At 64.2% G+C, this 56184-nt stretch carries 54 protein-coding genes, 1 tRNA gene and 2 pseudogenes (2 of these 57 cut by a window edge); 38 read left to right on the forward strand and 19 right to left on the reverse strand.

Features of this window, described 5'->3' with window-relative positions:
• Positions 1-766, reverse strand: partial view of a hypothetical protein gene (locus ACFQU1_RS20470; protein WP_378136117.1) — the 5' portion only. Its footprint begins 194 nt before the window's first position; 766 of the gene's 960 nt are visible here — the first part of the coding sequence; its start codon is at positions 764-766; its stop codon lies beyond the left edge, outside the window.
• Between the two features lie 424 nt (positions 767-1190).
• On the opposite strand from ACFQU1_RS20470, the gene ACFQU1_RS20475 reads away from it, so the two are divergent.
• The 22 genes from ACFQU1_RS20475 to ACFQU1_RS20580 all read left to right on the forward strand — a co-directional run bounded on the left by ACFQU1_RS20475 (position 1191) and on the right by ACFQU1_RS20580 (position 19421).
• Positions 1191-1643 carry a phage tail tube protein gene (locus tag ACFQU1_RS20475; protein ID WP_378136119.1) on the forward strand — a complete coding sequence of 151 codons (453 nt, stop codon included), beginning with the start codon at positions 1191-1193 and terminating at the stop codon, positions 1641-1643.
• On the forward strand, positions 1640-2041 hold the full coding sequence (locus ACFQU1_RS20480) for a gene transfer agent family protein (protein WP_378136121.1): 402 nt from the start codon (positions 1640-1642) through the stop codon (positions 2039-2041). Before ACFQU1_RS20475 ends, ACFQU1_RS20480 begins: the two co-directional genes overlap by 4 nt.
• 26 nt (positions 2042-2067) lie before the next feature.
• A complete protein-coding gene (locus tag ACFQU1_RS20485) occupies positions 2068-2202 on the forward strand; it encodes a hypothetical protein (RefSeq protein WP_378136123.1) in 135 nt (44 codons plus the stop codon).
• Between the two features lie 204 nt (positions 2203-2406).
• Positions 2407-4308: a tape measure protein gene (locus tag ACFQU1_RS20490; protein ID WP_378136125.1), complete on the forward strand. Its 1902-nt coding sequence runs from the start codon at positions 2407-2409 to the stop codon at positions 4306-4308.
• A complete protein-coding gene (locus tag ACFQU1_RS20495) occupies positions 4308-4682 on the forward strand; it encodes a hypothetical protein (protein WP_378136127.1) in 375 nt (124 codons plus the stop codon). Before ACFQU1_RS20490 ends, ACFQU1_RS20495 begins: the two co-directional genes overlap by 1 nt.
• Complete coding sequence (locus ACFQU1_RS20500) at positions 4682-5221, forward strand: DUF1833 family protein (protein ID WP_378136129.1); 540 nt, start codon at positions 4682-4684, stop codon at positions 5219-5221. The genes ACFQU1_RS20495 and ACFQU1_RS20500 overlap by 1 nt, the downstream gene beginning before the upstream one ends.
• Positions 5221-5661, forward strand: coding sequence for an NlpC/P60 family protein (locus ACFQU1_RS20505; RefSeq protein WP_378136131.1), 441 nt, complete (start codon positions 5221-5223; stop codon positions 5659-5661). Before ACFQU1_RS20500 ends, ACFQU1_RS20505 begins: the two co-directional genes overlap by 1 nt.
• Before the next feature lie 561 nt (positions 5662-6222).
• Entirely contained in the window at positions 6223-9546 is a 3324-nt protein-coding gene (locus ACFQU1_RS20510) for a host specificity factor TipJ family phage tail protein (RefSeq protein WP_378136133.1), read from the forward strand.
• Complete coding sequence (locus ACFQU1_RS20515; RefSeq protein WP_378136135.1) at positions 9539-9979, forward strand: hypothetical protein; 441 nt, start codon at positions 9539-9541, stop codon at positions 9977-9979. Before ACFQU1_RS20510 ends, ACFQU1_RS20515 begins: the two co-directional genes overlap by 8 nt.
• A 4-nt stretch (positions 9980-9983) precedes the next feature.
• Complete coding sequence (locus ACFQU1_RS20520; RefSeq protein WP_378136137.1) at positions 9984-10391, forward strand: hypothetical protein; 408 nt, start codon at positions 9984-9986, stop codon at positions 10389-10391.
• Positions 10391-10780: a hypothetical protein gene (locus ACFQU1_RS20525; RefSeq protein ID WP_378136139.1), complete on the forward strand. Its 390-nt coding sequence runs from the start codon at positions 10391-10393 to the stop codon at positions 10778-10780. The genes ACFQU1_RS20520 and ACFQU1_RS20525 overlap by 1 nt, the downstream gene beginning before the upstream one ends.
• Entirely contained in the window at positions 10781-11179 is a 399-nt protein-coding gene (locus ACFQU1_RS20530) for a hypothetical protein (RefSeq protein ID WP_378136141.1), read from the forward strand.
• A complete protein-coding gene (locus tag ACFQU1_RS20535; RefSeq protein ID WP_378136143.1) occupies positions 11176-11532 on the forward strand; it encodes a hypothetical protein in 357 nt (118 codons plus the stop codon). The genes ACFQU1_RS20530 and ACFQU1_RS20535 overlap by 4 nt, the downstream gene beginning before the upstream one ends.
• Complete coding sequence (locus ACFQU1_RS20540) at positions 11522-13225, forward strand: hypothetical protein (RefSeq protein WP_378136145.1); 1704 nt, start codon at positions 11522-11524, stop codon at positions 13223-13225. Before ACFQU1_RS20535 ends, ACFQU1_RS20540 begins: the two co-directional genes overlap by 11 nt.
• Positions 13222-13674, forward strand: coding sequence for a hypothetical protein (locus tag ACFQU1_RS20545; protein ID WP_378136147.1), 453 nt, complete (start codon positions 13222-13224; stop codon positions 13672-13674). The genes ACFQU1_RS20540 and ACFQU1_RS20545 overlap by 4 nt, the downstream gene beginning before the upstream one ends.
• 639 nt (positions 13675-14313) lie before the next feature.
• Positions 14314-15126, forward strand: coding sequence for a glycoside hydrolase family 108 protein (locus ACFQU1_RS20550; protein WP_378136149.1), 813 nt, complete (start codon positions 14314-14316; stop codon positions 15124-15126).
• Positions 15123-15395, forward strand: coding sequence for a hypothetical protein (locus tag ACFQU1_RS20555; protein ID WP_378136151.1), 273 nt, complete (start codon positions 15123-15125; stop codon positions 15393-15395). Before ACFQU1_RS20550 ends, ACFQU1_RS20555 begins: the two co-directional genes overlap by 4 nt.
• A 123-nt stretch (positions 15396-15518) precedes the next feature.
• On the forward strand, positions 15519-15863 hold the full coding sequence (locus tag ACFQU1_RS20560) for a hypothetical protein (RefSeq protein ID WP_378136153.1): 345 nt from the start codon (positions 15519-15521) through the stop codon (positions 15861-15863).
• A gap of 12 nt (positions 15864-15875) precedes the next feature.
• The gene (locus ACFQU1_RS20565) at positions 15876-17111 is read left to right on the forward strand and encodes a hypothetical protein (protein WP_378136155.1); all 1236 of its coding nucleotides are present in this window, start codon (positions 15876-15878) and stop codon (positions 17109-17111) included.
• Positions 17108-17659: a deoxynucleotide monophosphate kinase gene (locus ACFQU1_RS20570; RefSeq protein WP_378136157.1), complete on the forward strand. Its 552-nt coding sequence runs from the start codon at positions 17108-17110 to the stop codon at positions 17657-17659. Before ACFQU1_RS20565 ends, ACFQU1_RS20570 begins: the two co-directional genes overlap by 4 nt.
• 248 nt (positions 17660-17907) lie before the next feature.
• Positions 17908-18960 (forward strand): sensor histidine kinase, encoded by a 1053-nt coding sequence (locus tag ACFQU1_RS20575; protein WP_378136801.1) that lies wholly within the window; start codon positions 17908-17910, stop codon positions 18958-18960.
• Positions 18961-19031: 71 nt separating this feature from the next.
• The gene (locus ACFQU1_RS20580; protein ID WP_378136159.1) at positions 19032-19421 is read left to right on the forward strand and encodes a response regulator; all 390 of its coding nucleotides are present in this window, start codon (positions 19032-19034) and stop codon (positions 19419-19421) included.
• Here the strand turns inward: ACFQU1_RS20580 and ACFQU1_RS20585 are convergent.
• Both ACFQU1_RS20585 and ACFQU1_RS20590 read right to left on the reverse strand, forming a co-directional pair.
• Positions 19392-19826 (reverse strand): annotated as a pseudogene (locus tag ACFQU1_RS20585) (transporter substrate-binding domain-containing protein); the annotation flags it as partial. The gene ACFQU1_RS20580 and the pseudogene ACFQU1_RS20585 sit on opposite strands and share 30 nt — an antisense overlap.
• A gap of 190 nt (positions 19827-20016) precedes the next feature.
• Positions 20017-20775, reverse strand: a complete 759-nt coding sequence (locus ACFQU1_RS20590; protein ID WP_378136161.1) for an SDR family oxidoreductase — start codon at positions 20773-20775, stop codon at positions 20017-20019.
• Between the two features lie 362 nt (positions 20776-21137).
• On the opposite strand from ACFQU1_RS20590, the pseudogene ACFQU1_RS20595 reads away from it, so the two are divergent.
• The 5 genes and pseudogenes from ACFQU1_RS20595 to ACFQU1_RS20615 form a co-directional block, all read left to right on the forward strand.
• Positions 21138-21320 (forward strand): annotated as a pseudogene (locus tag ACFQU1_RS20595) (hypothetical protein); the annotation flags it as partial.
• A gap of 28 nt (positions 21321-21348) precedes the next feature.
• A complete protein-coding gene (locus tag ACFQU1_RS20600) occupies positions 21349-21654 on the forward strand; it encodes a hypothetical protein (RefSeq protein WP_378136163.1) in 306 nt (101 codons plus the stop codon).
• A 262-nt stretch (positions 21655-21916) separates the two neighbouring features.
• The gene (locus ACFQU1_RS20605; protein WP_378136165.1) at positions 21917-22975 is read left to right on the forward strand and encodes a helix-turn-helix domain-containing protein; all 1059 of its coding nucleotides are present in this window, start codon (positions 21917-21919) and stop codon (positions 22973-22975) included.
• A gap of 293 nt (positions 22976-23268) precedes the next feature.
• Positions 23269-26661, forward strand: a complete 3393-nt coding sequence (locus ACFQU1_RS20610) for an autotransporter outer membrane beta-barrel domain-containing protein (protein ID WP_378136167.1) — start codon at positions 23269-23271, stop codon at positions 26659-26661.
• Positions 26662-26861: 200 nt separating this feature from the next.
• Positions 26862-27287 (forward strand): L,D-transpeptidase, encoded by a 426-nt coding sequence (locus tag ACFQU1_RS20615; protein ID WP_378136169.1) that lies wholly within the window; start codon positions 26862-26864, stop codon positions 27285-27287.
• Between the two features lie 47 nt (positions 27288-27334).
• On the opposite strand, the gene ACFQU1_RS20620 is transcribed toward ACFQU1_RS20615, so the two are convergent.
• Both ACFQU1_RS20620 and ACFQU1_RS20625 read right to left on the reverse strand, forming a co-directional pair.
• Positions 27335-28081, reverse strand: coding sequence for an SOS response-associated peptidase (locus ACFQU1_RS20620; RefSeq protein ID WP_378136171.1), 747 nt, complete (start codon positions 28079-28081; stop codon positions 27335-27337).
• 3 nt (positions 28082-28084) lie between these two features.
• On the reverse strand, positions 28085-28399 hold the full coding sequence (locus ACFQU1_RS20625) for a hypothetical protein (protein WP_378136173.1): 315 nt from the start codon (positions 28397-28399) through the stop codon (positions 28085-28087).
• 70 nt (positions 28400-28469) lie between these two features.
• Here ACFQU1_RS20625 and ACFQU1_RS20630 point away from each other — a divergent pair, with 70 nt between their 5' ends.
• Entirely contained in the window at positions 28470-28673 is a 204-nt protein-coding gene (locus ACFQU1_RS20630; RefSeq protein ID WP_378136175.1) for a hypothetical protein, read from the forward strand.
• Positions 28666-28983 (forward strand): hypothetical protein, encoded by a 318-nt coding sequence (locus ACFQU1_RS20635; protein WP_378136177.1) that lies wholly within the window; start codon positions 28666-28668, stop codon positions 28981-28983. The genes ACFQU1_RS20630 and ACFQU1_RS20635 overlap by 8 nt, the downstream gene beginning before the upstream one ends.
• 10 nt (positions 28984-28993) lie before the next feature.
• Here the strand turns inward: ACFQU1_RS20635 and ACFQU1_RS20640 are convergent, their stop codons facing one another.
• The 3 genes from ACFQU1_RS20640 to ACFQU1_RS20650 form a co-directional block, all read right to left on the reverse strand.
• Positions 28994-29221 (reverse strand): hypothetical protein, encoded by a 228-nt coding sequence (locus ACFQU1_RS20640; RefSeq protein ID WP_378136179.1) that lies wholly within the window; start codon positions 29219-29221, stop codon positions 28994-28996.
• Between the two features lie 66 nt (positions 29222-29287).
• Positions 29288-29782 carry a thermonuclease family protein gene (locus ACFQU1_RS20645; RefSeq protein ID WP_378136181.1) on the reverse strand — a complete coding sequence of 165 codons (495 nt, stop codon included), beginning with the start codon at positions 29780-29782 and terminating at the stop codon, positions 29288-29290.
• A 243-nt stretch (positions 29783-30025) separates the two neighbouring features.
• Positions 30026-30928: a ParB N-terminal domain-containing protein gene (locus ACFQU1_RS20650; RefSeq protein WP_378136183.1), complete on the reverse strand. Its 903-nt coding sequence runs from the start codon at positions 30926-30928 to the stop codon at positions 30026-30028.
• Between the two features lie 198 nt (positions 30929-31126).
• On the opposite strand from ACFQU1_RS20650, the gene ACFQU1_RS20655 reads away from it, so the two are divergent.
• On the forward strand, positions 31127-31486 hold the full coding sequence (locus ACFQU1_RS20655; protein WP_378136185.1) for a DUF6378 domain-containing protein: 360 nt from the start codon (positions 31127-31129) through the stop codon (positions 31484-31486).
• Here the strand turns inward: ACFQU1_RS20655 and ACFQU1_RS20660 are convergent.
• Positions 31463-31945: a hypothetical protein gene (locus ACFQU1_RS20660; protein WP_378136188.1), complete on the reverse strand. Its 483-nt coding sequence runs from the start codon at positions 31943-31945 to the stop codon at positions 31463-31465. The genes ACFQU1_RS20655 and ACFQU1_RS20660 overlap by 24 nt on opposite strands.
• A gap of 118 nt (positions 31946-32063) precedes the next feature.
• Here ACFQU1_RS20660 and ACFQU1_RS20665 point away from each other — a divergent pair, with 118 nt between their 5' ends.
• The 3 genes from ACFQU1_RS20665 to ACFQU1_RS20675 are packed head-to-tail and all read left to right on the forward strand — an operon-like array spanning position 32064 to position 33443.
• Complete coding sequence (locus ACFQU1_RS20665; RefSeq protein ID WP_378136190.1) at positions 32064-32309, forward strand: hypothetical protein; 246 nt, start codon at positions 32064-32066, stop codon at positions 32307-32309.
• A gap of 13 nt (positions 32310-32322) precedes the next feature.
• A complete protein-coding gene (locus ACFQU1_RS20670) occupies positions 32323-33087 on the forward strand; it encodes a phage antirepressor KilAC domain-containing protein (RefSeq protein WP_378136192.1) in 765 nt (254 codons plus the stop codon).
• Positions 33084-33443 carry a hypothetical protein gene (locus ACFQU1_RS20675; protein ID WP_378136194.1) on the forward strand — a complete coding sequence of 120 codons (360 nt, stop codon included), beginning with the start codon at positions 33084-33086 and terminating at the stop codon, positions 33441-33443. The genes ACFQU1_RS20670 and ACFQU1_RS20675 overlap by 4 nt, the downstream gene beginning before the upstream one ends.
• 123 nt (positions 33444-33566) lie before the next feature.
• Here the strand turns inward: ACFQU1_RS20675 and ACFQU1_RS20680 are convergent.
• The 3 genes from ACFQU1_RS20680 to ACFQU1_RS20690 form a co-directional block, all read right to left on the reverse strand.
• Positions 33567-33643 (reverse strand) — tRNA-Pro (locus tag ACFQU1_RS20680).
• Between the two features lie 181 nt (positions 33644-33824).
• Complete coding sequence (locus ACFQU1_RS20685; protein ID WP_378136196.1) at positions 33825-35288, reverse strand: mannose-1-phosphate guanylyltransferase/mannose-6-phosphate isomerase; 1464 nt, start codon at positions 35286-35288, stop codon at positions 33825-33827.
• A gap of 29 nt (positions 35289-35317) precedes the next feature.
• The gene (locus ACFQU1_RS20690; RefSeq protein WP_378136198.1) at positions 35318-36193 is read right to left on the reverse strand and encodes a hypothetical protein; all 876 of its coding nucleotides are present in this window, start codon (positions 36191-36193) and stop codon (positions 35318-35320) included.
• Positions 36194-36438: 245 nt separating this feature from the next.
• On the opposite strand from ACFQU1_RS20690, the gene ACFQU1_RS20695 reads away from it, so the two are divergent.
• The 3 genes from ACFQU1_RS20695 to pbpC all read left to right on the forward strand — a co-directional run bounded on the left by ACFQU1_RS20695 (position 36439) and on the right by pbpC (position 45307).
• Positions 36439-37602, forward strand: a complete 1164-nt coding sequence (locus ACFQU1_RS20695) for an alpha-D-ribose 1-methylphosphonate 5-triphosphate diphosphatase (protein ID WP_378136200.1) — start codon at positions 36439-36441, stop codon at positions 37600-37602.
• Between the two features lie 191 nt (positions 37603-37793).
• Positions 37794-43079 carry an MG2 domain-containing protein gene (locus ACFQU1_RS20700; RefSeq protein ID WP_378136202.1) on the forward strand — a complete coding sequence of 1762 codons (5286 nt, stop codon included), beginning with the start codon at positions 37794-37796 and terminating at the stop codon, positions 43077-43079.
• Positions 43080-43210: 131 nt separating this feature from the next.
• Positions 43211-45307: a penicillin-binding protein 1C gene (gene pbpC, locus ACFQU1_RS20705; protein ID WP_378136204.1), complete on the forward strand. Its 2097-nt coding sequence runs from the start codon at positions 43211-43213 to the stop codon at positions 45305-45307.
• Positions 45308-45400: 93 nt separating this feature from the next.
• On the opposite strand, the gene ACFQU1_RS20710 is transcribed toward pbpC, so the two are convergent.
• Both ACFQU1_RS20710 and ACFQU1_RS20715 read right to left on the reverse strand, forming a co-directional pair.
• The gene (locus tag ACFQU1_RS20710) at positions 45401-46780 is read right to left on the reverse strand and encodes a DEAD/DEAH box helicase (RefSeq protein ID WP_378136206.1); all 1380 of its coding nucleotides are present in this window, start codon (positions 46778-46780) and stop codon (positions 45401-45403) included.
• Positions 46781-47009: 229 nt separating this feature from the next.
• On the reverse strand, positions 47010-48074 hold the full coding sequence (locus tag ACFQU1_RS20715; protein WP_378136208.1) for an FUSC family protein: 1065 nt from the start codon (positions 48072-48074) through the stop codon (positions 47010-47012).
• Between the two features lie 268 nt (positions 48075-48342).
• On the opposite strand from ACFQU1_RS20715, the gene ACFQU1_RS20720 reads away from it, so the two are divergent.
• Positions 48343-48924, forward strand: a complete 582-nt coding sequence (locus tag ACFQU1_RS20720; RefSeq protein WP_378136210.1) for an HdeD family acid-resistance protein — start codon at positions 48343-48345, stop codon at positions 48922-48924.
• 277 nt (positions 48925-49201) lie between these two features.
• A complete protein-coding gene (locus ACFQU1_RS20725; RefSeq protein WP_378136212.1) occupies positions 49202-49810 on the forward strand; it encodes a PRC-barrel domain-containing protein in 609 nt (202 codons plus the stop codon).
• Between the two features lie 95 nt (positions 49811-49905).
• Here ACFQU1_RS20725 and ACFQU1_RS20730 read toward each other — a convergent pair whose 3' ends face one another.
• The 5 genes from ACFQU1_RS20730 to ACFQU1_RS20750 form a co-directional block, all read right to left on the reverse strand.
• Positions 49906-51075 (reverse strand): ABC transporter permease, encoded by a 1170-nt coding sequence (locus tag ACFQU1_RS20730; protein WP_378136803.1) that lies wholly within the window; start codon positions 51073-51075, stop codon positions 49906-49908.
• Positions 51076-51084: 9 nt separating this feature from the next.
• Positions 51085-52101, reverse strand: coding sequence for an ABC transporter permease (locus tag ACFQU1_RS20735; RefSeq protein ID WP_378136214.1), 1017 nt, complete (start codon positions 52099-52101; stop codon positions 51085-51087).
• The gene (locus ACFQU1_RS20740; protein ID WP_378136217.1) at positions 52098-54062 is read right to left on the reverse strand and encodes an ABC transporter substrate-binding protein; all 1965 of its coding nucleotides are present in this window, start codon (positions 54060-54062) and stop codon (positions 52098-52100) included. The genes ACFQU1_RS20735 and ACFQU1_RS20740 overlap by 4 nt, the downstream gene beginning before the upstream one ends.
• Positions 54062-55972, reverse strand: coding sequence for a dipeptide ABC transporter ATP-binding protein (locus ACFQU1_RS20745; protein WP_378136219.1), 1911 nt, complete (start codon positions 55970-55972; stop codon positions 54062-54064). The genes ACFQU1_RS20740 and ACFQU1_RS20745 overlap by 1 nt, the downstream gene beginning before the upstream one ends.
• Positions 55973-56079: 107 nt before the next feature.
• A protein-coding gene (locus ACFQU1_RS20750; protein WP_378136221.1) for a glycosyltransferase crosses the window boundary here: on the reverse strand, positions 56080-56184 show its 3' portion. It continues 1812 nt past the right edge of the window; 105 of the gene's 1917 nt are visible here — the last part of the coding sequence; its start codon lies off the right edge, out of view; it ends in the stop codon at positions 56080-56082.

Consider the following 56184-nt stretch of genomic DNA (forward strand, 5'->3'; position numbering starts at 1 on the left):
CCATCACCAGGATCTGTCCGATCCCCTGCAGGGCCATCACTGCGCCGCCATACAGCGGGCTTTCCGAGGCGGCGGCATAGGCGAGAAAATCCCTGAACACGGGAAATGGCCGCCCAATGGCGAACAGCCCGACCAGGATTCCCATGAAGCAGGCCTTGGCCAGCGGCGAGGCGGCGAAGCGCAGCACCTTGGGCGGCAGGCGGCGGAGCATGCCGTCGAGGAATCCAAACGAAATCACACCCCAGAGGAGCAGAACGACGCCGAGCAGGGTGAATGTCACCTGTGCCTGAAGCAGGCGGTTTCCTCGGGCGTTGAAGGCGTCCACGCGCTCCGGTCCGAGCGAGCCGACATACATTCCGTAAACGAAGCAAACCAGAAGGACGAAAAGCGAGAAGATGCCGATCGCCTTAATGGCGAGTCGCCGAGGTGATCCGGCTTTCTCCGTCGCGCAGGCAAGGCCCGGAAGCATGGCGAAGACGACGCAATTGCACGCCGTGAAGGTCGCGGCTAAGCCAGCAATAATCGCAAAGACAAAGCCGAAACCCGCTCCACGTTCACTATAGGAACCGGACAGGTGTTCCGTGTCTCCGATCGTTTGGCCCGCGACTATCTCCCGGCCGAAGCCGTCTGCCCAATGAAAATTCCAGAAACCGGCGATCAGAACGCCGGCGGCGAGTGCGCAGAGCGCCAGGACCAGACGATTGCGATATGGCGAAAGCAGCCTGGTACGCCCGTCTTGTTCAACGGCTGGGTTGTATGACGACATTTATGATTTCCTCTTCCGTCTTCATTCCGAAGTCAGCTCAAGACATGCCGTTCTGTTGCTTGCTCATGAAAACGGGACCTACTTTTGCCGTGGTCCGGTCCTTGGCCCCGCTATCACCGGTCCGCCAAAATGGTCACCCTTGTTATCATGGGCCGCTCTGTCTGTCACTGGTACCGTGGTAATGCAATTGACCCACACACTGAGCGCCCCGACCGGTTTCCGCACCGACCGGCGGCCGCGCTCGCTTTTTGCTTCCAGCAAAAAGATGCGATCGGCTCCTCTGTAACGGCACGAATGTCGTCAATTTCAGACTGAGATGGCGCAGGTTGTTGCGGCCGGGCAGGGAAGTAATTCGATAACCTAGCCTAGACACCACTCACACCGTCACGGCCGCCATGAGCGGCCTTTTCTTTTGGAGGCCATCTTGGCAAAACCGACCACCCTTAGCGCCGCTAAGCTGCTCGTCATGCTCGGCGATGGTGCTACGCCCACCGAGGCTTTTACCGCTCCCTGCGGTCTGACGACGAAGGGCATCAGTCTCTCCGCCGCGTCGAACGACATCACAGTTCCGGATTGCGATGATCCCGACGCCGCGTCCTGGTCCGAGCGTGTGATCAGCGCCCTGTCCGGCACAGTATCCGGCTCGGGCGTTCTGGCCATGGAGTCGTTCGAGACCTGGCGCGACTACTTCTTCAGCGGCGCCAGCAAGAACGCTCGCGTGAAGATCGACACCACGCTTGCGAACAACGGCGGGTATTTCGAGGGAAAGTTTATCCTCACCACGTTCAACGTGACGGGCGAGCTCGGCAACAAGATCCAGGTCGAGATCGAGCTCCAGAACGATGGCGAGATCGTCTGGGTGGACGCCAGCGCATGAGCTCGGACGGGTCGATTACCTTTCCTTGGGCCGACGGCGAGTATCGGTTTCGTCTGGCGATCGGTCAGTTGAGGGAGTTGCAGGACAAGTGCAGCGCCGGGCCAGCCGAGATCGTCCAGCGATTGAGCATCGGCTCGTGGCGCGTTGACGACGTCCGCGAGACCTTGCGACTTGGCCTCATCGGCGGCGGTCTAAAGCCCGGCGACGCACTGATCCTGATCAAGCGCTATGTCGACGAGCGGCCCTGGCTTGAGAACATCACGCCGGCGCACGTCGTCCTGATGGCGGCGCTCGTCGGCGACCCTGATGAACCGGTGGGAAAAGACGAGGCGGCAGCGACCGAACCGGAGACGGACGGCTCCCCGTTGCCGCCCTCTATGGATCAGGAGCCGTCCTAGGCTGGACGCCGCGGCAGGTCGACGACATGTCGCTCTGGGAATTCGCCGCGGCCGTTGATGGCTGGAACGCGGCGAATGTTGGCGAAACCACCGTCGAGCCGATGAGCGCCGAAGAATTCGACGATCTTGTCGAGAAATACGCTTGGGTGGGAACGGCATAGGTCGATTCCCGCCCAATACCTTTTGTTATTTGGGGCACATTCATGGCCACTGACCTTGAGCGCCTTGTCGTCTCGCTAGAGGCCAATGCGAAGAAGTTCGAGAATGAACTGAACCGCTCGCGCGTGGTGGCGAACAAGGCGCTCGGTGACATCGAGCGGCGGGCCGCAGCGTCGCAGAAGCGCGTCAACGCCTCTCTGGGCGGCATGGGCGGGCTCAGGGCCGGGATAGGCAAGATCGGCAGCAGCTTAGCGGGCGGGCTCACGGCTGGCGTTAGCGGCCCGCTCGCAGCCGCTCTGGCGGCGGCCTTCGGCGCTGTGAAGGTGGTGGAAGCCGCCAACGACTATCAGAAGCTCCAGAACCAGCTGAAGGTCACCGGGCTTGAGGGCGAGCACCTCACGAGCGTCTTTGAATCGCTCGCCCAGATCGCTCTGAAGAACGGATCCCCGATCGAGAGCCTCGTGCAGCTCTATAGCCGCATGTCGCTGTCGGCCAAGGATCTCGGAGCGTCGCAATCGGACATGCTGTCCTTGACCGGCAGTGTCGCGCTGGCGCTGCGAGTCCAGGGCACGACGGCGCAGGAGGCATCAGGGGCGCTGCTTCAGTTGGCGCAGGCGCTTGGCGGAGGCACGGTCCAGGCCGAAGAGTATAATTCGCTCTTGGACGGGATGCCGGCTCTGCTCCGAGCCACTGCGGCTGGCCTGACCGAAGCGGGCGGCAGCGTCTCGAAACTGACGCAGCTCGTGAAGTCTGGCCAGGTCAGTTCGGAGGCGTTTTTCCGCGCTACGCTCGCCGGGACGCAAACGCTCGCTGATCAGGCAGCGAAAACGACCGGCACAATCGGCCAGGCTTGGCAAAATGTCGAGACGGCGCTGACCCAGATAGTGGGCCAGTTCAATGATACCGCCGACGTTACGGGCCGCGTTGCGGGATCGATGAATCAGCTCGCGGCTGCGATTGCCGCCATCCCGAGCGTCATAGCCGATGCCTCGGCCTCTGTTGCCGATCTTGAAAAGCACCTCACGGACCTCGCATCCCGGCTCCCGGTGCTCTCCGACATTCGCCGGATAGCGCAGGAGAACAGTGCACTCGGCGCCGCCGGCGCGCAGTTCGGCAGCATGATCAATGGCACCAGCACCCGAAAGCTCGCGCCCGGCGAAGTGTATGGGCCGGTTCAGCAGGTCCCTGCACCACCGCCCGTCAAACCGGTTTCGCTTAAAGACTTCTCTGTCTCGCCGAAGACCAAGTCAGGTTCCGGCGCGGGATCATCGCGCAAGTCTCCCGACGATCGCTTCGATCGCTCACTCGACACCACCCGCGAGCAGATCGCGCAGCTCGAGGCGGAACGCGCCGGCCTGACGCAGACGACCGCGGCGCGTGAGAAGGCGGCCGAGACGGTCAAGCTCTACGCCGACGCCAAGCGCGCCGGGTTGGCCGTCGATAAGGAAGGCATCCCGGTCGATGCGACCGTGCGGCAGCGTGTGGATGAGCTCTCGTCCGCATACGGCCGCGCCGCGCAGGCCCTGGACGACGCCCGCGAGAAACAACAGCAGTTCGGTGAACTCCAGCAGTTCATCGGCGACAACCTATCGTCGTTCTTCTCGGACATCGTAACCGGCTCGGCCACGGTTGAGGACTCGCTCAAGCGCATCGTGTCGGCGCTTGGTGACGCGGCACTACAGGCCGCTCTGCTGGGCCAGGGGCCGCTTGCCGGTCTGTTCGGCACTGCGGGCGCTGGTGGCAAGACGGGCGGGCTTATCGGTTCGCTCTCAGGGCTGTTCGGCGCGCGTGCATCGGGTGGTCCCGTCCAGGGCGGCAAGACCTACCTCGTTGGCGAGAACGGGCCGGAGATGGTCCGCTTCGGCAGCAATGGGACGGTTGTCCCGAATGCGGCGCTGCGTAGCGGTGGCGGGGGTGGAGGCATCGAGGTGAACGTCATCAACCAGAATGGCAGTGACGTGCAAACACAGACTACACAGACGCCGAGCGGCACGCGGCTGGACGTGATGGTGAAGGGCGTTATCGCGAGGGACTTCTCGAGCAACGGCCCGCTCGCCCAGCAATTCCAGAAAAGGTACGGGGTGAGCAGGATGGGAGGGCGCCGCTGATGGCTCTCCCATCCTGGCCGGCTAGCGTACCGAGCAAGCCGCAACTGTCGTCGTGGTCGATCGACCAGCTCGCTCGGCCGTTGCTCGAGACGGATATGGACGGCGGCAATGTGCGGGCGCGACGCAAGTTCGTCGATGTCATCGCGCAGATGCCCTATGCGATCGTCATGAGCGCCACGCAATACGCGGCGTTCAAGGCATTCCTCCTGACGGACCTCGGCCAGGGCGCTGCCGAGTTCACGATGCCTGTCTACACAGGCACGGGCTGCGAGTCGAAGACGGTGCGCATCATTGGCGGCGCGAATGCCGTCAAGGTGCAGCCGGTCGGACCAATGCGCCTCGTGTCCTTCAGTCTCGATGTGCGGGATATCTGATGGTCGATTTCTGGACCCCTGAATTCGCGATCAACATGGCGTCGGATGACAAGACCGATGTCGCCATGGAGACGCTGGAGCTGCACCATCCGGCCTTTATCGAGATCGGGGTGCTGATTGCCATCCGCGCCGTCAACCAGCTGAAGGACAAGGTTCTGACGCTCGACCTCGGCGCGCCGCTCCAGCCGGGGCAGGCCGTCACCTTCAACGCCATTCCTTTCATGTTCGACTTTCCGAGCTTTGAAGAGGGCAGGGCGCCTGAAGCGACGGTGACCGTCGACAATATCGGTCGGGAGGTCGACCAATATCTTGATGTGGCTGAGACGATGTATACCGACCTGGTCTGCATCTATCGGGTCTACATGTCGTCCGACCCGACGACGGTTGCTTACGGGCCGTTCCGCTTCGTCATGCGTGAGGTGGCGACGACCGGAGCCAGCGTCTCCGGCAGCGTGACGGTGGCGACAGCGCAAAACCTTAAGTACTTGCGCAAGCTCTACACCTCGAACGAATACCCGTCGCTTCTGGCGGCGTCGTGATGACCGACCGTCTTCCGCGCCTCGCGGCGCTGATCGGCCGCCCCTATGTCGTGGGGGCGGACGGTCCAGATAGCTTCGATTGCTACGGCCTCGCGCGCCATGTGCTGCGCGATGTCTATGGCGGGGATCTGCCGGAGATCGCGCGGCAGACGGCCGAGCCCCGCGCGGTCGCCCGCGCTATCCTCGGCCATCCCGAGCGGGCGCGCTGGGAACGGGTGCCGCGGCCCTTCGACGGCGCGCTCGTGCTGATGGGCAATGTCGATGGCCGCGATTTCCACCTCGGCGTCGTTGTGCAGGACGGGCGGCAGATGCTCGTGCTTCACACTGACGAGGGGCCGGGCGTGATGGCCGACGATCTGATGACGCTGCCCGCGCGCGGCTTCCACAACATCACCTTTTTCCGACGGAGACGAGACTATGTACTCCCTATTGTTCCATGATCAGAAGGCGTTTGGGGTCCGTCTTCGCGAGTTCCTGGCCAAGCTCAGGCGCTCTGCCAATGTCGGTGAGGTGAAGCGCCCAAGGCTGACTCGAAAACAGCGGATGGATCTCGCGTCAGTTCCGCCGGCCACGTTGATAAATTTGGGCAGTGTTACCGCGGGTGTTCTGGGTCGAGCCGATGGTCGTCAGGATGGCGAATAGACGCTACAATCTTCGATACGTAAGCGGCTGCGGCCTCTTTGATGAAGGTGGCCGAGTACTCGTCTGCGCCAGGAAACAGATCGTCTTGTCCAAGCCGGTCTATAATCGTGCTTTCAAGCGACGCTACTCGGCGCCGGAACTCATCTCGATCAGGCGAGAAGCAAATCTCGCCTAAGCAGAATCGGACCAGTTCGCTTAGAGCGATTTGTGCTGCGATGTCGTGGGCCCGCTGCTCTTGCGGGCTAAGCGTTCGTCTCTCTTCTGACATTGTTTCCCCCATCGGTTGAGTCGCGCCCCGATGGTGGACGGGCCGGGTGATTGCCGCAAGCTCACCCGGTCCGCTTCCTTCAGGATCCCTGATGCCTCTTGTTCGCCATCAACTCGCCGATCCGGCGGGAACGCCCCTGCTCGTCATCGCCGAAGCCGAGCGCCGGCACCGCGAGACCATCGCGCGTTTCGTGCGCCGCCAGAAGTGGCATTTCCTCGCCCTGCCGACGGTCTGCCTCGTCAATGGCGCGCCGATTCCGATCAGGGAATGGGGGCACCGCAAGCTGAGGAAGCGTGACGAAGTCGTGTTTCTGTCGCGGCCGGGGGGCGGCGCCCTCGGCGGCGGTAGCGGCGGCTCGACCACAAAGTCGATCATCGCCGTTGTCGGGCTGATCGCGCTCACCGCCATCGCGCCCTGGGCTGCCGGCGCCGTCTTCGGAGCGGGTAGCATTGCCGCGAATATCGGCGCGGCACTGCTCGTCGCCGGTGGCTCCATGCTGCTCGCGCGGTTCATGACGCCGAAGGCCGGCGGGCAGTCGGACAAGAAGGACGACCTCTATTCGATCTCGGCGGGCAGCAATCAGGCGCGGCCTCTGCAGCCCATCCCGGTCGGCTATGGCCGGCGGCTCGCCACGCCGGATCTCGCCGCGCCGCCCTACAGCGAATATCAGGGCGACGACCAATATCTCTACCAGCTCTTCGCGCTGGGCTGCGGCAAATACGATCTGGAAGAGATCCGCATCGACGACACGCCGCTGTGGACCAAGACGGGCGGCCTCAATCCGTCCTTCCCGAATGTGCAGCTGCAATACTGCAATCCCGGCGAGCAGGTGACGCTCTTCCCGGTGAACGTCGTCACGGCGTCGGAGGTGTCTGGCCAGGAAGTGAAGCCGCAGGATGCTTGGATCGGCGGCTTCGTCGCCAATGCGGCGGGGACGTTGGCGCGCGAAATCATCATCGATCTCGTCTGGCCGGGCGGCAACTACGACACCTATCAGAACAGGCTCTATCCCGTGCCGACGCAGGTCGAGGCACAAGCCGCCCCCGTCGACGATGCCGGCGTGCAGATCGGCGATTGGTTCGGCATCCTCAACAAGACCTATAACCTCGCGAAGTCCAGCCAGATCCGCGTGACCGAGCGCGTCGGCGTGCCGCCCGGCCGCTACATGGTCCGGCTGCGCACCACGACCCCCGTATTCCAGGGCGATCCGAATCCCTATAACGGCGGCAAGTCCACCGTCACCAATGCCTTCAACTGGTCGGCCCTGCGCGCCACCATCGACGGGCCGCAGAGCTTTCCTGGCGTCACGACGCTGGCCATCAAGATGAAGGCCGATGCCGTTCTCTCCGGCCTCTCCAGCCGCAAGATCGGCACGGTGGCGACGCGCATCCTGCCGGTCTGGACGGGCACGGCTTGGGCCGAACAGGCGACCCGCAATCCCGTCTGGGCGGCGCTCGATATCTGGTCGAACAGCGACTATTCGGCCGGGCTTAATCTTGCCAATGTCGATCTGCAGACTTTCACCACCTATGCGAGCTTCTACGACGCGGCCGGGCACACCTTCGACCACGTCTTCACGGATCCGGTGTCGGTCTATGAGGCGATCGAGACGACGCTAAAGCCGGGCCGGGCGAATCCGTCCTTCATCGGTGACCGCATGACCATGGTGCGCGACGAGCCGCGCAGCCTGCCGCGCATGCTCTTCACCGACCGCGAGATCGTGCGCGGTTCGCTCACCATCAACCGCCGGCTGCTCGATGAGGAATTCGCCGACGGCGTCGTGGTGCAATATCTCGACGAGCGCATCTGGCGCCTCGCCGATGCCCCATCGTCGCCCGGCCTGATCAAGCCGGCCTCGGTGCAGATCGACGGCATCACCAAGCGCGAGCAGGCGATCACCATTGCCCGCTATCTCGCGGCCGTGAACAACTACCGCCGGCGCACGGTGACCTTTCAGGTGGAGCTCGAGGGCCGCATGCTGAAGCGCGGCGACCTCATCGCCGTGCAGAGCGAGCTGCCGCAGACCTGGGGCCAGAGCGGCCGGGTGACCGCCTATAACCCGACCACCAAGACACTGACGCTCGACCCGGCCCCGCAATGGGGCGCCAGCGGCAACCACTATGTCGAGATCCGCCGGGCTGACGCCGTTCCCTTCGGGCCGGTGCGCGTGACGCGCGGCGTCGACGACGGCCATGCCGCCTTCGTCGGCGCCGATCTCGCGGCCGTGGAAGGTGCGCAGGGCATCACGATCGCCGATGTCCTCGCCCGCACACCGACCATGGAACTGCCGTCCTTCGTCTTCTCGGTCGGGCAGCCGCAAGGCTTTCGCGGGCTCGTCAGCAAGGGCACGCCCAACGGCGACCTCATGGAGATCGAGGCCGTCATCGACGACCCGCGCGTCTATGACATCGACGAGGGCGACGTGCCGCCTTTGCCGAGCGTCCCGACCTTCCTCAATCCCGGCTTGCCCGTCGTCACCACGCTGTCGGCGCAGATGCGGCAGGAGGGCACAAACTGCATGCTTGATGTCGGCTGGGAGCCGCCGGCCGGCGCCGCCACCTATGCCGCACAGATCTCCTATGACGCGGGCCAGACGTGGCAGGCCGTGTTCCAGGGCAGCGAGACCTTTTTCAAGGTGCTGGTCAGCCCGACGAATCTGCAGGTGCGGGTGCAGCCGCGCACCGTCAACGGCCTGCCGGGGCCGTGGAGCGTGGTCGACGTGCTCGCGCCGGAAATCGAGATCAGCAACAGCTTCGTGCGGCTGAAGATCGACGAGAACGACCTTCGGTCCGATGTGCTGGATTTCATGCAGTACAACCCGCTGATTCAGGAGGTGGCGGATCTCACCGGCGAGGCGCATGTCATCGCCGATGCGGCCGAGGGCAAGGCGCGGGCGGCGATCACACAGATTGCCGAAGTGAAGGTGACCTCCGATAAGGCCATCGCCATCTTCGGCACGGATGTGGTCGCGGAATACGACAATCAGGGGGTGACGGTCAGTGAGCGGCTCACGGCCGCGGCAGACGCCTATGGCAATCTCGTCGGGTCCTGGAAAGTCTCGATCACCTCGGCCGGCTATATCTCCGGCTTCGAACTGATCACCGCGACGGGCGCGCCGGGGCAGGTGGTCAACGAGGTGCGGGTCTCGACCGACAAGTTCCTCGTCGGGCCGCCTGCGGCCGTCGGCACGCAGCCGGAATACTTCTTCTCGATCGCCTTCCGCAACGGCGCACAACGGGTGTCGCTGCGTGGCGATCTCGTCGCCGACGGTACGATTTCAGCCACCAAGATCCAGACCGACTCCCTCTCAGCGCTCTCCGCCAATGTCGGCGACGTGACGGCAGGCGTTCTGCGCGGTCCAAACAACAAGATGCGGATCGAGCTGAGCAACGAAAGGATCCTCATCAGTGACTAACCGGGTGGTGCTCGGCCGTCACCCGTGGGGGCCAATGGGGCTTTTCGTCTCCAAGCCTGGCGTCGACGTTCTGGGCGTGGGGCCGGCCGATCGCGGCAACCTGTCCTTCTCCACGGAATGGGGACAGGTCGCCACCATCATTGCGCAGGGCATCGTCTCGCCCGGCGCCGTCGTCACCATGCCGCCGGGCACCGACTACTGGCCGGCGGTGTGGTGGTCGCCCGTCTCCGGCAATGTCGTCCAGCCGGGCGCCTGGTGGTATGCCGAGAACGCCAGCGGCTCGACCCAGCGGCTTTGGGGCACGATCTACCAGCTCGTCTATCTCGGCGGGAATCCCTGCCAGCTGCGCTGGGATGACACGGCGCCGGGCGGCGTCACGCGCGCCGGCTATTTCGACATCAAATATGTGGCCTTCGGCTTGCGGGTGAACTGAACTGATGGCCACGCGCGTGATCATCCAGCCCGGCTATCTGGCGATCAGCCGGCCGGGCTTCGACGCCAGCTCGGGGCGCCCGCCCGACATGCTGCTGATGGCCGGCATCCGCTTCGGCCAGATCATCGAGACCGGCGAGTTCGGCCTGTCCTATACCTCGGTCGCGCCGTTCTACTATTACGGCTCGGGGAATTTCTCGCGGACGTACCCTTACACGCCGCTCGTCTTCACCAAGATCCGCGCGGCTGACGGCGGCTATTACGACCACTACACGTGGTTCGACGATACGACCTACAAGATCTCCCTCACGGTGACGCCGTCGGGGATCTCGGCCCATGGCGACATGCTGCAACCGCCGCAGCAATACCGGCCGGCGAGCATCCTCTATGTCGTCTATCGGGGGCCATCCTGATGGCGCTTTCGGTCTTCTTTAACGCTGGGAACAAGTTCCGCGTCGTCGCCGATGTCGTCGATGTCAGCGACGATCTCGATCCGCGCGTGCTGTTCTCGCCGGATTGGCAGGGCGCCCTCGTCGAGTATCACGAATATGGCGTTGGCGGCGATGCAAGCGATATCTGGGTGCCGTTCTCGATGAGCTTTGCCCGGCCGCCGATCGTCGTCTCTGGCTTCCTGGCCAGCGGCCAATTCTATTCGCCCTATAGCAAGATGTATTACACGATCAATACCGGCGAGACGGCGGCACTGCAGCAAGTCTTCGTGCATGTGCTGACCAATGGCCTGTCCTTCTCGGTCGCCGGCTATGGCGGCGGCACCTTCAAAGCTTATGTCATAGGAGGCTAAATGGATTTCCTCATCGCGGGCGACGCGACCGGGCGCATCGTCCATGTCGCGCAAGCCGATAACACCGCCGCGCTGCAGGCGGATTACGAGTCGCGCGGGCAGCCCTGTGTGGTGATCAGCACCGATTCCCGCCGCTTCTATCTGAAGGATGGTCAGCTCGTGCCGCGCCCGAAAAGTACGGCGGTGCTGTCGGCCGCCAAAGTGCCGGCCGGCAGCGGCGTGACGCTCACGGGCGCGCCGGCGGGCGCTGCAATCGCGGTCACCGGGCCGGTGCAGGCGAGCATCGAGAGCGACGGCGAACTTGTCGCACTCACCTTTCCGCTCGCCGGCCTCTACACCATCACCGTGGAGCATTGGCCGGAGCGCGACGCCAATTTCCTGCTCGAGGTGACGCCATGAGAACCGTCGTCGTCGCACCCGATCTCGCGGCCTTCAAGGCCATGGCCGAGGCCGCCATCGACCGCGCCTATGCCGCCGACCGGCCGGAAAGCCTCGCCGGTGAAGACGCCGTGACGCTGGCGCAAGCACAGCGCGTCCTCGACGGCCAGGCGCCGCTGCCGGAATTCGCGGCGGAGGCGAAGGCGCGCCGCCTGGAGCCTGCCGATCTCGCCGCGCAGGTGCGTGACCGGGCGCAAGGCGTCTACCAGCGCAAGCTGCGGCGCATCACGGCCAAGCTCGCCGTGCGCGCCGCGCCGGACATTGCCGCCGTCAATGCGGTGCTCGATCGCGAGGGTGTCAAGAATGCCATCTGAGCAGCTCGTCTATCCCTATCTCACCGGCACTAATATCCCCGGTTCCGGCTTCAACACGACCTGCACGGTGACCAACGGCTCGGCGACGGTCACCGGGCAATTCACCATCTGGGAAACGGCGCTCGATAAGGGCGATGTGCTCTTCGTCGCGGGCATGATGGGGCTCGTGCAGGAGGTGGTCTCCGACACAGAGCTCACGCTCGCCATGCCCTGGGACGGAACGACGGCTACGACCGCGCCCTATGCTGCCTATCGCAACAACTCCTATGTCGACCCGCGCAACTACGGTCGTCGCTTGGCGGAATATCTGACCAAGCTGCGCGCCATTCCCGACGACATCGACGCCTTCCTCGCTCAGCTTGAAGCGCTCAAGGATGATATCGCCGCTGATGCTGCGCAGGTGGCGGCAGACAAGGTCACCGTGGAGACGGCAACGGGTGTTGCGACCGCCGCTGCCGAGACAGCGACGGAAGAGGCGTCGGCGGCGACCGGCGCGGCCACCGTAGCCACCGACGCCCTGGCCGATTTCCGCAATCGTTACTATGGCGTTCTGCCATCCGACCCGTTGACGCGACCGGACGGCACGCCTTCCCAGGAAGGCGATTTCTATGACAACAGCGCGAGCGGCCTGCGGATCTATCACAATGGCCTTTGGGGGGCGGCCGTCCTCGACGCCAATGGGGCGCTGGTCGCGGCTAACAATCTGTCAGATCTGCCCGACAAGGCGGTGGCGCGCGGCAATCTCGGCCTCGGAACCGGTCCGCTCGCCGGCTTCCGGAACAGGGTCATCAACGGCAATTTCGATATCTGGCAGCGCGGCACAAGCCAGACAGTCAGCGGATATGGATCTGATGACCGGTGGGTCAACGGGAATGCAGGGTCATCAAAGACCCATTCCCGGCAATTGTTTCCTCTCGGCCAAACTGATGTTCCCGGAGACCCGGAAATCTTCTCGCGAACGGTTGTAGCAAGTGTTACTGGCGCTAATAACAATGCATACAAGAGGCAGTACATAGAGGGAGTTGAATCACTAGCGGGGCAACGGGCCACTCTGACGCTTTATGCAAAAGCTGATGCCGCCCGGCGCATTGGCGTCGAATTTTCTCAACAGTTTGGTACGGGCGGCAGTCCGAGCGAAGTCGTCCAGTTTGGATTCACCCTCTTGAATGTGACGACTGCTTGGCAGAAGTTCAGCTTCACAATTGATGTTCCATCTGCCGCGGGAAAGACACTCGGTACGAGCAAAACTGACGCGCTCTTGCTGACGTTCTTCTTTGATGCTGGATCTAGCTACAACACACGTCTTCCCGGTCTAGGCCAGCAATCCGGCACCTTCGATATTGCCCGCGTGTCATTGGTGGCCGGCGACGCGACCGGCGAGGGTGATCCGTCTACGCCGCGACATATCCAGCAGGAGCTGCTCCTCTGCGCGCGCTACGGTCAGCCTGTAGGAGCAAGCGCCAGGTTTCCTTCCCCTGGCGCTGGGTCGATTATGGCGACCGCGTTGAACTGGTTCCCGATGCGGACGATCCCTAGCGCTTCTCTCGTAACTGCCCCGGCCACGGCGGCGGTTTCCGATTATCAGATCGCTACTATTACACCCTATAGCGCCAGATTCCTGGTCACAGCGAGCGCTGGTGGCGATGTCTCGGCGGCAGGTGCCGTCTACTTCTTGGATGCGGAGGTGGTATGATCATCGAGAGTGCACGTTATACGGAGAGCGGCAATATCGTTGCCACAATTGACGGGGCCGAGATGTTCGTCCCGAACGATCCCGCAAACCGCCACCGTCAAGCACTGGTGTCATGGGAAGGAGAAGGGAACGCTATTGAGCCCTATGTTTCCCCTCCTGCTCCCGTGCCGGACATCAGCGATCGCCAGTTCTTTCAGCAACTCGCGATTGACGGCACGATCACGCAGGAGGAAGCGCTGGCGGCGGTGAAGACAGGAGCCATCCCAGCGAGCCTGCAGACGATCGTCGACGGCATTCAGGACCCGGCGGCCCGCTTCGCGGCCGAGATGCTGCTTTCCGGCGCCACCACCTTCGAGCGCTCGCACCCCCTGACCGACGCCATCGGCCAGGCGACGGGGCGCACGCCAGAGCAGGTCGACGACTTCTTCAGATCGGCAGCGCGGCTCTAAGGCCGCTCTCGAACCAGCGGTTCCAAGACGCTCGGACCTCCGTGATGCTCAGGCTAAACGCCCTTTGAGCCGAACCTCTCCGAGGGTCGCATCCTCTCGCCGATTGGAGAGGTCTCGATCAGCTTCGTGCGGGCGCGGACAAGTGTGGCTGTGAATTCCTCGACGGATAAGCCCATTGCGCTCGCGGCCTGTGCATAGCTGAGGTTCCACACGGAGGTGAGGAAGAGAGCGTCGCGCTCGCCGCGTGCCAACGATGGAAAGGCGCTCCGGTGCGCCAAGATGGCTCCGGCCGACACGTCCGCAATTTTCTTGTCGTTCTGCAATTTGCTGTGCCCGCACGCCCGCGAACTTAACGCAGGTTGAGCAGAACCGTTCCTGCGCGAAACGGCGCGGCGGCGGTAAAAAAAGCGGCCCCGGTCGGGGGGAAGGATCGGGGGATCCAGCCGTGACCGGGGCCGTTCTGGATGGTCAGAACGTCTTATCCTACCTGCTTTTAGCATAAGTGCTACTGCTTTCACGAGCCGCCCCTTGGGGCGGCTTTTTTCATGGAGATATCGCTATGAGATTGACCACTCCGGCCGCGCGGAACGGCGCGGCGGCGGGCGCTCGCGCGTCCTCGATCACGCGTGGTGACCGCTGATGGCCGCCGCGAATTTCGATCTCATCATCGGCTGGCTCTTCAAGCACGAGGGCGGCCTGTCGATGGACCGCAAAGACCCCGGCAACTGGACCGGCGGCAAGGTCCGCAAGGGGCAGTTGAAGGGCACGAAATACGGCATCTCGGCCGCGGCCTTCCCGAAAGAGGACATCGCCGGCCTGACCAAGGACAAGGCGATCGCCATCTACAAGCGCGCCTATTGGGATGTGCTGCACTGCGACCTGCTGCCGGCCGGCGCCGACTATGTGGCCTTCGACGGCGGCGTGAACTCCGGCACTGCCCAATCCGCCAAATGGCTGCAGCGGGCCGTCGGCGTCACGGCAGACGGCATCATCGGGGCGCAGACGCTGGCCGCCGTCGAGGCCGCCGCGCGGCGCGACGAAGAGGCGCTCATCAACTCGCAATGCGATCAACGCCTTGCCTTCATGAAAGGCCTTTCGACGTGGAAGCGTTTCGGCGGCGGCTGGGAGACCCGCGTCGGGGAGGTCCGCACCAATGCCATCAAGCTCGCCCGTGCCGATCAGCAGTTCGGCGCCGTCACCTTCGTCGCGGGCATGGAGAAGAAGGCTCGGCCGACCGATACGAGGATCACGGCGAGCACCGAGGGCAAGATCAAGGTCGGCACCGCGGCGGCGGCCGTCGCGGGCGCTGCGGCGTCTGTGACGCAACAGCTCTCGCCCTTCGCCGATATCGCCACCATCCGCAACCTGCTCGTGGGGCTCGCGCTCGTCGGTGCCGTCGCCGGCCTCATCGTCACCTTCACCCGCCATAGCCATGGGGAGGTGAAGACGTGATCGCCGCGGCGGCCGCCGCCATCCTCGCCAATTGGCGCCTGGCGCTCGCCGGCGGCCTTCTCGTCGCCCTCGGGCTCGCGGCCTGGACGATCAACGACCGGGCCTTTGACCGCGGCCACGCCGCCGCGCTCGTCGAGATCCAGAAGCAAATCACCCATTCGGAAGGCCTGATCGATGAAGAGACTCGCCGTGCTCGCGATGCTGCTCGCGACGCCGCTCGCCGGGTGTGCGAGCAGCAAGATGATCCCGGCGCCTGTCGCGACCCCTGAAGCGGCGCGCACGCGCGTCGCCTTCTGCGATGTCGCTCGTCCCATGGCGGCCGTACCAGGCGACCCGCCTCGGACACAGGTGCAGAAGGCGGGCCACAACGGCACCGGGCAATACCTCTGCGGATGGCCGGGGGCGGTGCGCTGATGGGGCTCGGTCCGACAGTCGAATGGTCGGAGATCGCGACCCTCGCCGGGATCCTCGCGGCCGTTGCCGCGCCGCTCGCCTGGGTCTGGCAGGACAACCGGCGCGCCATCCACCACCTGCACAGGCGCCTCGACGCGCTGAGCGCCCAGCTTGCGGCTGACAAGCTCGAGGCGGCGAGAACCTTCGTGTCGAGCGAGGCCGTCATGCGGGTGGAGAAGAGGCTTGCCGCATCCGAGGTGCGCATGGCCGCGGCCATCGAAGCCCTGGGCGGACGCATCGACCGCGCCCTCGAGGCGGCCTTGAGCCGCCCGCGCTCGTCATAACGGAGCAATCTTTTGAGCAAGCAACCTCGTGGCGTCCGCCTCTCGGCGGCGCAGGAAGACGAATTGCGCCGTCGCATCGGCGCCGGCGAGAAACCCTATGCGGCCGCCCGTGCAATGGGCATCGGCGAGCGCTCCGCCCGGCGCATCAGAAACGCCATGCTGGCGCAGGCGGCCGAGAAGCCGCCCGAGGCGCAGCGCCGCGAGCAGCATGATGCAGCCTTCTACCGCCGGCGCTCGCTCAGCCTGGCGCGCGATCTCGCCAAAGTGGAGCTGCTCGCCGAACATCTCGCCGGGATGCGCGGCCAGACGGTGCAGCCGCCCGCTTGGTTGCTCGCGGCATCGTCGGGCAAGCGCAGCCGCTCGGTGATCGGGCTTCTCCTGTCTGACGTGCATGCAGGGGAGGTGGTGAGCGCCGACGAGATCCTCGGCCTCAATGCCTTCGATGTCGAGATCTGCCGCAGGCGGCTGCGGCGCCTTTTTGCGGCGGCCTGCGAGATTGGCCCGCGATGGACGGTCGATTGCGACAATCAGGGCGTCTTGCTCACGCTGGGCGGCGATCTCGTCTCCGGCGACATCCATGAGGAGTTGCGCATCACGAATGGCCTCACGGCCCATGAACAGGTGCGCTTCGTGGTCGAGGAGGTCACGGCCGGCATTCGCCATTTGCGCGAGACTTTTGGCCGGGTGCATGTCGTCTCGGTGCCGGGCAACCACGGCCGGGTGACGGTGAAACCGACGGCGAAGCTCTATGCGCGCGCCTCCTATGACACGCTCGCGGCTTCCATGATTGCCGACCGATTCGAGGACGACAAGCGCGTCACGTTCCAGATCGGCGCTTCGCGCGACGCCGTGGTGCCGGTGCTCGGCCATACCGTCTTCGTCAACCACGGCGACGGCATGGGGACGGGCGGTGGCCAGGGCTTCATCGGCCCGCTCGCCCCGATCGTGCGCGGCACGAAGAAGGTGGAAGCGCAACAGGCGAGGGCAGGGCGCCGGCCGGACCTCATCCTGCACGGGCACTATCACACCTCCGCCAATCCGGGGAACGTGCTGAGCAACGGCTCGGTGCCCGGCTACACCGAATATGGCAATGGCCTGCGCGCCAGCCTGGAGCCGCCGATGCAGTGGCTCTTTCTCCTGCACGAGCGCTGGAAGCTGCGCGAGCGCGTCGAGATCCAGCTCGATGAGCCGGCGATCCCGCCGCTGCCGCGCGTGCGCATCCCGGCCGAGATGGGGAGGGCGGCGTGATCATCGGATTGATGGGCTATGCCGGCGCCGGCAAGAGCACGGTGGCGCGGCATCTCTGCGCGGCGCACGGTTTTGTGGCGCCCCATATCGGACGGCCGCTCAAGCGCATGCTAGGCGCGCTGCTCGACGAGATCGGCTATGACGCGGCGACTATCGCCCGCTACGTTGACGGCGATCTCAAGCGGTCGGTCATTCCTGAGCTCGGCATCACGGCGACCGAGGCGCAGCAAACGCTCGGCACGGAGTGGGGCCGCGACTGCGTCGGCCGCGATTTCTGGCTGTCTCTCTGGCTCGCCAAGGCCGACCGGATCGTGGCGGCGGGGGGCAATGTGGTGCAGGAAAGCGTGCGCTTCGCCAATGAGGTCGAGGCGCTCCGCGCCCGCGGCGCCATGCTGATCGAGGTGCGCCGGCCGGGCGTGGGGCCGCTTTCAGGTCACACTTCCGAGGAAATACCCGCCGAGCCGGACCATGTTTTGCTCAACGATTCAGCAGTAGAGGCGCTACATGGGCGCTCGGAAGAGCTTCTGGCGGCAGTCCCCGGCAAATAGGCTGTCCCAAGTGTCCTCCGCAGCATTCGCTGGTATCAGGTCATCTAAGCTGACGCCTTGCGGGGGGCACCCGACCGAATCGGTTCGGCTGGCGGCAGCTGCCGACCCCCATGTCAACTTAATGTGGTGCTGATCCAGCGCGGACGTGATAACGTGTTCCAGAGCGTCAGCCTTAGGGTCTGTGTTTGACGGCGTTCCTGCCGAGTGTTGGCTCGCTTCGCGAGTTTTCGGCCCATGAGGGCCATTTCATGTCTAAAGTACCGAAAGCGCATTTCGAAGCGGCGAGCACGCTTGCCGTGGTCGTGTTATCGAACGAGCCGCTGCTTTTTCTATCTGAAGACCAGAAGGTCATCGCGGCAAGCACATCTTTCTGCCGAGCTTTTGAAATCAATTCGGCGACGATTCCCGGCAAATACCTCAGCGAACTGGGAGACGGTGAATGGGCAATGCCGAAGCTTGCCTCGCTGCTAAAGGCGACCGCTTCCAGAAGTGCTCAGATCGAAGCCTACGACATCGATCTCAAGCGGCCGCACCAGAAAACGCGGAACCTGGTTGTGACCGCGCGTACTCTCGATGATGGCGACAAAGATCGCATTCGGCTCCTGCTGGCGGTCACCGACGTAACCGACGCGCGCGCCGAAGCCCGGCTGAAAGATGATCTCGTCCGCGAAAAGGCCATCCTTCTGCAGGAGGTCCAACACCGGGTTGCAAATAGCCTCCAGATCATTGCGAGCGTTCTCATGCAGAGCGCGCGTCGAGTTCAGTCGGAGGAAGCACGTGGCCACCTGCAAAACGCGCATCACCGGGTCATGTCGATCGCAGCCTTGCAGAAGCAACTCTCGACCTCCAAGGGCGGGAATGTAGGCCTCCGAACCTATTTCAAGCAGCTTTGCGAAAGCCTCGGCGCCTCGATGATCGCCGACCCGGACCGGCTCTCGATATCGGTGACGGTCGATGACAGCGCAGTGGAGGCTGACGTTTCCGTGAGCCTGGGACTTATCGTGACGGAACTGGTGATCAACTCCCTCAAGCACGCCTTCTCAGATCAACCAACGGGCACGATCGCGATCGACTACAACTCGACGGGCACTGACTGGACCCTTTCGGTGATTGACAACGGCATAGGAATCCCAACGGGGGGCGATGCCCCTAGGGCGGGTCTGGGCACCAGCATTGTCGAAGCGCTCGCCAGGAACCTTCAGGGCGAAATCCAGCTGAGCGATGCAAATCCCGGCACTTCAGTGACGATCAGCCATCGGGGTGCCTCCGAACTCCTAGCCGACTTTCGACCGGCAACGTAGGAACGATCATGCCGCCTAAGCGCGAACCGGGAGCCGACGGAGCTCACCCGCCCAGGCAACCCGAGTGACAAATGCGTAACAGCAAGGCGGTCATCCTGGTGGTCGAAGACAGCACGATCATTCGGATGGGTGCCGTCGACCTTGTGCTGTCCGCGGGCTACGAAGCGCTTGAGGCACGCGATGCGCATGAGGCAATTCGCATCCTGGAGTCGCGAGACGACATCGATTTGGTGTTCACCGACGTGCAGATGTCAGGGGCGATGAACGGCATCAAGCTGTCCCACTACATCCGCGACCGATGGCCACCCGTGAAGTTGATTGTCGCATCGGGCAAGGCGATCCTCGAAGAGAGCAGCCTTCCTGAGGGAAGCCACTTCTTCTCGAAACCCTACAGCGACCATGCGATTGCAGACGCGATGGCCCGCATGCTGTCGAGCGATAGGTGCCTTCCTCCAGCCTAGAATGGCCGATGTGCCGGCCGGAACGAGATAGGTGGCCTCGATCTCGCAATAGGCGGGGGTGAAGGCGACCACCTCGGCGCGCTGCTGCTCGGCGCGGATCAATGCGATGTCCCATTCGTCCGCTGACGCGGCGTCCGCGACAGGGCCAGGCGAAGCGTAGGGCAGGAGCTTCACCCCGACGCCGAGATGCTCGGCGAACGCGGCCGCCATGTCGGGCGAGACGCCGACCGGATCACCATCCTGTGTCCGGCCCGTGAACAGCAGGAAGTTGGACATGTTGACGCCAACCCGCAGCACGCCGCTGGGCGCGAGCAGATCCCGCACCGCGGCCGAGGCAGGGGCGAGGTTCAGGCGGGAAGTCGATAGCGGCGTGGCCGACCGATCCGCGTTAACCGCTCTGGACATGGTCCGGGCCTGAGGTCAGCAACGCGAGGTGGTGTGAGATCGGTTGTGATTGCAGCGATCTCCGGCATGGATGAGCGGTACTCCCGTTCGACCGCGGGCGCGCTTGCGAGCGAAGAAGGGGGCGATCCTCCCGGGACGCTACACCTTCGAGGACCGCAGTCGCGTTCTCTTAGCCTCAGCCCGACGGCTGCTATGTCAGCCGAACGGACATCCCGCCATCCACGATCATCGGGCTTCCCGTCATGAAGCTCGACCGGTCGGAAAGGAGAAAAAGAGCCGCTTGCGCAATTTCCTTCGCATTGGCCATCCGCTTCATAGGGTGCAACTTTGCGACGAAATCTAAAGCGGCAGGATCCCCTTCTCCTCCGCTTGGCGTGATAGTGCCGCCCGGCAATAGGGCATTAACGCGGATGCCGTCGGCCGCGTGGTCGGAGGCCAGCGACTGCGCCAGTCCGATCAATCCAGCCTTGGACGCCGCATAGGCTCCCATCCCTGGCAGTCCGCCATTGCTGAAGCCAACGAAGGACGACGTAAAGACGATCGAGCCCTGCCCTTGTTTCTTCAACGCCGGTATCTGGGCCTTTGCGGCTAGGAAAGCGCTTGTCAGGTTGACCGCAATGACATCGTTCCAATTGCCGATCCCCATATCGGCGACCGGCGCCATCTCCCCAATCATGCCGGCGTTATTGAAAGCGCCGTCCAGTCCATCGAACTCTCTCATAGCCAGATCGACGAGGGCATCGGCATAACCTTCATCCTTTACATCGCCGGAAAGATATAGGGCTCTGCCGTTACTCCGATTGATTTGCCCAGCAATGCTTTCCAACTCAGCCGGTCGGCGTGCCCCAAGGACGACATGGGCCCCCTCGGCAGCAAAGAGCAAAGCCGCAGCGGCGCCGATCCCGCTGCTTGCCCCCGTCACGATGATCGACCTGTTTTTCAGTTCCATGACATGTCCTCCTGAGCGCTCTGTCATGGCCACCATAGGTCGTGCTGAAGGCGCCGCTATCCGTTTCCTGCTCTCAAACAGCCATGTCGGCTAGGTCGCAAGAGACGGGGAATGCCAGCCCAGACGAATGACGCCAAGGATGCACAGCTCGCCCTGACGGTACTCTGAAGCAGAAGCTACCCGCTATCGGCCACCGACGGCGGCCTGTCAGCAATGGACGACGAATGATCACTAACGGTCGTCAGCGCACCTGAGCGCCCACGAAGACCATGCCCGGGGTCCACCGCGCTGTCGCGAGGCTTCATGAGGTGAAATGAGACGGCTACCGCATCGCTATTCATATCCAAGGACAGACCGTCACCGTGATCACGTACGGCGGCTTTGACTGGACCGGCCGCTTTCCGCGGATCGTCGCGGCTGCTCGCGAGCTCGGCACCGAGACGGCCATTATCGACGGCGAGGCCTGCGTGCTAGGCGAGAAGGGCGTCGCCAGCTTCGGGGCACTCCAGGCGGAGCTGGTGCGCGGTGCCGCGCCGACCGCCGTGCTCTGCGCCTTCGATTTGGCCTATCTCAATGGTCGCGATCTGCGCGAGCTCCCGCTTCGAGCGGCTGCGCATCCCAAAACTGATCTTTCGTGGGTTAAAGCGGCCCGGCGCCGTCTGGACCCAGCCGGAGCTCGTCGTCGAGATCGAATATCGCTGCTGGACCGAAAGCGACGGCCGACTGCGCCACGCCGCTATAAGGGCATGCGCGACGACCGCGCAGCCGAGGACATCGAGCCTCCTTCGACCCTGCCGCCCGGCCCGCCGAGGAAATCGGCACCACAAGCAGTTGGGCGAGGAAGCCGGCGCGACGGACCCGCCGTCGCGCGGCGGCTAGCATTGAGAGCCCGCATATCCGACCTGATTATCTTACTAGAGCCGCCGACCAAGTCGTTTGACAAACGGCTATTAGCGACGTCCAGCTCCTGTCGCTCCCGCCAACCCTCGACACCCCTTGCCCCGATGGACTGTGCGAGGCATGCCACATGTGATTAAAAATCCACAAGTTCTGTGGAACCTATTATAGCAGACAGAGTTCTCGTGTTGCTCCAAGTAAAAATGCTGCTAGCCTTTCTATCTGGGACCTGGGTCGGGCACAGATGCGAACTCGCGAGTTATCGAGGCCACCTCGAACGATATCCGTTGCATTTGTACATCTCGCTGCGCTTCCGTCCGTGGCGAGCACCGTAGAACGACATGGATATTCGGCAACAAAACTGTTTGGAAGATTTGGAGTGTCGATTGAAGAAGTAAATGTTATCGATGGATTCATGCCAGCAGCCAACTATCTCCAGCTCCTAGAGGCTGCAGCGCAATACACAGGCGATCCATCGTTTGGGATTTCTTGCACGATCGATCAGCCATTCAATATTGCTGGTGCTCTTGGGTACCTTGCTACCAGCCTGCCAAGTCTGCTCGAAAGCTGGCACGCTCTGCAACCGTTCGTCAGTAGGCTATATTCCTACAAATATATCAGCTATACCGTGGAAGGAAATGTTGTCGAGCTGCATTGCAGCTACTGCTGGAGCAACGCCGAGGAAACCTACCAATCAGGATTGAGGTCGGCCGTTTATATGTTGAAGCTCCTCCGGTTCTTTTCTCCTGAGGCGAGCCAATTCGCCGTCGTGCTGCCGGCTCACATGGCGAGTGCCGTCGGCAGCCTGGAGGCGCTCGGCGTTTCCGTTCGAGCGGAAGGGCAACAGGTGACGCTGCGGGTAAGCCGGGCGGATGCCGAACGCAGGCAGCCCAATTCGGACCAAGTCCTCGGCGCAATTCTGATCCGGTATCTGAGGCAAACAACGGATACACCATCGCGGCTGTTGCTGATTTCTCAGCTCGAACATGAGATTCGCAGCCTGCTGAAGCACGGCACGGCGCCCATCCAAGCTGTTGCCGCTCGGTTGAACGTCAGCGTGCGGGAACTGAACAAGAAGCTCAGCGACGCGGGGGGAACCTGGGCAGATTTGGTGGAACGATGTCGCTTCGAATTAGCTTGTCACTATCTCCGCAGCGAGGACCATTCGATCGGCGAGATCTCCTCTTTGCTGGGCTATGCCAATCAGAGCGCCTTCACGCGCGCTTTTTCGCGCTGGTCCGGCATGTCTCCTCGGCAATTCCGGGCACGGCCCAAGGGTGCGTTTAGCCGTTCGTCGATCTAGAGCTTCGCTATGGTTGCCGCTGGTTGCTCATCAAAACAACGGCCGTCGAGTCCGCCCTAAACCGGCGCTCTAGCCCATGTCCGGCGCGGAGGGTCACCGACGGCGACCTGCGTACCATGCTACCGGATAAAAATTGGCCATTTTCGGGTAAATCGGCGGATTGGCGGAGAAGCAACCCTTGTCGCGCGGATGCGGCGTATGGTCCCATTCTTCGGTATTGGGCCTGTAAAGCCAACTTGATTCGACTCTTGTAGCCGACATCAAGCAGCAGTTGTGGTTGGGGGTGGGGCTGTATGACTTATGAAGCGAGTTCAGTAGAGACGAGCTCAATTGCTCGTTCGGCGAGACGATACGCGGGCAGTATCGAAGCTAGGTACCGGAGAGTACTGCTTGGAGCCACTGCACTTGATGCGGTGGCGCTTTTGGTTAACGCATCAGCCGTTCCACTGATCGCGGGATCGGTTGCTCTTCTCGCCAGTGGCTTGCCTGCCCGGGCCAATGACGAATGCGGTGCGGCGGCGACGGTGACATGCGGTAGCGTAGGCGGTGGCACCGCCGGCGACGGCGCTCCCGATGCCGGTAATCCCTATACGACCGGCATCAGATACTCGGGTGCGGCCAACACCAGCTACGACGTAACGGTTTTATCGGGCGTGGTGGTTCAGACACCCACCCCAGCCGGGAACGGCATTGCCGTCCTGCCGACCGGAACGGCGAATGCTTCCGTCAGAACTGAGGGAAGCGTCTCGATCACGACTACCCCGTCGATTGGTGTCGTCGGAACGCCGACTGCGGTCGGCATTCAGGTGATAACGCAGAACGGGAACGGCAGCATCTATTTTGCGGGTGGCCGGATCGAATCGCATCTGGCCCTGAGCGCCGCCGTTCAAGCCGGGTTTGCGGGGTCTGCTCATATTGAAGCGGCGGCTGGCTCGACGTTGGTGCAGAACCCCTCGATAGCTGTCAATTACAACCACCCCGGTACCTCCGGCGGTCGAGGAATGATTCAAACGTGGTCGAGGGGCGGCGGCGATTCCACCGTTGTGACGGCCGCCGATATCACGACCCAGTCCTACTGGACCCGTGGAGCGATGGCCTTCGCCGAAGGTGGCGGCGACGCCATCATCACGATGACCGGGGGCAATATTACGACGTACGGCAATCAGTCGTTTGGGCTCGAAACCAATGTCTATGGGGCCAACGGCGGTCGTGCGATCGTCAACGCCAGCAACGGCACGATCACGACCAGTGGTCTTGGCGCCTACGGAATTTGGGGTCTTGCCGATTCTCCCACAAAGGAGGCGAACAACGTCTCCGTTGAGAATATGCAGGTGGTGACGAATGGCGACGGCGCCCACGGCATCTTCATCTTCAACGCAGGTGGGGCCATTCAGACGGATGTCACGGTCAGCGGTGGTCTCCTGCAGACGAACGGCGCCGACGCCCACGGCATAACCTATGTGGATGCTGGCGCCGGGCACGGCGACATCAATGTCAACGGTACCGTTGTGGCCAACGGCGCGGATTCGAGCGGCGTCTATGTGGAGTCATCCTTCGGCGCCACTTACGCCGTCAATGTGGCCAGCGGCTCCGTCACTGGCGGATCCGGCGAGGCGGCCGCCATTCGCGCGAACAACAATGGCGGAATGCCGACGTCGGGAAGCGTGAACGTCGCCGCCGGTGCCACCCTGGACGGCACGGCGTCGGGCATCGCCATTCTCGATCAGGCCGGAGCGATGTCCATCGTAACCCAGGGCACGATCATCGGCGATGTGGTCACCAACGAGGGCAGTGATAGCTTCACCATGACGGCGGGAAGCCTGACGGGCAGCCTGGCGATGGGGGCTGACGCGGATACGGCGACCTTCAGCGGCGTGTCCTTAGCGACGATCCCCGTGATCGACGGCGGATTGGGCAACGACACGCTGAACCTGAACGGGATCACCCACAGCGGCGGCGATGACCTCGTCCAGTGGGAAACCGTCAATCTCGCCCAGGGCACGTCTTTCAACCTCGCCAGCGATCTCGTCACGGGCGACGCCGGCAGCGGTGGCGGCTTGGTGACCATCGACTCCACGTCGCTGCTTTCGGCTTTCGGCGCGCGCCAGGTCGTGGGAAGCTTGGCGAATGCCGGCACCGTGACCATGCGCGACGGGGCCGCTGGCGATCGATTGACGGTCGTCGGCAACTACACGGGCGCGAATGGTCGGCTCGAACTCGATACGGTGCTCGGGGACGATTCGTCCGCCTCTGACCGACTCGTCATCAACGGCGGGACCGGCACCGGCTCCACAGCGATCAGTGTGACGAATGTGGGCGGAACCGGTGCCTTGACGACCTTGGACGGCATCAAGGTCGTCGATGCCATCAATGGCGCGACGACCGCCGCGGGCTCCTTCCACCTGCTCGGCGACTACACGACGGCCGACGGCCGGTCGGCGGTGGTTGGGGGCGCCTTCGCCTATACCTTGTTCCACAATGGCCGATCGGACCCCCAGGACAGCGATTGGTATCTTCGCTCGCAATTGGTGCCGACCGACCCAACCGACCCAACCGACCCAACGGTTCCTCCTGATCCGACGGACCCAGTCGATCCGCCGGTGCCGAGCCTACCGCTCTATCAGCCTGGCGTGCCCGCGTATGAGGTTTATCCGCAATTGCTTCTCGGCATGATGCGGATGCCCAGCTTGCAGGAGCGGGCGGGGAACAGGTACTGGAACCAGCTCGGGCCCGCGCCCGTCGAAGACACGGTCTTCTGCAAGGACGCAAGCCGCAATTTCCGGTGCCAGCTGACTGAAGACCAGGCCAGCTACTACGGGTCCGGGGCGGGCCAATCTGTTGCGACAGGGAAAGGTGTCTGGGCGCGGATATCGGGCGTGCATAGCAACATCAGCCCTGACCTTTCTACGAGCTTCTCGAAATACCAGCTCAATTCCTGGGAGCTCCAGGCCGGGATCGATGGCCAGCTCGTTCAAAACCAACTCGGCGCACTCATCGGGGGCATCTCGGTCCATCTCGGGACCGGCAATGCGGATGTAAACTCGATCTATGGGGACGGCGGGGTCGATGCCACCCAGTACGGCGTGGGTGCGAGCCTTACCTGGTACGGCAACACCGGGTTTTATGTCGATGCGCAGGGCAAGGTGAGCTGGTTCTCCAGTGATCTGAACTCGGATCTTACGGGCCGTTCCCTCGCCGGCGGCAATGATGCGGTCGGTTACGCGGCGAGCCTCGAGACCGGCAAGCGCATCGATCTCAACGATGGCTGGAGTGTTACCCCTCAGGTGCAGATCTCCTATAGGTCGGTAGATTTCGACACATTCCAGGACGTCTTCGGAGCCGTCGTGTCCCTCCAGGACGGCGAGAGCCTCCTCGGGCGGCTCGGCGTCTCGCTGGACCACGAGAAATCCTGGGTTGGCGCAGAAGGCCAGATCCAACGCCGGCACTTGTACGCCAGGGCGAATCTTTACAACGAGTTCGAGGGCAAGACTGTGGTCGACGTGTCCGGCGTCGACTTCGAAAACCGCAGCGACCGCCTTTGGGGCGGCCTCGAACTCGGCGGTTCGTACAACTGGAACAATGACATGTATTCGGTCTTCGGCGCGGTGGCGGCGAACACCAGCCTCAAGAACTTTACCGAGAGCTATGCCTTGAGCGGATCGGTGGGGCTACGCGTCAAGTGGTAACATCGACGAGCGGCACAACCCGCCGGCGGCACTTTGCCGCCGGCGGACTCATTTCGCTAGTATTAGTGCTGCCCTCTTGCTCGGCACCGGACAAAGCGCAGGTTGATCCTAGGGCGATAGCTTTCGCGGGTGAGCCTTACCCGGTACGCTTGGTCGACAGGACAAAATTCAAGCGAGACGTCTATGCCGTTACGCTCGCTATGGACATCGACGCTGCCCCGGGCTCGATTGTCATCGATACTGCCGACAAGTACCTCTACCTCGTGGAAGGGCCGCATAAAGCGCGTCGTTACAGTATCGGCGTGGGTCGTGCCGGCCATAGCTGGCACGGTCGCGCCGAAGTCGGGCGGAAGGCCAAGTGGCCGGCGTGGTATCCGACCGACGATATGCATGCGGAATCGCCAGGCCTGCCGAAGAGGATAGAACCGGGGCTGGCCAATCCACTTGGTGCCCGGGCGCTTTATCTTTTCGCCAACGGTAAGGACACGCTCTACAGAATCCACGGCACCACAGAGCCCTGGACGATCGGTACCGAAGCGTCATCCGGATGCATTCGGATGCTGAACGAGGATGTGATCGAACTCTACGACCGCGTTCCCGTCGGTGCCCAGGTTCGCATTATGTGAGCCGCGCCGAGCTGATGCGGACGCGGCGTCAAGCCGCACCTAACACGTTATCCAACTAGATTTGTCAGTTCTGTAGCCGGGGAGCCATCCTGCTTCACGCCCCTGGTCACGATCTGCAGGGCACCGTCCGGCAATGGCCGCTGCAAGGCTTTCGCCTCGTCCCACGGCGCCCTCATCCAGACCTCGCGCTCTTCCTCCGTCGTCAGGATGACGGGCATCGCCTTGTCATGAATGGGCTCAACGTCCGCGTTCGGCTCCGTCGTGAGGAAGCCGTAGAGTTCGCAAGTGACCTCGCCCTCCTTGATCTTCCGCACGCAGGTCCAATCCGGGACCCACAGGCCGGCAAAGAAGGCGAGCGGGCGGCTCTCGTCGAAGGCGAACCAGATGTCGCCGCCGGCCGCGGCATTGAACTCGCTGAACGACGTGAAGGGTACGAGGCAGCGGTTGTCCGGTCCAAGCCAACGTTGCCAGTGCTTGCTGCTGACATTGCGGATATTCGTGGTGCCCTTATCGGGCTCCATCCTGAGCAGCTCTTTGAAATCGACCGTCTGCCCTTTGGCTCTCAGCTTCTCCGCCCGGCGCTCAGTTTTTTCCATCTGAGCCTTCGCCGACGACGGCATGCCCCATCGGGCCATCGCAAGCTCGCGCCCCTCGGGGCCGGTCCGGACGATCGGTGCAAGGTAGTCGGGAAAGACGCCGGGCATCGGCGGCAGGTTGCCCGTGCGGTCCACCAGGGCGCGTGCGAGGTCCAGCATGGCCTTCTGGTTGGTCGTGACGCTATAGAGGTTGCACACGGCTCATCCTTTCCGTCCGGCGGTGCCTCGCCGCCACACCATCCAATGGGATCCCCGGCCTCGCTCGCGCGGGTCGAATGGCTCTCCGCCGAAATGCGCCATGAACAACTTAGCGTGCTCGGCTTCGGCGAAACAGTAGACGTGATACCACTGACCGCCATGGTAGAGATGATGGCCGCGCGGGGCGAGCGACAAGGGCTCGCAAAATTCGCGGATTTCCGCGAACCGGCTGCGCGTGACCTCGCCTGACAGCGCCACCTGATGTGGCCAGCGCCGGTCCACCTCGGCTGGTGAGAGCTCGCCCTTGCGTCGTGACATTCGACACACTTTGCGCGGGATTTCGTTCTTTTTTTGTTCTCATTGCCGCTTGCCTCGATAAAATGCCGGCATGAATGACGGACCCCTTTCCGATAGTGCCATCGATGACGTTGTCCAGGCCTATCTCCAGGCCGAAGGCGACGCCTTGGCCGCCCTCAGGGCCGCGGTGCGCGATGCGATTGCGGATCTCACGGACCGGGAGCTCCGGCTCGCGGCGGCCGAGCGGCTCGTCTCACGTGGGTATGTGCGCGGCCGACTGGGCCACGATGGCTGAAGCCATGGACCGGCTTGTCGATTACCCGTTCGTCGTTGTTCGCCTAGGCTGCGAACTGTGCGGCCGCCGGACAGCCAACTACCGGCTCGCCCGCCTCGCCGCCAAGTTTGGGCCGGAGATCAGCTTGCGGCAGCTGGTGGAGTACCTGTCGTGGGACTGTCCCCTGCGGGACCCTGCCGTCCCAGGCAAGCGCCGTCGGCACCGCGACATGCCGTGTGGCGCGATGCTGATCGACTTGAATGGACCGCCGCGACCGCCGGACCTGCCAACCGAGATGATGCGGTTGAAGGTGGTGGGTAAGAAGGGGTGAGCGACACCGATCAGTCGGAAGGATCCAGCGGCAAAGCCTCCGCCTGCCTCACCAAGGCCTCGCCGAGACCCCGCGCTTGTTCGCGCGACAGGCTGACCTCGAGCAAAGCGACGTTTCGTCGCCACTGTCCGGGGCTGGTTTCGACGACGATGAACACCTCGACATCACCTGCGGCGGTGATCTCCGCTTCCCATGCAGCAACCGGCAGAGCCTCCAGGCTCTGGCACAATCCGGTCATGTCATTCCCCCCGATGACAGACAGGGACAATCCCCGACAGGAGGATACCAAAGGCCACAGCCTTAGCTAGCTCTGTCGCCTGCCGAGCTTGGCGCACCAGTCGATGCGTCGGCCACAGTGGCGGCCGCAGACGTAAGGCACAGCGAGCCCATGGCGAACCATGATGGCGGCGACGTCCTCACCGTGAAAATAGACGTGCGCCAAGCTGCGGCCGTAACGATCACGTTTGTCCGTGCGCTGGATGTCAATGCCGCCGGGGACCATGGAGCGCATGTAATTTGTGGCGCGCTGACCGAGTCGCAATTCGGCCGAGCAATGCGCCTGATAGGTCTCAGGCGCGTCCAGGCCAATGATACGGATGTGCTCACCGCCGACAACGAGGGTATCGCCGTCAATCGCGATGATGGGCGGCCGGTCGAACTCACCAGCCCATGTCCGCTTGCCCCCGAGCGCCAACACGACACCCGCAAGCGCTGCGGCGATGAGCACGAGAACGGCTGTGCGGCGGCGCCGTGCCTGCTCTGGTGTCAATTGCGGATCAGGTCTGTCGCTGTTGCCCATCTCTTCCCCCGAGACAGACCGACATTATGCCGAGTGGACCGGCTTGTTGAACCGACTCGACAGGGCAGCTTGTATGTTGCCTCGGAACGAATTGCTGGCTACGGCGGCGGCCAGGGTCGCGCCTCTTCCGCCTCCGCGCGGCATTTGTCGCTGACGATGAGCAAGTTACGATTGTCGCCGGCGGTGCTGTTATGCTGTTGACCACGGCTGAATCCAGGAGAACTCCTGCCTCCCGACGTTTTCCTAGCCCGCTTCACAGCTCAAAGCTGTCGCCACGCGCGCGTCCAGCCAAGACCCGATGCGCCGAACCAGCGACGATAGCGTAGTATCGATCCCTGATTTAGAATCTTGATCTGCGAGATGAATCTGTTCTTGGAAATCGATATCGTCTAAGGCTCGGAATAGCCCTTCACCTGCTTCGCGCCAAATCGGCCGTTGCGCGAGCACCTCCGCCAAGGCCCTCATCAGAACTCCCTTCAGCATGCCTGGGTTGCCGTTCCCCGTTTCCACTACGCACTGGAGAGCTGTGATCGCGGTCTCGTCGCCATAGGCAGCGACGATTGCCTTCAATGAGCTGATTGCGACAGTTCCGTTCGGCGGCAGATCTCGAGTGGACGGCTTGTGCCGTGGAATCTTCACGCCGGCTCTTATGCATACCTCAAGAACGCGTCTCGCGAAAGGATCTCCCGACTCAAGCTGCGCGTGAAATATGGTGTTTTGCGTTAACCGCGTAATCTTCGCGTTAATGGCTGCAAATGCAGCCGCTTGCTTATGCCGATCTGCCTGGACCACCTGACACGGTACAGTCTTGATATCTCGAAGAAATGCCGCTGTCGTTCGATGCTGGCCATCGATGATGGCGTAAAAGCCCCCTTCGACTGGAGCTGCGATCACCGGAGTAAATTTGGACCAATCGAAGGACTTGGCAATCTCTACGATATGCCTCCACGCAAGGCTTCCCATCGCTCTTTGGTATGTGTCGTCGATGACAAGCATGTGTACCGGCAGCCACTGAAGCATCGGTGCCGGACCGGTATTTAAAGGTGAAAAGTCCAGCTTGTCGTGCTTTGGAATGCACTTCGCGGTAATAGTCCGGAGTTGTGTATTGTAGTCAGACGTAATGGGCGACGATGAGTGAATATTCATTGGGCGATCTCCTTCCGGTTTAGCGAACCGTAGTGAAGCCCCAGCGCCCCTATATATTCATAGATGCCTTGCTGCCTAGAGGGATTAGAAGGCGAGTCGTGCAGATGGGGAAGGACCGAAGGTCTCAGGAGGTAGACTTCTTGGGGATAAGTATGGGGTTGCGGAAAACGATCCGGTCGGCAAGCGCCCCGGCCATGATTGGATGACCCGAAAACGCCCAACGCCGTGTCGAGCTCGCCGCCGGAAAATAGAAACGGCTTCGTCGAGCAAAAAACCGGGGGAAGCGCAACAACTCTGGTCGACGGCGACCGTCTCGAACAGCACGGCGACGTGCACGAGTGTTTCGCGCGCATTGCCGCGCTGTGGACGGCCTACCTCAAGATCCGGCGCGAACCGGCCGCGCCGCTTTGCGCGTTCGATGCTGCCGAAATGATGTCGCTCATGAAGAAGGCGCGGAAGCATGGCGGGGCCGCCAACCCCGACGACCACGTCGATGATGTCGGATATGCCGCTATCGCGGGGGAGTTGGCACCACTAAGTTTTTTTTGGGTTCCGTAGCAGTTTAACGAGCTTTTTGGTGCCATCTGGAGTGAAGATGTCTAGCTTGCCTATAGTATTACGAATCGTCTCGTGCATTTTTATGCTCTCTTCGGTGCCGAGGGTCGACCTGTGAAGCGGCGATATAGCCACAACAACCGAAGAAATATCTTTGATGAGGTCAAGAACAGCATCTCCAGCCTTCCTGGGGAAGCTAGCTAGGGCGCTCATTCTTTTGGCATCATCGTTTTCCGGATCGGTTATCTCGTCCAAAGCTGAAGTGATCTCACCGCCTTTCTCGTTTGCGAGACGAAGCAATGCCGGGAACGCCTGATCGGCAATCAGACCGAGGTAGCACAGCCGGCGAATCGCCTCGCCCCGCGACCGGATCCGATGCGCAAACATCCAGTCATCGATCGCTTTCAGATCGGAGGGCGACATCATTGTCACAACGCGCTGGTCTTTGAGTTCATCGGCCATCGGCGCCACTCCATGGAAAACTTGTGCAACTTTGCCAAGTCTTCTTGACACGGCACGGGCGGTAAGGCAACGCTGGAAAAGTTGGCAAAGTTGGCAAACTCTGCAAAGGCGGTGGTGCATGAACGAACGACGACGAATGCGGTTCGCGGTGATGCTGACCGATGGGGAGGTGCAGAGAATCCAAAACTTCCGCTTCGCCAACCGCATCGGCACAACGGCGGAGGCTGTAAGAATGCTTGTGGAGAAAGGCTTGGAGGCTTCAGCCTCGAAGGCAGCGACGGGGGTGCAGTTTGGCGACCAAGCCCCCGCCGCTGCTCTGAACACCACCGCCGTGGCAGGCGGTGACATCGTCACCAACGGCTGAACAGGAGCCACTGATGAACGTCCATACAAATAACACCAGCCACTCGATCATTCCAGCGGCGTTCGGCGCCAATCAACCGCTGACGATGTCGAGCCGCGAGATCGCGGACCTGGTGGAGACGCGCCATAACGATTTGATCGCGACGATCGAGCGGCAGATCGATGCCGGGATTTTACGAGTTAGTCGTAATAATCGGCGCCGGGTGGAACCGGAGGGCCGCGGGCGTCCCATCGAAGTCTATGACCTTGACAAGCGTGACACCCTCATCGTGGCGTCCGGCTATAGGGACGACCTCCGCGCCAAGATCATCGATCGATGGATGGAGCTGGAGGAAAGGGCCGCGAAGCGCAATGACCCCATGGAGGTTCTGAACGACCCTATGGCCATGCGTGGGCTACTCCTAACCTATTCGGAGAAGGTCATCGCGCTGCAGACCGAGAACAGCGAGCTGAAGCCCCAGGCGGAAGCTCTGGAGCGCATCTCGGAATCGTTCGGCTCCGTCTGCCCGACCGTTGCGGCGAAGTCTCTGCAGGTGGCGCCCCGGTGGTTGATACGCTGGCTCCGGGCGAACTCGTGGATGTACCGCCGCAGCGGCTCGTCTCACGACGTCGCCTATCAGGACAAAATCAACACTGGCCTGATGGAGAACAAGCCTCACACCTACCAGACCGACGACGGAACCGATCGCACCGTCTACCGGGCTCTCGTGACCCCCAAGGGCATCGCGAAACTCGCGCAGATCTTCAACGCTGATCGGCAAGACGGGCTGGACGTATGAGCGCCGGAGGAACGGTCAATAGACATCTCGCCGAGCAGGCAGTCGAGCACGTCGATGTCACCTCGGTGAGCATGGCGGGGCTCTTCGGCCTCTACATCGCCTTCGCGGCAGCGAAGGAACTGATGCTCGCTCACACCGGCTTGCCGGAAAACCAGGGCGACGAAAACGACATCCTGTCTGATGAGGTAGAGCGTCTTTGCTGTGTCCTGGAGAAGATCCAGGAGGCCGCATCCGCGAGGGAGCCTGACAACCCGATCGACCGCGGCTGGCGCGCCGAGATCATCGTCCGATGGGGCTTGGAATGTGGCCAGTGGGGCTGGGTCGCCGAAGGCCTGGATGCGTCCCGAGCAGCCTGACTGAATCGACATGCTGGAAAATGAGAGGGCGCCCGCGAGGCGCCCTTTTTTGTGTCCGGCCCATTTCTTGGGCCATTTCCTGGGCGGGCTATTCAGTGGGATTTGCGAAACCCTTGGTCCGCTTGGTCGGAGTGGCAGGATTCGAACCTGCGACCCCCTCGTCCCGAACGAGGTGCGCTACCAGACTGCGCTACACTCCGACATCGCTTGCGCGAGGCCGGTCTTATAGCCGTGCCTTCGAAGGGCCGCAAGCCGTCATGGCACTGATCACACATCTTATTGCGACAGAGCGGCAATTGCGGCTCCGCAGCGCCGGAACGGCTGGCTCTTCGGCCGGCAGCCCCTGATCCGATCTCGCGCTGATCGTCCCGAGATCGCCGTCTAGGCGCCCTTGGCCGCCTCGATCGCGTTGTCGACGCGGGCGTAGACGTCCTCGTAACGGACGATGTCGTCCTCGCCGAGATAGGGGCCGGACTGCACCTCGATGAGGTTGAGCGGCACCTTGCCGGGGTTCTCCAGCCGATGAACGCAGCCGAGCGGCAGGAAGATCGACTCGTTCTCGCGCAAGAGCACCTGGTCATCGTCGCGGGTGACGAGCGCCGTGCCGTTCACCACCACCCAATGCTCGGCGCGGTGATAATGCTTCTGCAGCGAGAGCTTCGCGCCCGGCCGCACGGTGATGCGCTTCACCTGGAAGCGCTCGCCCATGTGCAGCGACTGGTAATAGCCCCAGGGGCGGTGCACGCGCGGGGTCTGGGTGGCGGCCTCGTGGCCGTCCTTCTTCAGGCGCTCGACGAGCTTCTTGACGTCCTGGTCGCGGTCCCGCCGGGTAACGAGCACCACGTCGGGCGTCGCCACGACGACGAGATCCTCGACGCCGAGCGCCGCCACCAGTTGGCCCTCTCCGCGCAGATAGCAGCCCTGCGCCTCCTCGGCGACGACATCGCCCACCATGAGGTTGTCGGCCTTGTCCCTGACGCCGATCTCCCACAGCGCCGACCAGCTGCCGACATCCGCCCAGCCGCAGTCGGCCGGCACGACGGTGGCCTTGTCGGTCTTTTCCATGACGGCATAGTCGATGGAGATCGACGGCGAGGCGCGGAAGGCCTCGTCCTCGAGCCGGAGGAAGTCCATGTCGCGCTTGGCGTCGGTAACCGCCGCCCGCGCCTGCGCCAACACGTCGGGCGCGAGCCGCGCGAGATCGTCCAGGAAAACCTTGGCCGGCAGCAGGAAGATGCCGCTGTTCCAGAGATAATCGCCGCTCGCCAGATAGCTCTCCGCCGTGGCGGCATCGGGCTTTTCGCGGAAGCCGGCGACGCTGTGCGCACCGGGGCAGGCGGGCAGGGCCTCGCCGACATGAATATAGCCATAGCCGGTCGCGGGCGCGGTCGGCTTCAGCCCGAAGAGCACGAGCTGACCGGCGGCCGCCGCCGCAGCACCCTGGCGGACGGCGGCGAGGAAGGCTGCGGGATCACGCACCACATGGTCGGCCGGCATGAGCAGGACGGTCGCTGCGGGGTCATCCTCGAGCGCCAGCAGGGCGGCAACGGCCGCAGCGGGGGCCGTATTGCGTCCGGCCGGCTCCAGCACGATTGTCGCGTCGTCGATGCCGAGCCCCCTGAGCTGCTCGGCGATGACGAAGCGATGCTCGGCATTGGCGATGACCAGGGGAGCATTGAATTCCGCGCGGTCGGCGACGCGCCGCGCGGTTTCCTGCAGCATGGTCTTGTCGCTGGCGAGCGGCAGCAACTGCTTGGGATAGGCCTCGCGCGACAGGGGCCAAAGGCGGGTCCCTGTGCCGCCGGACAACAACACCGGCGTGATACGAGCGTTCGACTGGGCCATGGACAAGGGCGCTCCAATGGATCCTACATTCAGAAGCGGTACCACAAACCGGTGACGAAGCCAGCCTCGACCGGTGCGCTTCGACCGGCGATCATGGCGATGGCGGCCAGTTGCACGGACCAATGGTGGGCGAAGTCCCACACCACTCCAAGCTGGACTTTGTGATAACGCGCTTCCGTGAATATCCCCGCATCGCCATCATTCGCAAGGACATTGAAGGATTGCAGGAGGATAAGCCAGTTGCGCCGCGGTCGTACACCCAGCGTAACGTCGATGCGCAACTCGTCCTCGGCATACCCTGCACGCAGCCGGTAGCCGGCCTCTGCGTTGATGAAGGAGGGCCAGGCGCCAAGCGCGAAGGATTTGCCGAGGAGGAGGCGGACGTCGGCTTCCCAAGCGGTGCAGCAGGCCGCTGCGGGATTGAGCCGATTGGCGGGTACGGGCAGACGGGCGCTCGCCTGTATTGAGACGACCCAGCTCTCGCCCTCGAAAAGGCGGAAGCGTCCGCCGATCTCCGTATGGCCCGGTCCGACATAACGGGCGCCCCAGCCCGGCACCGAGGCGGCGAGAAGAGAGGGCGAGAAAAGGCCGGTGAAGCGATCGGTGAATCCGTATTCGAGAAAAGCCGATGCTTCGAATTTGCGATAGCTCGGGCCGCGCAGGACGCGCCCTCTGGAGTCGTAATAGAGCTGGGCGCTGACAAAGCTGCCGGTGACGATCACTTGGCCCTTGCCGGCGGGAAGCGTCCAGGCGCCGGCAACGGCGACATCGACGGTGGCCAAGGGGGCGGCGAGGGCAAGGACGACCCATGCGCAGAGGGTGCACAGCCGCCGGCGAACCCGCCGCTCCGATATGGCCGCGATCCAGCACGCACGTGCCGCGCGGACGAGATGTTCCCCCATCATCGTCGGTGCGGATCAGGACGGCGTTCGGTCTGGTCTGGCTCTCTGGTTGAAATGAACCTGCATGCGCTTCCCCCCGGACTTGCAGGCGATGAGATCCGGGTTTTCTGCCCCCGGCCAAACAAGGTTAACGCAATGCTTGAGCTTGTCCAGCATGTCGGCGGTAACGTGATCGGCGGCGAGCATCCTGGCCCGATCCCAGTTTTTTAGGCGAGACTTGGGGAATGATTTTGCAGTAGAGACGACCCATGCTTGCGTCCGGCCACCTTGCCCAGGATCACGTCGTCGAAAATGCCCGCCTGGTCCTGCCGGATGGGGTGATCGAGCATGGCTGGCTCGCCATGGCGGGCGGCATCATCGCCGATCTCGGCGAGGGTGATGCTCCCGAGCGCGGCCTCGATCTCGGGGGCGATTATCTGCTGCCGGGGCTGGTCGAGCTCCATACGGATCAGCTCGAGAGCCATTTCCGGCCACGTCCGCGGGTCAAATGGCATCCCTTGAGCGCCGTCATGGCCTATGACGCGCAGATCGCCGCGGCCGGCATCACCACCGTTTTCGACTGCCTCAGGGCCGGTTCGGACGAGGAGGGGGGCATGCCGAACAGCGACCTCTGGCTGCTCGCCGAGGCGCTCACGGAGGCGTCCCAGGCCGGGCATCTCAGAGCCGAGCACCGCATGCACCTGCGCTGCGAGGTCGCGACGAATGACGTCCTCACCGATGTCGAGGCTTTTGCGGCGCGGTACCCCCTCCATCTCATGTCGCTGATGGACCATACCCCCGGCCAGCGGCAGTTTCGCGACATCAGCCTGTGGAAGATGTATTTCACCAGCAAGGTGGCCCGCACCGAGGAGGAGGCCGAGGCGATGGTGCGCCGGCGATTGGCGCTCCACGCGGCCAATGCCGCCCGGCATCGCCGCTGGCTCGTCGACTTTGCAAAGTCGCAGGGAGCGGTGCTGGCGAGCCACGACGACGGAACGCCCGAGCATGTGGCGGAATCGATCGCCGACGGGGTAGCGGTTGCCGAGTTTCCAACGACCCATGAGGCGGCTGCCGCCTCGCATGCGGCGGGCATCCGCGTCATGATGGGCGGGCCCAATGTGGTGCGCGGCGCATCGCATTCCGGCAATGTGGCCGCCGAGGACCTGGCGCGCGCCGGTCTCCTCGACATCATCTCCTCGGATTACGTCCCGGCGAGCCTGATCATGGCCGCCTTCGCCGTGCCGGAACGCGTGCCTGAAATCGGCCTTCCGGAGGCGGTGCGCATGGTCTCGCTCACGCCCGCCCGGGCCGCCGGGCTGACTGATCGCGGCGCGCTCGCCGTCGGGCTGCGCGCCGATTGCCTGCGGGTTCATTGCGCCGGGGCCGTGCCGATTGTCCGGCAGGTGTGGCGCGAGGGCCTGCGCGTCGCCTGATCGGCGCTGGATGCATTGCAGGATGCAGTGCGAATGATAGGCTTGGCCGTAAACAACGATTGTTGCTGATCGCCATCGACGCAGATGGCGCACCTTCCGGGCAATAACATCTTGCCCGATCAACAAATTAGAGCGGGACCTTGAATCAAGGTGAGATCAGCCCGCTCACGGCAACGCAAGGGAGCAGTCGCATGGTTGGCAGCCGATCACGCCGAAGCTGGAGGCTCCTGGCGGGGCTCGTCGCTGCCCTGCTGGTGCTGCCGCCCGCAGCACCGGCCTCCGCGCAGGCCCGCCCCGCCGCGGCGGCAAGCGAGCCGACCAAGGCTTATCTTCGCGACGATCTCGCAAGCGATGCGGTCAGGCTCGAGGCCGATTTGAAGCGTGAGGCGGCGCTGCCGGCGGGGCGTCCCGGCACGCCGCCCGCCCGCCTCAAGCAGGATGCGGCTGCGGCGCTCGGGCGCGGCGATGCTGCCGGCGCCTTGGCGCTTTATGGAAGCGTCGTCGCAACCCAGCCCAATGATCCGGCCGGCTGGCTCGGCTATTCGGCGGCCTCCGCACAGTCCAAGAGCGACGATTACCGCGCCAACCAGACCTTTCAACGCCGTGCGCTGGCGGCTGCCTATGCCGCCTATCAGAAGTCGCGGACGCCAGCCCAGCAGGCAACCGCGCTCGCCGACCTCGGCGCGCTCTTTGCCACGCGCAACCAGTGGCGCGCAGCCATCGACACCTATCGCGCGAGCCTGGCGCTCGCCGACGTGCCGGCTCGGCGCGCGACCTACGAGGATCTGGTCGATAAGCACGGCTTCCGCATCACCGGCTATACGATCGATTCCGATGCTGCGACGCCGCGCGCCTGCTTCCAGTTTTCGGAAGATCTGCAACGCGGTCGAGCGGATTTCTCGCCCTTCGTGGCAATCGCCGGCGCCAACAATGCGGCCGTTACGGCGAACGGCACGGAGCTCTGTGTCGATGGGCTGGAGCACGGCAAGAGCTATGCCGTGGTGCTGCGCCAGGGCCTGCCCTCCGCCATTTCGGATGAGGCGCTGCGGCGGAGCGCCGATTACACGCTTTATGTGAAGGACCGCAGCCCGCAGGTGCGTTTCACGGGTCGCAATTACGTGCTGCCGCGTACCGGCCAGCAGGGCATCCCGGTGGTTTCGGTGAATACGGCCAAGGTCGATGTCCAGATCCTGCGCGTCGGCGACCGCGGCCTCCTGCCGACGCTTCGCTCCGGCGACTTCCTCGGCGGGATCAGCCGCTATACGGCCGAAAACTATGCCGACGACAAGGGCCAGCGCGTCTGGCAGGGCACGCTCGACGTGGCGAGCAAGCTGAATCAGGACGTGGTGACGGCCTTCCCCGTGATGGAGGCGGTCAAGAACACGCTCGAGCCCGGCGTCTATATCATGACCGCCGCGCCCGCCGGCGGCGCGACCGACCAGGACTACGGTGCCAAGGCGACGCAGTGGTTCGTGGTCTCCGACCTCGGCCTCACCGCCGTCTCGGGCGACGGCGGCATCGAGGTGATGACCCGCGCGCTCGGCACGGCCGCGCCGCTCGCCGGGGCGGAGGTGAAGCTGCTCGCCCGCAACAACGACGTGCTCGCCACGGAAAAGACCGACGCGGACGGCCGCGTGCGCTTTCCCGCTGGGCTCGCGCGCGGCACGGGCGGTGAGAGCCCCGGCCTCATCGTCGCGACGACCGCGGCCGGCGACTACAATTTCCTCGACCTCGCCCAGAGCCCCTTCGATCTGAGCGACCGCGGCGTCAAGGGCCGGCGTGCGCCCGGACCGCTCGACGCCATGATTTTCACGGAGCGCGGCGTCTACCGCACCGGCGAGACCGCCTTCGTCACCGCGCTGCTGCGCGACGACAAGGGCGTGGCGGCGCCCGGCCTGCCGCTGACCCTGGTGGCGCGGCGGCCGGACGGCGTCGAATACCGGCGCGCGCAGGTGACCGATCAAGGGGAGGGCGGCCGTGCCTGGTCGCTGCCTATCCTCGCCGGCGCCATGCACGGAACCTGGCGCATCGAGGCCTATGCAGACCCCAAGGGCCAGCCGATCGGTAGCACGTCGCTTCTGGTTGAGGACTATGTGCCGGAGCGGCTCGAGTTCACATTGTCGGCCAGCCAGAAGGCGCTGAAGCCGCGCGAAGCGGCCGATATCACGGTCGATGCTCGTTATCTTTACGGCGCCCCAGGCGCGAGCCTCGACGTCTCCGGCGAGGTCTCGATCACCGCGGCCGCAACACCGACGATCCCCGGCCTCGATGGTTTCGAGATCGGCCTGTCGGATGAGGAGTTCTCCGCCGTCACGACGGAGATCGAGCAGCACGCCACGACCGACGCGCAAGGCAAGGCGGACATCGTGGTTCCGGTCGAAGCCGTTTCGGCGCCGCGGCCCGTGGAAGCGAAGGTGACGCTCCGTGTCGGTGAACCCGGCGGCCGCGCCGTCGAGCGCAGCCTCACCCTGCCGATCCTGCCCGACGGCAAGGTGATAGGCGTGCGCAAACTGTTCGGTGAGTTGAGCGCCGGCTCTGCCGCGACCTTCGACGTGGTGCTCGCTGCCGCGACGGGTGAACGCCTCGCCGGCCCGGCGCAATGGAACCTTTATCGGCTCGAACGCGACTACCAATGGTACAGCCGTGACGGGCGCTGGTCCTACGAGACGGTGACGCGCACGCGCCGCGTCGCCAACGGCCGCCTCGATATCGCCGCCAATGCGCCGGGTCGCATCGCGGCGCAGGTCGACTGGGGCTCCTACCGCCTCGAACTCACCTCCGATCAGCCGGACATCCGCCCGACCAGCATCACCTTCGACGTGGGCTATAGCGGCGAACAGACGGCGGATGCGCCCGACCGGCTCGACGTCACGCTGGACAAGGCTGCCTATCGCGCCGGCGATACGATGACGGTCACCGTTAAGCCGCGCTTTGCCGGCAAGGCAACAATCGCTGTTGTCACCGACCATGTGCTCGCGGAGAAACTCGTAGACGTGGTGCCGGACGGCACCTCGGTGACGCTGCCGGTCCAGGCGGACTGGGGCGCAGGTGCCTATGTGGTCGCCTTCGCGCACCGGCCGCTCGATGTGGCGGCCAAGCGCATGCCCGGCCGGGCGATCGGCCTCGCCTGGTTCTCGATCGATCGCGAGGCGCGGGCGCTGACCCTCGACCTCGGCGCGCCCGCGACCATGCGGCCGCGCGAGACCCTGCGCCTGCCGATCAAGGTCGCCGGCATGGCGGCCGGCGAGAAGGTCTATGTCACGGTTGCAGCCGTCGATGTCGGCATCCTCAATCTCACGCGTTACGAGGCGCCTCAGCCGACAGACTATTTCTTCGGCCAGCGACAGCTCGGCGCCGGCATCCGCGACCTCTATGGCTATCTCATCGACGGCATGCAGGGCACGCTCGGCGCCATCCGCTCGGGCGGCGACGGTGGAGGCGCGGAGATCGTCGGCTCGCCGCCGGCGCAGGAGCCGGTGGCGCTCTATTCGGGCGTCGTGGAGGTTGGCGCCGACGGCACGGCGGAGGTGACCTTCGACATCCCGGCCTTCAACGGCACGCTGCGCGTCATGGCGACAGCCTGGACGAAGAGCAAGGTGGGCGAGGCGAGCGCCGATGTGGTGGTGCGCGACCCCGTCGTGGTCAATGCCACGCTGCCGCGCTTCCTCAATGTGGGCGATGAATCCCGCCTGGCGCTCGACATCCACAATGTGGACGGTGTACCCGGCAGCTATCGGCTCGCGCTGAATTCGAGCGGGCCGCTCGGCATCGATGCCGGCCAAGTCGAGCGCAATCTGGACCTCGCCGCCGGCGGCCGCACCACGCTCGCGGTGCCTGTCACCGGCACGGCCGTCGGCATCGCCACGCTCGATGTGCATCTGACCGGCCCTGGCGGCTTCGATGTGACGCAAAGTTTGCGCATGGGTGTGGAGCCCGGCCGGCCGCCGCTCGTCAACCGCACCGTGCGGCCCTTACCCCCGCAAGGGTCGGTGCGCCTGTCGAGCGATCTCTTCGCGGATCTCTTGCCGGGCACCGGGCTTGCCTCGATCTCCGTGGCGCCGCTGACGGCGCTCGACGTGCCGGCGCTGCTCGCGGCCCTCGACCGCTTCCCCTACGGCTGCACCGAGCAGACCGTGAGCCGCGCGCTGCCGCTGCTCTATGTCAATGCGCTCGCGGCCGCCAACGCCCTGCCGCCCGACATCAATGTCGATCAGCGCATCCAGCAGTCGATCGAACGTGTGCTGGCGCGCCAGGACGGCAACGGCTCCTTCGGGCTCTGGTCCGTCGGCGGCGACGACATCTGGCTCGACGCCTATGTCGCCGATTTCCTGACGCGGGCGCGCGAGCGCGGCTTCGTGGTGCCGCAGGTCGCCTTCGACCAGGCGCTCGAGCGGCTGCGCAACTATGTCGCCAACACCACCGACTTCAGCGACGGACAAGGCGAGGGGCTCGCCTATGCCGCCTATGTTCTGGCGCGTAACGGCCGGCCGGTGATGGGCGATCTGCGCTACCTCTCCGACGTCAAGATCAAGGATTTTGGGTCACCGCTCGCCCGCGCGCAGATCGCGGCGGCGCTCGCGCTGCTCGGCGATCGCGGCCGGGCGCAGAGCGCCTTTTCCTCAGCCGTGGAGCAACTGTCGTCGGTGCAGGATTCCGTGACCTCGCGGCCGGACTATGGCTCGCGCCTGCGCGACGGCGCGGCCGTGCTGACGCTCGTCGCCGAGACGGGGGCTGCGCCGACGGATATCGCCAATGCCAGTCGCGTCGTCGAGGATGCGCGGTTGCAGCGAGCCTATACCTCGACCCAGGAGGAGGCTTGGCTCGTGCTGGCGGCGGAAGCCCTGACCAAGAGTGCTGACAATCTCGATCTCAGCGTTGACGGCACGCCGCACAAGGGGGCGCTCTACCGCAATTTCCGGCCGGATGCGCTGGCCGGCGCAGGCGTCACCGTGACGAACAACGGCCGCACACCGCTCAATATGGTGGTGAGCGTCGCCGGCAATCCGGCAACGCCGGAGCCCGCCGCCAGCCAGGGCTATCAGATCGAACGCACCTATTATCGGCTCGATGGAACGCAGGTTGATCCTGCGACCGTGCGCCAGAACGATCGGCTCGTCGTCGTGCTGAAGGTCACGGAAACGGAGGCCGCCTTTGCGCGCCTCCTGCTGACGGACTACCTGCCGGCCGGCTTTGAGATCGACAATCCCAATCTCGTCGACTCTGGTTCCCTCGCCGGTTTGCCCTGGCTGAAGCGCGATGTGGAGCCGACCCATACGGAATACCGCGACGACCGCTTTGTCGCCGCCTTCGACCGCGACGGCAGCGATGCCGCCTTCTTCACGGTCGCCTATATGGTCCGCGCCGTCTCGCCGGGGCGCTATGTCCATCCGCCGGCGCTGATCGAAGACATGTACCGGCCCGAGCGCTTCGGCCGCACGGATTTCGGTGCGGTCGTGGTCGCACCGGCGGGACGGTGAAAGGAGTCTTCTCCGATGGAGGGGAGGCGCAGGAAACACCCCGTCATCCCCGGCCTTGAGCCGGGGATCCCAATCGGAAGAGCGACAACGGCTGCGAACGTCCGATCGGGATGGCCGGCTCAAGCCCGGCCATGACCGGGAGAGCCATAGGGCGCGTTGCGGTCATTGCGACCGCTACGCTGGTCGTGGCGGCGCTCATCGCCTCCGCGGCCCTCTGGCGCTTTGCCGCGGCACTCGGTCCGCTCGATCTGACCGTGGCGGAGGCGCGCTCGACCGAGGTGCTCGACCGCGACGGGCGGCTGCTCCGCGCCTTCACGACGCCGGAGGGCCGTTGGCGCCTGCCGGCCACCATCGCCGATGTCGACCCGCGCTTCGTCGCCCTGCTCAAAGCTTATGAAGACAAGCGCTTCGATAGCCATCCCGGCATCGATCCTCTGGCTGCGTTGCGTGCGGCGGGCCAACTCGTGACGAGCGGCCGCATCGTCTCCGGTGCCTCCACGCTCACCATGCAGGTGGCGCGGCTTCTCGAACCGCGCGCCGAGCGCAGCCTGACCGCAAAGCTTCGGCAGGCCGTGCGCGCCGTCGAGCTCGAACGGCGGTTCTCCAAGGACGAGATCCTCTCGCTTTATCTGAGCCTGGCGCCCTATGGCGGCAATCTCGAAGGCATCCGCGCCGCGAGCCTCGCCTATTTCGCCAAGGAGCCGAAGCGGCTGTCGCTCGCCGAGCAGGCCTTGCTGGTGGCATTGCCGCAATCGCCGGAGACGCGCCGGCCGGACCGCTTTGCCGAGGCTGCGCGCATTGCGCGCACGCGCGTGCTGGCGCGAGCGGTCGAAGCGGGGCTCATCAGTACGGCAGAGGCGAAGGCGGCCGAGGCCACGCCCATCCCGACGGCGCGACGCCCCATGCCCATGGTCGCACCTCATGCGGCGGAGGAGGCGGTCGCCGTCGATCCCGGCGCCTCGGTCATCAGGCTCGCCATCGACGGGCGCCTGCAAAGGAGCCTCGAGGCGCTCGCGCGCGGCAATGCGCTGCGGCTCGGCCCCAATCTCTCGGCGGCGATCGTCGCCATCGACAATGCGACCGGCGAGATCCGTGCCCATGTCGGCGCGGCCGATTATTTCGCGGCCGAACGTGCCGGCGCGCTCGATGCCGCGCTGGCCGTGCGCTCGCCGGGTTCGGCCCTGAAGCCCTTCATCTACGCGCTCGCCTTCGAAAACGGCATCGCTCATCCCGAGACGGTGCTCGACGATCGGCGGACGCGCTTCGGCGCCTATGCCCCGGAGAATTTCGATCTCGCCTTCCAGGGAACGGTCACCGCGCGCCGGGCGCTGCAGCTCTCGCTCAACATGCCGGCGGTGGAGCTTTTGGATGCGCTCGGTCCCGTGCGCTTCCTGGCGCGGCTGAGGAATGTCGGTGCCGATATCGTGCTGCCGAAGGAGGATCCCGGCCCGCCGGGGCTCGCCATCGCGCTCGGCGGGCTCGGCATCCGGCTCATGGACATGGCGCGGCTTTACGCCGGCCTCGCCCGCGGCGGGGTGGTGCCGACCCTCGTCTCCCGGCTCGACGTGAAGCCTGTCAGGGCCCATGTGCCGCCGCTCACGACCCCGGTTGCCGCCTGGTATGTCGCGGATGTCCTGCGCGGCGCGCCGCCGCCGGTGAATGCGCTGCCCAGGTCGATCGCCTTCAAGACCGGCACGTCCTATGGATATCGCGATGCCTGGGCCGTCGGCTTCGACCGGCGGACGACCATCGCGGTCTGGCTCGGGCGGCCAGACGGCGTCTCGGTGCCCGGCCTTGTCGCCCATCAGGTGGCAGCGCCGGTGCTGTTCGACGCCTTCGCCCGGCTCGATCGCGAGCCCGAGGCGATCCCGGCGCCGCCGAACGTCATCTTCGCCACGACGGCGACATTGCCGCCGCCGCTCCGGCATCTGCGACCGGATCAGCCGAAGACGATCGCCGCGACCGCAACCGCGCCACTGAGGATCGCCTATCCTCCCGATGGTGCGCTCGTCGAGGTCGGGATGTCCGGAACCGCCAGCCCGAGCGCGCTGCCGTTGAAGGCGAACGGCGGCGTGCCGCCGCTCACCTGGCTCGTCAATGGCGCGCCGGTGGCGGAGCCGAGCCTCAGGCGCGAAAGCCTATGGCAGCCGGACAGCCAGGGCTTCGCACATGTGTCGGTGATCGACGCGCGCGGCGCCAGCGACAGCGTGACGGTGAAGGTGGAATAAGCGGACGCCGCCGTCAGGGCGAGAGTGCTGCCTCACACAACGAAATGGCCGGGACAAGCCCGGCCATGACGAAGAGAGATGGAGACCACAGTCTTACGACTGGGCGCTGCGCGAGTCCGGCCCCTTGTAGCGGGGACGACGTGACCGTCCGGACGGCGCACCGCCTGGCCGGCCGGCGGACGAAGGTCCACGTCCCTGGCCGTACTGACCATGGCCGGAGCGCTCACCCTGCCCGTGGCCCTGGCCACGCTGCGACTGGCCCTGATAGCCTTGGCCGCGGTGCTGTTGCTGACGCGCCGGCGCCTTGTTGGCAGTCGAGGTCGCCTCGATCGGCACGCTGGTGTCGAGCCGCCGGTCGACAGCCGGGATCTTCTGCCGCGTCAGGCGTTCGATATCGCGCAGAAAGGCGCGCTCCTCGCCGTCACAGAAGGAGATGGCGATGCCTTCCGCCCCGGCGCGCGCTGTGCGGCCGATGCGGTGCACATAGGACTCCGGCACGTTCGGCAGGTCGAAATTGATGACATGCGTGACTGCATCGACATCGATGCCGCGCGCCGCGATATCGGTGGCGATGAGCACCGGCGTTTTGCCCGAGCGGAATTCGGCGAGCGCCCGCTCGCGCTGGCCCTGGCTCTTGTTGCCGTGAATGGCGGCCGCACCGATGCCATCCAGTTCGAGCTGGCGCACGACGCGGTCAGCGCCATGTTTCGTGCGGGTGAAGACGAGCGTGCGACCGGTCGCCTCTCCACGCAGGATCTCGGCCAGCAGCATGCGCTTGCGCGCAGTCTCCACGAAGAGGACGCGCTGTTCGACACGCTCGGCAGTGGTCGCCACCGGCGCCACCGACACCTGCACCGGATCGCGCAGGAATTCGGCCGCCAGCGAACCAATTTCCTTCGGCATGGTGGCCGAGAAGAACAGGTTTTGTCGCGCCTTCGGCAGACCGGGGAGGATCCGGCGGATGGCGTGGATGAAGCCCATGTCGAGCATCTGGTCGGCCTCGTCGAGCACGAAGACCTCGACGCTCGCCAGATTGACGGCGCGGTTGTCGAGATGGTCGATGAGCCGGCCGGGGGTGGCGACGAGGATATCGACGCCCTGGGCGAGCTGCACGGCCTGCGGGCGTCCGCCCACGCCGCCGAAAACGACCGCGATGCTGAGGCCGAGGTGCCGGCCATAGGTACGGAAGCTGTCGGCGATTTGGCTGGCGAGCTCGCGCGTCGGGCTGAGGATCAGCGCCCGGCATGCGTGGCGCTTGCGCGGCGCCTTATTGGCCGCGAGCTTCTGCAGGATGGGCAGCGCGAAAGCCGCCGTCTTGCCGGTGCCGGTCTGGGCGATGCCCATGAGATCGCGACCGCCGAGAAGATGCGGAATGCTTTGTGCCTGAATGGGGGTGGGGGTTTCGTAACCCTCGGCTTCGAGGGCCTTGAGGAGAGGCTGGGCGAGGCCCAAGTCCTTGAAAGTGGTCGTCAATCGAAAATTCTTTCCAAAGCAACGCCGATCCGCATACCCAAAGGCTGCAGATCTCAAGCGCGGGGAGATGAACGCCCCGCGTGATTGGGCTGTTCGGTGAGCCGCGGATTGTCGGCGGGCGATGTCGCTGCCGACATCGCTCACGCTGCCGATGGCATATGCTCCGCGCGGCAACCGTTTAAGTGGTCTCAATAGGCTCGGAAGTCAAGCCCAAAGCGGCACCAGGGTGTCACCCGTCCCGCCCCTGTGGCGCGACGGCACCGGGCGCGGCCCACAATGCGCGCCAGATCTTGGGATTGGTGAAGAAGGCGATGGCGATCGCAATTCCGCCGCCGAGAACCGTTGCCGCCAGCCGATGCCAGGCGGTGACGACCTCCGGCACATGGTCGAGCCCGAGAAGGAATACGACGGTCGCGGTGATGGCAATTGTGAAGATCACATACTGGCTTCTCTGCAGGCCAAAGGAGAGCCAAGCCGCACCGAGTGCCAGCGCGACGTGCAGAGCGGTGGACGGCGCCGTCAGGCTGATGAGGCTTGCGAGCCCGCCGCCGGCCGCTGTGCCCACAAGACGTTCGAGCCCGCGCGTACGGGTCGCCCTCAATTGCGGCTTGAGCACGATGAGCGCCGTCATCGGCGCCCAATAGCCGTTCGCCAGACCGAGCCAGTGGACCAGCCCGGAGGCCAGAATGACCGAAACGGCCGCCCGGATCGCGTGGCGCAGCGTCGGCAGCTTGCCGTGAAGCGCAAGCCGCAGGCTCTTGCGCACGCGTCGCAGACTGTGATGGGCCACTTGCGACGGTGCGCCGCCGCCGAGCCGCCAGCCGATCTGCACGCAGGCGATCTGCAGGAGCCCGCCGGCAAGAACGAGGCCGGCGCGTGCTGCCGCCCCCGACAGGTCGGCCGGATAGGAGCCGGCCACCAGGAGCGCGATCGACCATTGCAGGATGATCCACCAGGCCCCGAGTTCGATGGTGGTGAACATGGCGCAAGCGGCCGCCCACAGCCCAGAGGTCACGAGGAAGGCGATCTCGTGGTTGCCGACACTCGAACCCACGAAGGCCGAGAGGCTCATGCCGACTGCGGCCAGCATCATGGGCGCGGAGCGCCAGCGAGTGAAGACATGGACGGATCCGAAACCGACCGACAAGGCTCCGCTCGTGAGAATGCTGCCGGTCAGGACATCATCGGTGAGGACGCCATAGCCCAGGGTCAGCGCAACCGCCGGCAGACAGAGAAAAGCGGATCGAGTGTTGAAGGATAGCGACCGAATACGTGCGAGCAGCGCGCCCATCATGGCAATCATCCGCGAATTGAGCCATCACCCGACACGCCTGTAAAGGATGACCATAGGATGCGTATCCGTTCGAACTGACATCGTATCACTGCCGCTGCTCCAGGCTTTTCGCGGCAACCATAGTCCCGAATATGGCTTTCCGACGATAGCACCTTAAGCTATGGTATTAGTCGCAAAAGGCGAGTTTTGCCGACCCAAGTCACTTCAGAGAACGTCATTGCCTGTCGGCATAGGGTCGGTGAAGCCGAGAGAAAGACGCGGGGCTGTCATGACGAATGCTGCACAACCGAATACGTCACCTTCCCTCGGAGCCGGATTTTCCGAAGTGAGGGAAAAATGGGGCTGGTTCGTCGCTCTCGGCGTCGGCCTCATCATTCTCGGCGTCATCGCCCTGGGCAATCTCTTCCTGGCGACAGTTGCGACCGTGTTCTATATCGGCGCCATGATGCTGGTCGCCGGTATCGTGCAAATCGTGCATGCCTTCCAGGTGAAGACCTGGAGCCGCTTCTTCTATTGGTTCCTGAGCGGCATCTTCTATGCAATTGCCGGTGGAATAGCGCTTTACGATCCGCTCGTCGCCGGCGCGGCAGTCACGCTTCTTCTCGCAGTCGCGCTCGTGGTCGCCGGGGTCTTTCGCATCTGGGTGGGACTGCATGCTCGGCCGGAAGCCGGTTGGGGCTGGATCGTGGCCACGGGCGTCATCACCTTGCTGGTCGGCATTGTCGTTTATGCGGCCTGGCCCGGCAATAGCCTCTTCCTGCTCGGGGCGATCCTGGCAATCGACCTTTTGATCCAGGGGCTGGGATTCATCCGTTGCGGCCTGGCATTGCGCGCCCGGCGTGGCGCTTGAGCGATCCCCGAGCACATCGGGCGGCGGAAAACCCCTCCGCCGCCCGAACTCGCCTCGGAGTGCGATAAGGCGGGTATCTCAATGTGTTCAGTTATGTCGGCCTAGCTTAGACATAGCCATTCTTCGCCGAAGCTGGACAGTATCTGCGCATGGCGAAGCGTAGATCGGGGTCGCTGCGCTATAATGCAAATACAACATTTTTGTAGCCGTGAGCGGAACCATGGTATTGGCCGTCCGTTCTTCCCTCGAACCCGCGATTTAGCGAGAGGAACGAACGATGATGAAGCGCGTGACTTTTGCGACTGCATTGATTGCCGCCATGGCGGCAGGACCTGCCTTCGCCCAGAACACGGCGCCGTCCGGCAATGCCGCGCCGTCTGGCTCGATGACCAATCCTCCCGCGGCTGCTCCGGGGTCGAACTCGGCGCCAGTTGGCGGCAGCAATAATGCCGGCGGCGGCAATGCGGCCCAGATGAGCGGCACTGCCGCGTCCATCAATTATGTGACGCAGCAGACGGATCAGCAGGTCCTCGGCTCCAACCTGATCGGCGCCTCCGTCACCGGCAATGACAACGCCTCGATCGGCGAGATCAATGACCTTCTTGTTGGCCGCACCGGCACTATCGAAGGCGTGGTCGTCGGCGTTGGCGGTTTCCTCGGGATGGGCGAAAAGAACGTCGCCGTTCCATTCCAGTCCATCCAGGTCACCAATGACGGCAACGCGGCCAACACGCCCAAGCTGACATTGCAGGTGTCCAAGGCCGACCTACAAAACGCGCCCGAGTTCAAGCGTGCGGACGACGACAACGCCGACTCGATGGCCACGGGTTCCACCAACCCGGCCACGCCGCCGGCTGCCAATCCGAACACTGCCCCGGCCCGGTAAGCGTATCGGCAGAGCAATAGAGGGGCCCGCCGTCACGGCGGGCTCTTTTTTTGCGTCCGCTGTCGTTCCTTGCGTCCGCTCTTGGGTTCCCAGGCTCAGTGGTAGGGATCGGCCGCGTCGCGCAGACCATCGCCCATGAAATTGAAGGCGAGGACGATGAGAACCACAGGCGCGATCGGCCACAGAAGCCAAGGCTGAAGATTGACCGCGGCGAGGTTCTGCGCCTCGTTGAGGAGAACGCCCCAACTGGTGACGGGCGGCCGGAGGCCGAGGCCGAGGAAGGACAGCGCCGTCTCGCCGAGGATCATTGAGGGGATCGACAGGGTTGCCGAGGCGATCAGGTGGCTCATGAAATTCGGAATGAGATGGCGGGCGATGATCCGCCGCCGCGACGCCCCCATCAGCACGGCGGCGCGCACGAATTCCTCCTCGCGGAGCGCCAATAGCTTCGAGCGCACGGCGCGCGCCAGACCTGGCCAATCGAGCAGGCCGAGAATGATCGTGATCCCGAAGAAGATGACGAGCGGGCTCCAGTTGGCCGGTAGCGCCGCCGAAAGCGCCAGCCACAGCGGCAATTCCGGCAGGGAGCGCAGGATCTCGATGACCCGCTGGATGACGCTGTCGACCCAGCCGCCGAGATAACCGGCGAGGCCACCGAAAAACAGGCCGAGGGCGAAGGAGACGACGATTCCGACGATGCCGATCGTCAGCGAGATGCGCCCGCCATAGATGATCCGCGAGAACATGTCGCGGCCCAGCCTGTCCGTGCCGAGCAGGAAGAAGGTGCCGCCCTCCGGCGCGCAGACGATATGGGTGTTCATCTCGACCAGATCCCAGAACCGATAGCGCGGGCCTTCACAGAAGAAGCGCAGCGGCTGCGGCTCGGTGCGGTCGACGACATAGTCTCGCGTGAATGTCTCCAGATTGAAGGTGAAAGAATAGGGATAGACGAAGGGCCCGACGAAGCGGCCCTCGTGGAAGAGGTGCACACCCTGCGGCGGCGCATAGAGGAAGTCGCCGTTGCGCTGATTCTGACCGTAAGGCGCGATGATCTCCACGAAGGGAATGGTGAGGTAGAAAAAGAGCAACACGAGCGCCGATACCACGGCGAGCCGGTTGCGCTTGAACTTCCACCAGATGAGCTTCAGCGACGAGGCCTGATAGAAGCGCTCGTCCTCACGGGCGCCGGGATCGACGAGCCCCGGGTCGAAGGGGGCGGTGTCGACGAAATGACCGGTCCCGCCGGCCTCTGCATCACGCGTCATGGACATCGGTCACCTCTGTCCCAGGCGGATGCGCGGATCGAGCCAGGCGAGCAGGAGATCCGACACGAGCATGCCGGCGACGGTCAAGACGGCAACAAACATGAGGATGAAGCCGGCCAGAAACTGATCCTGCGACTTCAGCGCGCCGAGCAGAATGGGGCCGACGGTCGGCAGGCTCATTACCAGCGACACGAGCACGGAGCCGGAGACCAGATGCGGCAGGAGGTTACCGATATCTGCCACGAAAGGGTTGAGCGCCATGCGGAACGGATATTTCAGCAGCGCCTTGGTCGGTGGCAGCCCCTTGGCCTTGGCGGTGACGTAATATTGCTTGCCGAGTTCGTCCAGCAGATTGGCGCGCATCCGGCGGATCATCGCGGCCGTCCCGGCGAGCCCGATCACCAGGGTGGGCACGATGAGATGCTGCCCCAGCGAGCCGATCTTAGCGAGCGTCCAAGGCTCGCCCGCATAGCGGCTGTCGTAGAGGCCACCGATGGAAATGCCGAACCAGCGGTTCGTGTAATAGAGAAGAATGAGCGCGAAGAGGAAGCTCGGCATCGCCAGCCCGAAATAGCCGAGCAGGGTGACGATATAGTCGCCGACCGAATATTGTCGTCTGGCCGAATAGATGGCGATGGGGATGGCGACGACATGGACGAAGATGACGGTCGCCAGATTGAGTAGCAAGGTGAGCCACAGGGCTTCGCCCACGACCTCCTTGACCGGCCGATCATATTCGAAAGACCAGCCCCAATCGCCTTGTAGGAGGCCGGAATAGCCGTTCGGTCCGGGCATGACGCCGAGCCAGACGAAATACTGCTCCCAGCCCGGCCGGTCGAGGCCATATTGCTTGATCAGGAAGTCGGCCTTGGCGGCTGCGGAGGCATCGCCCTGGGAGCGCAGCTCGGCGATCTGGTTCGAGAGGAAATCGCCCGGCGGCAGCTTGATGATGAAGAAGATCAGGGCGCTGATCAACAGCAGCGTCACCACCATCGTGGCGGCGCGCCTTGAGAGAAAGCGGATCATTGTGCCTCGGCCACCCGCCGTTCGGGCTTGTCCCAGAAGATTTCGTCGATGCGGTAGACGCCCACGAGCGATGTCGGTTCCCAGCTGTAGAGGGCCTTGTCGGGGAAATTGGTGAGCCCGGCCCTGAGCACGATCGGCTGCAGCGCGTCGGCCACGGTGCCGATAGACCACTGCTGATCGGTGCGATTGGCGAGCATCTCATGCCAGATCTCCGCCTGCCGCTTTCGGTCGGCCGTGGACAGCCATTGATTATAGAGGTCGAGCAACTGCCGGGCAGCTTCGAGATCGCAGGCCTCGCCGTTCTTGCCCTTGGTCTCGATATACTGCCCCCATTTCGGCCAGGCGTAATTATCCTGAAAAACCGGCGCCAGTTCGGCCGGCGACATCCCGGGCGTCGGAATGGCATTGTCGAGGCCGTAGTTCGCGACCATCACCGGCAGGCCGGCATAGGCCCGGTTGCGCAGCACATTGATATCCTGCGGCTTGATGAAGAGCCGGACGCCGATCTCGCGCCAGAATTCGGAGATCAGCTGGAGCGTATCGACCGCCATGCCCGTGTCGCCGTCGACCTCCACCACGATCTCGAGCGGGCGCCCGTCGGGCAGGAGCCGCGTCCCGTCGCCGCGGCGTTCCGTCAGCCCGATTTCGTCGAGCAGCGCATTGGCCCGGTCGGGATCATAGGTGCCGTATTCCGTCCGGTATTCCGGTTCGAAGAGGCGTGAACCCTCGCGCACGGTGTCGTTGCCTTCCGTGCCCAGCCCGAAGAACAGGGCGTTGTTGATCGTGCGCCGGTCGATGCCGAGCGACAGCGCCCGGCGGAAGCGCACGTCACGGTTCAGCTTCCGCCAGACCGGGTCGTTGACCGTGAGATTGGGATAGAGCGCGACCTGTGAGCCTCGGGCGATAGGCCACAGAAGCGTCCGGTAGCCATGAGCCTTCTCGCCCTGCTTGAGGACGGGAATATCGGCTGTCGTGAGCCCGCGCGCGAGAAAGTCGACTTCGCCTGCATTGGCCTTGGCGGCGAAAAGCCCGGGCGAGGACATATCAACGATGATCCGGTCGATATAGGGCAGCTGGTGGCCGGCGGTATCGACCCGGTGGTAATAGGGATTGCGCTGGAAGATGAAGCGATTGGCCGGCCCGGCGGTGATCACCTTCCAGGGGCCGAGCGTCGGGATGTCCGGATTGGATCCGTCGAACATGTCGTCCATGCGATTGTGGAGAGCGGCCCAGGATTTGAGCTTCGCCCGCGCCGCCGCCTGGGCCAGTGCCTCCGGATCCGAATATTTGCTGTGGAACTGCTTCATATAATGGGCAGGCCGGTAGATCAGCGGATCGCGCGGCCCTGCCAGCATAGGCAGAAAGCGGGGATTGGGCTTCTGCCATTCATAGCGCACGGTGTGATCGTTGATCACCGTGAAAACCGGTCTTTGTCCCTCGACCAGCATGAACATCGGCGGGCCGGCCGGCGAAAGCTCCTTGTTGAGGGCAACGTCATCCCACCAATAGCGGAAGTCTTCCGCCGTGAAGGGTTGCCCATCCGACCATTTATGACCTTTGCGGATATGGAGCGTGAAGATGCGGTCGTCGACATCGTCGACACTCGCCAGAATATCCGGCTTGAGGTCGAGGTTCGCGTCGTAGCCGACAAGCCGGCTATAGGCCATGGAGGAGAGATAGCGCAGGTCGCGCGCTTTCCCCGCTAGCGTCAGGATATCGCCGCCCGGTTTGCCCGTGCGGCGGCCATGCGCTGCCATGTCGACGACGAGCGGCTCGGCGGGAACCCGTTCGGCGACGGGTGGCAGCTCGCCCTTCTTGACCGCCTCTTCGAAATAGGGGGTCTCGACATAGGCCGGCGCGGCGACGGCGCCGTCGAAGGGCGCGCAGATCGCCGCCAGCGGAAGCACAAAGGCGAGGGCGGTGACCGTTACGGCCGCGCCAATGGAAGCAAGGCACCGCATCAGGCTGCTTTCCTTTCTCCCTGGACAGCCACGCGCACCCGATGGCCCGGTTCGATCTCCCGCATCACGCTATCGGACGCGTCCGGCAGGCGGAAGGGCTCCGGCCAGTCGTCGGGATCGGAGAAGCTATCGGATCGCAGCGCGTTGAAGTCGAGCGGGTGGTCGAGATCCGGGCTCGGCACCGCGGCAAGCAGCGCGCGCGTATAGGGATGCGCCGGATTGCGGAAAAGAACCGCCTTGGGCGCTTCCTCGACGATAAGGCCGCGGCACATCACGGCGATGGTGTCGGCGAGATAGTCGACCACCGCCAGATTATGCGAGACGAAGAGATAGGAGAGGCCGAGTGCCGTCTGCAGATCCTTCAGCAGATTGAGGATCTGGGCCTGGACGGAGACATCGAGGGCGGACACCGGCTCGTCCAGAATGAGCACGCGCGGCGAAAGCGCGAGCGCCCGGGCGATGCCGATGCGCTGGCGCTGCCCGCCCGAGAAGGAATGCGGGTAGCGCCGCAGGTAGCGCTTGTCGAGGCCGACGAGCTCCATCAGCATCTTGGCCTTGGCGAAGCGCTCCTCGCTCCCGCCGATGCCGTGGATGACGAGCGGTTCGGTCAAGGCCTCATAGACGGTCATGCGCGGATTGAGCGACGAAAAGGGGTCTTGGAAGACCACCTGCACCGCTCGGCGATATGCGAAGAGTTCCTCGCGTCCGAATTGCCGGACGTCGCGGGGACCATTGCCGTCGTCGAAGAGCACGCGGCCCGTGTCCGGCTCGACGGAACGCATGATGATCTTGGCGACGGTCGTCTTGCCGCAACCGGACTCGCCCACGAGCCCGAGCGTCTTGCCGGCGGGCAGCGACAGGCTGACATGCTCGACGGCCCGCACCGTCCTGACCCGGCCGGAGAACCAGCCGGCGCGCAGCGCATAGGTCTTGCTGACCTCCTCGACGCTCAGCACCGGGCCGCGTGGCTGCGGGCGCTCGCGCTTCGGGGAGGCATCGATCATGCCCGTGCTCGCCACTTCGCGGATGGGCGTCAGCCGTTCATCCGGCCCCATGTCGAAGCGCGGCACGGCGCGCAAGAGAGCCTTGAGATAGGGATGCTGGGGGTTGCGGAAGAGCGCCTCGCGAGGTCCCGCCTCGACGATGCGCCCGCGATACATCACGGCGATGTCGTCGGCCATATTGGCGACGATGCCGAGATCATGGGTGATGAGCAGGATCGCCATCCCGGTCTCGGCCTGCAACTCAAGCATCAGATCGAGGATCTGCGCCTGGGTCGTCACGTCGAGCGCGGTGGTCGGCTCGTCCGCGATGAGAAGGGCCGGCCGGCAGATCAGCGCCATGGCGATCATCGCGCGTTGGCGCATGCCGCCGGACAGTTCGAAGGGATAAGTGTCGAAGGCCCGCTCCGGATTGGGAAAGCCGACGCGTTTGAAGACCGCGATCGACATCTCGCGGGCTTCCGCCGCCGAGACCTTGCGGTGCAGCATCAAGGCCTCGCCGACCTGGTCGCCGATGGTGTGCAGCGGCGACAGCGAAGTCATCGGCTCCTGGAAGATCATGGCGATGCGTCCGCCGCGGAGCGCTCGCATCGCTTCCGACTCCGGATCGAGCCGGCAGATGTCCACCGGCTCGGCCGGGGCTGCGGCCCCGTTCCTGGCGGGGTCGTTGAACAGAATTGAGCCGCGGGCGATCTGCCCGGCTTTCGGGAGGATTTGCAGAATGGCCTGGGCGGTCACCGATTTGCCGGAGCCGGATTCGCCGACGAGGGCGACCGTGCGGCCTGCTCCGATGCGCAGCGACACGCCGTTGACGGCGTAAAAAACGGCTCGATCTCCGGGGAAGGCAACCTGGAGATCCCGAATTTGCAGCAGCGGCTCGGGACGGCCGCCTACCCTCGTCTCGTTCACTGACGTCCCCTCGCGCCTCTCGGCTTCTCTCGCGCCAGGTCTTAAACAGTAAATGATTACGGCCACATGTCACGTGATCATAGAGCACAGCTCGAAAACGCGACCCTTTAGACCGGTCGGGCGAGGAAAATCTCGGCTGCGGAGAGCGGGCGTACCGCCGGGGCGGCGAGGAAGTGTTCGAGCAGGCGCTCGCAGAAACCCCAGACGATCTC

The organism is Chelatococcus sp. GCM10030263 (genome assembly GCF_042666455.1).
Classification (GTDB): Bacteria; Pseudomonadota; Alphaproteobacteria; order Rhizobiales; family Beijerinckiaceae; genus Chelatococcus.

Excerpts from the sequence above, each read along its gene's own strand:
- ACFQU1_RS20480 (WP_378136121.1), top strand. The coding sequence starts at position 1,640 with ATGAGCTCGGACGGGTCGATTACCTTTCCTTGGGCCGACGGCGAGTAT.
- ACFQU1_RS20485 (WP_378136123.1), top strand. The coding sequence starts at position 2,068 with ATGTCGCTCTGGGAATTCGCCGCGGCCGTTGATGGCTGGAACGCGGCG.
- ACFQU1_RS20490 (WP_378136125.1), top strand. The coding sequence starts at position 2,407 with ATGGGCGGGCTCAGGGCCGGGATAGGCAAGATCGGCAGCAGCTTAGCG.
- ACFQU1_RS20495 (WP_378136127.1), top strand. The coding sequence starts at position 4,308 with ATGGCTCTCCCATCCTGGCCGGCTAGCGTACCGAGCAAGCCGCAACTG.
- ACFQU1_RS20500 (WP_378136129.1), top strand. The coding sequence starts at position 4,682 with ATGGTCGATTTCTGGACCCCTGAATTCGCGATCAACATGGCGTCGGAT.
- ACFQU1_RS20505 (WP_378136131.1), top strand. The coding sequence starts at position 5,221 with ATGACCGACCGTCTTCCGCGCCTCGCGGCGCTGATCGGCCGCCCCTAT.
- ACFQU1_RS20510 (WP_378136133.1), top strand. The coding sequence starts at position 6,223 with ATGCCTCTTGTTCGCCATCAACTCGCCGATCCGGCGGGAACGCCCCTG.
- ACFQU1_RS20520 (WP_378136137.1), top strand. The coding sequence starts at position 9,984 with ATGGCCACGCGCGTGATCATCCAGCCCGGCTATCTGGCGATCAGCCGG.
- ACFQU1_RS20525 (WP_378136139.1), top strand. The coding sequence starts at position 10,391 with ATGGCGCTTTCGGTCTTCTTTAACGCTGGGAACAAGTTCCGCGTCGTC.
- ACFQU1_RS20530 (WP_378136141.1), top strand. The coding sequence starts at position 10,781 with ATGGATTTCCTCATCGCGGGCGACGCGACCGGGCGCATCGTCCATGTC.
- ACFQU1_RS20535 (WP_378136143.1), top strand. The coding sequence starts at position 11,176 with ATGAGAACCGTCGTCGTCGCACCCGATCTCGCGGCCTTCAAGGCCATG.
- ACFQU1_RS20540 (WP_378136145.1), top strand. The coding sequence starts at position 11,522 with ATGCCATCTGAGCAGCTCGTCTATCCCTATCTCACCGGCACTAATATC.
- ACFQU1_RS20545 (WP_378136147.1), top strand. The coding sequence starts at position 13,222 with ATGATCATCGAGAGTGCACGTTATACGGAGAGCGGCAATATCGTTGCC.
- ACFQU1_RS20550 (WP_378136149.1), top strand. The coding sequence starts at position 14,314 with ATGGCCGCCGCGAATTTCGATCTCATCATCGGCTGGCTCTTCAAGCAC.
- ACFQU1_RS20560 (WP_378136153.1), top strand. The coding sequence starts at position 15,519 with ATGGCCGGGGGCGGTGCGCTGATGGGGCTCGGTCCGACAGTCGAATGG.
- ACFQU1_RS20575 (WP_378136801.1), top strand. The coding sequence starts at position 17,908 with ATGTCTAAAGTACCGAAAGCGCATTTCGAAGCGGCGAGCACGCTTGCC.
- ACFQU1_RS20580 (WP_378136159.1), top strand. The coding sequence starts at position 19,032 with ATGCGTAACAGCAAGGCGGTCATCCTGGTGGTCGAAGACAGCACGATC.
- ACFQU1_RS20590 (WP_378136161.1), bottom strand. The coding sequence starts at position 20,775 with ATGGAACTGAAAAACAGGTCGATCATCGTGACGGGGGCAAGCAGCGGG.
- ACFQU1_RS20600 (WP_378136163.1), top strand. The coding sequence starts at position 21,349 with ATGGTCGCGATCTGCGCGAGCTCCCGCTTCGAGCGGCTGCGCATCCCA.
- ACFQU1_RS20605 (WP_378136165.1), top strand. The coding sequence starts at position 21,917 with ATGCGAACTCGCGAGTTATCGAGGCCACCTCGAACGATATCCGTTGCA.
- ACFQU1_RS20610 (WP_378136167.1), top strand. The coding sequence starts at position 23,269 with ATGACTTATGAAGCGAGTTCAGTAGAGACGAGCTCAATTGCTCGTTCG.
- ACFQU1_RS20615 (WP_378136169.1), top strand. The coding sequence starts at position 26,862 with ATGGACATCGACGCTGCCCCGGGCTCGATTGTCATCGATACTGCCGAC.
- ACFQU1_RS20625 (WP_378136173.1), bottom strand. The coding sequence starts at position 28,399 with ATGTCACGACGCAAGGGCGAGCTCTCACCAGCCGAGGTGGACCGGCGC.
- ACFQU1_RS20630 (WP_378136175.1), top strand. The coding sequence starts at position 28,470 with ATGAATGACGGACCCCTTTCCGATAGTGCCATCGATGACGTTGTCCAG.
- ACFQU1_RS20635 (WP_378136177.1), top strand. The coding sequence starts at position 28,666 with ATGGCTGAAGCCATGGACCGGCTTGTCGATTACCCGTTCGTCGTTGTT.
- ACFQU1_RS20640 (WP_378136179.1), bottom strand. The coding sequence starts at position 29,221 with ATGACCGGATTGTGCCAGAGCCTGGAGGCTCTGCCGGTTGCTGCATGG.
- ACFQU1_RS20645 (WP_378136181.1), bottom strand. The coding sequence starts at position 29,782 with ATGGGCAACAGCGACAGACCTGATCCGCAATTGACACCAGAGCAGGCA.
- ACFQU1_RS20650 (WP_378136183.1), bottom strand. The coding sequence starts at position 30,928 with ATGAATATTCACTCATCGTCGCCCATTACGTCTGACTACAATACACAA.
- ACFQU1_RS20660 (WP_378136188.1), bottom strand. The coding sequence starts at position 31,945 with ATGGCCGATGAACTCAAAGACCAGCGCGTTGTGACAATGATGTCGCCC.
- ACFQU1_RS20665 (WP_378136190.1), top strand. The coding sequence starts at position 32,064 with ATGAACGAACGACGACGAATGCGGTTCGCGGTGATGCTGACCGATGGG.
- ACFQU1_RS20670 (WP_378136192.1), top strand. The coding sequence starts at position 32,323 with ATGAACGTCCATACAAATAACACCAGCCACTCGATCATTCCAGCGGCG.
- ACFQU1_RS20675 (WP_378136194.1), top strand. The coding sequence starts at position 33,084 with ATGAGCGCCGGAGGAACGGTCAATAGACATCTCGCCGAGCAGGCAGTC.
- ACFQU1_RS20685 (WP_378136196.1), bottom strand. The coding sequence starts at position 35,288 with ATGGCCCAGTCGAACGCTCGTATCACGCCGGTGTTGTTGTCCGGCGGC.
- ACFQU1_RS20690 (WP_378136198.1), bottom strand. The coding sequence starts at position 36,193 with ATGATGGGGGAACATCTCGTCCGCGCGGCACGTGCGTGCTGGATCGCG.
- ACFQU1_RS20695 (WP_378136200.1), top strand. The coding sequence starts at position 36,439 with ATGCTTGCGTCCGGCCACCTTGCCCAGGATCACGTCGTCGAAAATGCC.
- ACFQU1_RS20700 (WP_378136202.1), top strand. The coding sequence starts at position 37,794 with ATGGTTGGCAGCCGATCACGCCGAAGCTGGAGGCTCCTGGCGGGGCTC.
- pbpC (WP_378136204.1), top strand. The coding sequence starts at position 43,211 with ATGACCGGGAGAGCCATAGGGCGCGTTGCGGTCATTGCGACCGCTACG.
- ACFQU1_RS20715 (WP_378136208.1), bottom strand. The coding sequence starts at position 48,074 with ATGATGGGCGCGCTGCTCGCACGTATTCGGTCGCTATCCTTCAACACT.
- ACFQU1_RS20720 (WP_378136210.1), top strand. The coding sequence starts at position 48,343 with ATGACGAATGCTGCACAACCGAATACGTCACCTTCCCTCGGAGCCGGA.
- ACFQU1_RS20725 (WP_378136212.1), top strand. The coding sequence starts at position 49,202 with ATGATGAAGCGCGTGACTTTTGCGACTGCATTGATTGCCGCCATGGCG.
- ACFQU1_RS20730 (WP_378136803.1), bottom strand. The coding sequence starts at position 51,075 with ATGACGCGTGATGCAGAGGCCGGCGGGACCGGTCATTTCGTCGACACC.
- ACFQU1_RS20735 (WP_378136214.1), bottom strand. The coding sequence starts at position 52,101 with ATGATCCGCTTTCTCTCAAGGCGCGCCGCCACGATGGTGGTGACGCTG.
- ACFQU1_RS20740 (WP_378136217.1), bottom strand. The coding sequence starts at position 54,062 with ATGCGGTGCCTTGCTTCCATTGGCGCGGCCGTAACGGTCACCGCCCTC.